The organism is Bacillota bacterium (genome assembly GCA_018333655.1).
GTDB lineage: Bacteria > Bacillota > UBA994 > UBA994 > UBA994 > BS524.
Genome location: JAGXTJ010000002.1, coordinates 1 through 57,461, shown reverse-complemented (window position 1 = coordinate 57,461; position 57,461 = coordinate 1). Strand labels below are relative to the sequence as shown.

Annotated in this window: 60 protein-coding genes; 53 read left to right on the top strand and 7 right to left on the bottom strand. The window is 54.5% G+C overall.

Translation table 11 applies throughout. From position 1 onward, the window contains the following. Positions 1 to 84 precede the first annotated feature (84 nt). The gene (locus KGZ92_00430; GenBank protein ID MBS3887754.1) at positions 85 to 1,095 is read right to left on the bottom strand and encodes a hypothetical protein; all 1,011 of its coding nucleotides are present in this window, start codon (positions 1,093 to 1,095) and stop codon (positions 85 to 87) included. A gap of 182 nt (positions 1,096 to 1,277) precedes the next feature. Between KGZ92_00430 and spoIIE the strand changes: the two genes are divergently transcribed. From spoIIE to KGZ92_00365, 13 genes are all read left to right on the top strand, one after another. Further along, positions 1,278 to 3,686 carry a stage II sporulation protein E gene (spoIIE, locus tag KGZ92_00425; GenBank protein ID MBS3887753.1) on the top strand — a complete coding sequence of 803 codons (2,409 nt, stop codon included), beginning with the start codon at positions 1,278 to 1,280 and terminating at the stop codon, positions 3,684 to 3,686. 203 nt (positions 3,687 to 3,889) lie between these two features. Further along, on the top strand, positions 3,890 to 5,275 hold the full coding sequence (gene tilS, locus KGZ92_00420; GenBank protein MBS3887752.1) for a tRNA lysidine(34) synthetase TilS: 1,386 nt from the start codon (positions 3,890 to 3,892) through the stop codon (positions 5,273 to 5,275). A 1-nt stretch (position 5,276) separates the two neighbouring features. Further along, positions 5,277 to 5,804: a hypoxanthine phosphoribosyltransferase gene (hpt, locus tag KGZ92_00415; GenBank protein ID MBS3887751.1), complete on the top strand. Its 528-nt coding sequence runs from the start codon at positions 5,277 to 5,279 to the stop codon at positions 5,802 to 5,804. A gap of 113 nt (positions 5,805 to 5,917) precedes the next feature. Further along, positions 5,918 to 7,729: an ATP-dependent zinc metalloprotease FtsH gene (ftsH, locus tag KGZ92_00410; GenBank protein ID MBS3887750.1), complete on the top strand. Its 1,812-nt coding sequence runs from the start codon at positions 5,918 to 5,920 to the stop codon at positions 7,727 to 7,729. Positions 7,730 to 7,926: 197 nt separating this feature from the next. Next, positions 7,927 to 8,277: a hypothetical protein gene (locus KGZ92_00405; protein MBS3887749.1), complete on the top strand. Its 351-nt coding sequence runs from the start codon at positions 7,927 to 7,929 to the stop codon at positions 8,275 to 8,277. A 16-nt stretch (positions 8,278 to 8,293) separates the two neighbouring features. Further along, positions 8,294 to 9,826 carry a histidine ammonia-lyase gene (gene hutH / locus KGZ92_00400; GenBank protein MBS3887748.1) on the top strand — a complete coding sequence of 511 codons (1,533 nt, stop codon included), beginning with the start codon at positions 8,294 to 8,296 and terminating at the stop codon, positions 9,824 to 9,826. Positions 9,827 to 9,860: 34 nt separating this feature from the next. Continuing rightward, positions 9,861 to 11,510 carry a urocanate hydratase gene (gene hutU, locus KGZ92_00395; protein ID MBS3887747.1) on the top strand — a complete coding sequence of 550 codons (1,650 nt, stop codon included), beginning with the start codon at positions 9,861 to 9,863 and terminating at the stop codon, positions 11,508 to 11,510. Positions 11,511 to 11,519: 9 nt separating this feature from the next. Then, positions 11,520 to 12,428 (top strand): glutamate formimidoyltransferase, encoded by a 909-nt coding sequence (ftcD, locus tag KGZ92_00390; GenBank protein ID MBS3887746.1) that lies wholly within the window; start codon positions 11,520 to 11,522, stop codon positions 12,426 to 12,428. Beyond that, a complete protein-coding gene (hutI, locus tag KGZ92_00385; protein MBS3887745.1) occupies positions 12,418 to 13,692 on the top strand; it encodes an imidazolonepropionase in 1,275 nt (424 codons plus the stop codon). Before ftcD ends, hutI begins: the two co-directional genes overlap by 11 nt. Further along, positions 13,685 to 13,828 (top strand): hypothetical protein, encoded by a 144-nt coding sequence (locus KGZ92_00380; GenBank protein MBS3887744.1) that lies wholly within the window; start codon positions 13,685 to 13,687, stop codon positions 13,826 to 13,828. Before hutI ends, KGZ92_00380 begins: the two co-directional genes overlap by 8 nt. 12 nt (positions 13,829 to 13,840) lie before the next feature. Continuing rightward, on the top strand, positions 13,841 to 14,470 hold the full coding sequence (locus tag KGZ92_00375; protein MBS3887743.1) for a cyclodeaminase/cyclohydrolase family protein: 630 nt from the start codon (positions 13,841 to 13,843) through the stop codon (positions 14,468 to 14,470). A 27-nt stretch (positions 14,471 to 14,497) separates the two neighbouring features. Continuing rightward, positions 14,498 to 16,168 carry a formate--tetrahydrofolate ligase gene (locus tag KGZ92_00370; protein MBS3887742.1) on the top strand — a complete coding sequence of 557 codons (1,671 nt, stop codon included), beginning with the start codon at positions 14,498 to 14,500 and terminating at the stop codon, positions 16,166 to 16,168. Positions 16,169 to 16,195: 27 nt separating this feature from the next. Further along, on the top strand, positions 16,196 to 16,810 hold the full coding sequence (locus KGZ92_00365) for a glycerol-3-phosphate acyltransferase (protein ID MBS3887741.1): 615 nt from the start codon (positions 16,196 to 16,198) through the stop codon (positions 16,808 to 16,810). Between the two features lie 71 nt (positions 16,811 to 16,881). Here KGZ92_00365 and KGZ92_00360 read toward each other — a convergent pair whose 3' ends face one another. Beyond that, positions 16,882 to 18,246 carry a CPBP family intramembrane metalloprotease gene (locus KGZ92_00360; GenBank protein MBS3887740.1) on the bottom strand — a complete coding sequence of 455 codons (1,365 nt, stop codon included), beginning with the start codon at positions 18,244 to 18,246 and terminating at the stop codon, positions 16,882 to 16,884. A 148-nt stretch (positions 18,247 to 18,394) separates the two neighbouring features. On the opposite strand from KGZ92_00360, the gene KGZ92_00355 reads away from it, so the two are divergent. Then, a complete protein-coding gene (locus tag KGZ92_00355; protein ID MBS3887739.1) occupies positions 18,395 to 19,153 on the top strand; it encodes a type III pantothenate kinase in 759 nt (252 codons plus the stop codon). An 87-nt stretch (positions 19,154 to 19,240) separates the two neighbouring features. After that, positions 19,241 to 19,798, top strand: a complete 558-nt coding sequence (locus KGZ92_00350; protein ID MBS3887738.1) for an ECF transporter S component — start codon at positions 19,241 to 19,243, stop codon at positions 19,796 to 19,798. A gap of 38 nt (positions 19,799 to 19,836) precedes the next feature. On the opposite strand, the gene dinB is transcribed toward KGZ92_00350, so the two are convergent. After that, on the bottom strand, positions 19,837 to 21,021 hold the full coding sequence (dinB, locus tag KGZ92_00345; GenBank protein MBS3887737.1) for a DNA polymerase IV: 1,185 nt from the start codon (positions 21,019 to 21,021) through the stop codon (positions 19,837 to 19,839). A gap of 139 nt (positions 21,022 to 21,160) precedes the next feature. On the opposite strand from dinB, the gene KGZ92_00340 reads away from it, so the two are divergent. The 22 genes from KGZ92_00340 (at position 21,161) to KGZ92_00235 (ending at position 38,344) form a co-directional block, all read left to right on the top strand. Beyond that, the gene (locus KGZ92_00340; GenBank protein ID MBS3887736.1) at positions 21,161 to 22,177 is read left to right on the top strand and encodes a threonylcarbamoyl-AMP synthase; all 1,017 of its coding nucleotides are present in this window, start codon (positions 21,161 to 21,163) and stop codon (positions 22,175 to 22,177) included. Continuing rightward, the gene (locus KGZ92_00335) at positions 22,174 to 22,848 is read left to right on the top strand and encodes a low molecular weight protein arginine phosphatase (protein ID MBS3887735.1); all 675 of its coding nucleotides are present in this window, start codon (positions 22,174 to 22,176) and stop codon (positions 22,846 to 22,848) included. Before KGZ92_00340 ends, KGZ92_00335 begins: the two co-directional genes overlap by 4 nt. A gap of 63 nt (positions 22,849 to 22,911) precedes the next feature. Then, the gene (rpiB, locus tag KGZ92_00330; GenBank protein MBS3887734.1) at positions 22,912 to 23,400 is read left to right on the top strand and encodes a ribose 5-phosphate isomerase B; all 489 of its coding nucleotides are present in this window, start codon (positions 22,912 to 22,914) and stop codon (positions 23,398 to 23,400) included. Further along, positions 23,375 to 24,610: a serine hydroxymethyltransferase gene (locus KGZ92_00325; protein ID MBS3887733.1), complete on the top strand. Its 1,236-nt coding sequence runs from the start codon at positions 23,375 to 23,377 to the stop codon at positions 24,608 to 24,610. Before rpiB ends, KGZ92_00325 begins: the two co-directional genes overlap by 26 nt. Beyond that, positions 24,603 to 25,241 (top strand): uracil phosphoribosyltransferase, encoded by a 639-nt coding sequence (upp, locus tag KGZ92_00320; protein ID MBS3887732.1) that lies wholly within the window; start codon positions 24,603 to 24,605, stop codon positions 25,239 to 25,241. Before KGZ92_00325 ends, upp begins: the two co-directional genes overlap by 8 nt. Then, a complete protein-coding gene (locus KGZ92_00315; GenBank protein MBS3887731.1) occupies positions 25,238 to 25,699 on the top strand; it encodes a cytidine/deoxycytidylate deaminase family protein in 462 nt (153 codons plus the stop codon). Before upp ends, KGZ92_00315 begins: the two co-directional genes overlap by 4 nt. Positions 25,700 to 25,785: 86 nt before the next feature. Further along, positions 25,786 to 26,880 (top strand): UDP-N-acetylglucosamine 2-epimerase (non-hydrolyzing), encoded by a 1,095-nt coding sequence (gene wecB / locus KGZ92_00310; protein ID MBS3887730.1) that lies wholly within the window; start codon positions 25,786 to 25,788, stop codon positions 26,878 to 26,880. Between the two features lie 55 nt (positions 26,881 to 26,935). Continuing rightward, the gene (locus tag KGZ92_00305; protein MBS3887729.1) at positions 26,936 to 27,094 is read left to right on the top strand and encodes an AtpZ/AtpI family protein; all 159 of its coding nucleotides are present in this window, start codon (positions 26,936 to 26,938) and stop codon (positions 27,092 to 27,094) included. 115 nt (positions 27,095 to 27,209) lie between these two features. Further along, entirely contained in the window at positions 27,210 to 27,587 is a 378-nt protein-coding gene (locus tag KGZ92_00300; GenBank protein MBS3887728.1) for an ATP synthase subunit I, read from the top strand. A gap of 18 nt (positions 27,588 to 27,605) precedes the next feature. Continuing rightward, a complete protein-coding gene (gene atpB, locus KGZ92_00295) occupies positions 27,606 to 28,259 on the top strand; it encodes a F0F1 ATP synthase subunit A (GenBank protein MBS3887727.1) in 654 nt (217 codons plus the stop codon). 60 nt (positions 28,260 to 28,319) lie between these two features. Then, complete coding sequence (atpE, locus tag KGZ92_00290; protein ID MBS3887726.1) at positions 28,320 to 28,577, top strand: ATP synthase F0 subunit C; 258 nt, start codon at positions 28,320 to 28,322, stop codon at positions 28,575 to 28,577. Positions 28,578 to 28,661: 84 nt separating this feature from the next. Beyond that, positions 28,662 to 29,141, top strand: a complete 480-nt coding sequence (atpF, locus tag KGZ92_00285) for a F0F1 ATP synthase subunit B (protein MBS3887725.1) — start codon at positions 28,662 to 28,664, stop codon at positions 29,139 to 29,141. Then, the gene (gene atpH / locus KGZ92_00280; GenBank protein MBS3887724.1) at positions 29,141 to 29,704 is read left to right on the top strand and encodes an ATP synthase F1 subunit delta; all 564 of its coding nucleotides are present in this window, start codon (positions 29,141 to 29,143) and stop codon (positions 29,702 to 29,704) included. Before atpF ends, atpH begins: the two co-directional genes overlap by 1 nt. Then, on the top strand, positions 29,694 to 31,199 hold the full coding sequence (gene atpA, locus KGZ92_00275) for a F0F1 ATP synthase subunit alpha (protein MBS3887723.1): 1,506 nt from the start codon (positions 29,694 to 29,696) through the stop codon (positions 31,197 to 31,199). The genes atpH and atpA overlap by 11 nt, the downstream gene beginning before the upstream one ends. A gap of 17 nt (positions 31,200 to 31,216) precedes the next feature. After that, positions 31,217 to 32,074 (top strand): F0F1 ATP synthase subunit gamma, encoded by an 858-nt coding sequence (locus tag KGZ92_00270; protein MBS3887722.1) that lies wholly within the window; start codon positions 31,217 to 31,219, stop codon positions 32,072 to 32,074. A 12-nt stretch (positions 32,075 to 32,086) separates the two neighbouring features. Continuing rightward, positions 32,087 to 33,508: a F0F1 ATP synthase subunit beta gene (gene atpD / locus KGZ92_00265; GenBank protein MBS3887721.1), complete on the top strand. Its 1,422-nt coding sequence runs from the start codon at positions 32,087 to 32,089 to the stop codon at positions 33,506 to 33,508. Beyond that, positions 33,508 to 33,918, top strand: a complete 411-nt coding sequence (locus tag KGZ92_00260) for a F0F1 ATP synthase subunit epsilon (protein MBS3887720.1) — start codon at positions 33,508 to 33,510, stop codon at positions 33,916 to 33,918. The genes atpD and KGZ92_00260 overlap by 1 nt, the downstream gene beginning before the upstream one ends. Next, on the top strand, positions 33,915 to 34,289 hold the full coding sequence (locus KGZ92_00255) for a DUF1694 domain-containing protein (protein MBS3887719.1): 375 nt from the start codon (positions 33,915 to 33,917) through the stop codon (positions 34,287 to 34,289). Before KGZ92_00260 ends, KGZ92_00255 begins: the two co-directional genes overlap by 4 nt. A gap of 75 nt (positions 34,290 to 34,364) precedes the next feature. Continuing rightward, positions 34,365 to 35,108: a YwmB family TATA-box binding protein gene (locus KGZ92_00250; protein MBS3887718.1), complete on the top strand. Its 744-nt coding sequence runs from the start codon at positions 34,365 to 34,367 to the stop codon at positions 35,106 to 35,108. A 70-nt stretch (positions 35,109 to 35,178) separates the two neighbouring features. After that, positions 35,179 to 36,423 carry a UDP-N-acetylglucosamine 1-carboxyvinyltransferase gene (gene murA / locus KGZ92_00245; protein ID MBS3887717.1) on the top strand — a complete coding sequence of 415 codons (1,245 nt, stop codon included), beginning with the start codon at positions 35,179 to 35,181 and terminating at the stop codon, positions 36,421 to 36,423. A 65-nt stretch (positions 36,424 to 36,488) separates the two neighbouring features. After that, the gene (gene spoIID, locus KGZ92_00240) at positions 36,489 to 37,478 is read left to right on the top strand and encodes a stage II sporulation protein D (GenBank protein ID MBS3887716.1); all 990 of its coding nucleotides are present in this window, start codon (positions 36,489 to 36,491) and stop codon (positions 37,476 to 37,478) included. 74 nt (positions 37,479 to 37,552) lie between these two features. Continuing rightward, positions 37,553 to 38,344, top strand: a complete 792-nt coding sequence (locus KGZ92_00235; protein MBS3887715.1) for a M23 family metallopeptidase — start codon at positions 37,553 to 37,555, stop codon at positions 38,342 to 38,344. A gap of 30 nt (positions 38,345 to 38,374) precedes the next feature. Here the strand turns inward: KGZ92_00235 and pstB are convergent, their stop codons facing one another. From pstB to pstS, 4 genes are all read right to left on the bottom strand, one after another. Then, positions 38,375 to 39,133: a phosphate ABC transporter ATP-binding protein gene (gene pstB / locus KGZ92_00230; GenBank protein ID MBS3887714.1), complete on the bottom strand. Its 759-nt coding sequence runs from the start codon at positions 39,131 to 39,133 to the stop codon at positions 38,375 to 38,377. Position 39,134: 1 nt separating this feature from the next. Further along, entirely contained in the window at positions 39,135 to 39,983 is an 849-nt protein-coding gene (gene pstA, locus KGZ92_00225) for a phosphate ABC transporter permease PstA (GenBank protein ID MBS3887713.1), read from the bottom strand. After that, positions 39,973 to 40,929, bottom strand: a complete 957-nt coding sequence (gene pstC, locus KGZ92_00220) for a phosphate ABC transporter permease subunit PstC (protein MBS3887712.1) — start codon at positions 40,927 to 40,929, stop codon at positions 39,973 to 39,975. Before pstC ends, pstA begins: the two co-directional genes overlap by 11 nt. A 123-nt stretch (positions 40,930 to 41,052) precedes the next feature. Beyond that, positions 41,053 to 42,519: a phosphate ABC transporter substrate-binding protein PstS gene (gene pstS, locus KGZ92_00215; protein MBS3887711.1), complete on the bottom strand. Its 1,467-nt coding sequence runs from the start codon at positions 42,517 to 42,519 to the stop codon at positions 41,053 to 41,055. A 329-nt stretch (positions 42,520 to 42,848) separates the two neighbouring features. Here pstS and KGZ92_00210 point away from each other — a divergent pair, with 329 nt between their 5' ends. The 16 genes from KGZ92_00210 to KGZ92_00135 all read left to right on the top strand — a co-directional run. Beyond that, entirely contained in the window at positions 42,849 to 43,574 is a 726-nt protein-coding gene (locus KGZ92_00210; GenBank protein MBS3887710.1) for an aquaporin family protein, read from the top strand. 54 nt (positions 43,575 to 43,628) lie between these two features. After that, positions 43,629 to 45,125 carry a glycerol kinase GlpK gene (gene glpK, locus KGZ92_00205; protein ID MBS3887709.1) on the top strand — a complete coding sequence of 499 codons (1,497 nt, stop codon included), beginning with the start codon at positions 43,629 to 43,631 and terminating at the stop codon, positions 45,123 to 45,125. 140 nt (positions 45,126 to 45,265) lie between these two features. Continuing rightward, positions 45,266 to 46,735: an NAD(P)/FAD-dependent oxidoreductase gene (locus KGZ92_00200; protein MBS3887708.1), complete on the top strand. Its 1,470-nt coding sequence runs from the start codon at positions 45,266 to 45,268 to the stop codon at positions 46,733 to 46,735. Next, a complete protein-coding gene (locus KGZ92_00195) occupies positions 46,728 to 47,993 on the top strand; it encodes an FAD-dependent oxidoreductase (GenBank protein ID MBS3887707.1) in 1,266 nt (421 codons plus the stop codon). The genes KGZ92_00200 and KGZ92_00195 overlap by 8 nt, the downstream gene beginning before the upstream one ends. Before the next feature lie 4 nt (positions 47,994 to 47,997). After that, entirely contained in the window at positions 47,998 to 48,387 is a 390-nt protein-coding gene (locus KGZ92_00190) for a DUF1667 domain-containing protein (GenBank protein ID MBS3887706.1), read from the top strand. A 266-nt stretch (positions 48,388 to 48,653) separates the two neighbouring features. Beyond that, on the top strand, positions 48,654 to 49,649 hold the full coding sequence (gene dhaK, locus KGZ92_00185; GenBank protein MBS3887705.1) for a dihydroxyacetone kinase subunit DhaK: 996 nt from the start codon (positions 48,654 to 48,656) through the stop codon (positions 49,647 to 49,649). A 41-nt stretch (positions 49,650 to 49,690) separates the two neighbouring features. Then, entirely contained in the window at positions 49,691 to 50,332 is a 642-nt protein-coding gene (gene dhaL, locus KGZ92_00180) for a dihydroxyacetone kinase subunit L (GenBank protein MBS3887704.1), read from the top strand. Beyond that, the gene (gene dhaM / locus KGZ92_00175) at positions 50,332 to 50,724 is read left to right on the top strand and encodes a PTS-dependent dihydroxyacetone kinase phosphotransferase subunit DhaM (GenBank protein MBS3887703.1); all 393 of its coding nucleotides are present in this window, start codon (positions 50,332 to 50,334) and stop codon (positions 50,722 to 50,724) included. Before dhaL ends, dhaM begins: the two co-directional genes overlap by 1 nt. Positions 50,725 to 50,750: 26 nt before the next feature. Further along, a complete protein-coding gene (locus KGZ92_00170; protein MBS3887702.1) occupies positions 50,751 to 51,017 on the top strand; it encodes an HPr family phosphocarrier protein in 267 nt (88 codons plus the stop codon). 78 nt (positions 51,018 to 51,095) lie between these two features. Then, positions 51,096 to 52,781 carry a phosphoenolpyruvate--protein phosphotransferase gene (gene ptsP, locus KGZ92_00165; protein MBS3887701.1) on the top strand — a complete coding sequence of 562 codons (1,686 nt, stop codon included), beginning with the start codon at positions 51,096 to 51,098 and terminating at the stop codon, positions 52,779 to 52,781. Positions 52,782 to 52,796: 15 nt separating this feature from the next. Continuing rightward, positions 52,797 to 53,366 (top strand): glycerol-3-phosphate responsive antiterminator, encoded by a 570-nt coding sequence (locus KGZ92_00160; GenBank protein ID MBS3887700.1) that lies wholly within the window; start codon positions 52,797 to 52,799, stop codon positions 53,364 to 53,366. Between the two features lie 127 nt (positions 53,367 to 53,493). Beyond that, on the top strand, positions 53,494 to 53,742 hold the full coding sequence (spoIIID, locus tag KGZ92_00155; GenBank protein ID MBS3887699.1) for a sporulation transcriptional regulator SpoIIID: 249 nt from the start codon (positions 53,494 to 53,496) through the stop codon (positions 53,740 to 53,742). Positions 53,743 to 53,952: 210 nt separating this feature from the next. Next, positions 53,953 to 54,978 carry a rod shape-determining protein gene (locus KGZ92_00150; GenBank protein ID MBS3887698.1) on the top strand — a complete coding sequence of 342 codons (1,026 nt, stop codon included), beginning with the start codon at positions 53,953 to 53,955 and terminating at the stop codon, positions 54,976 to 54,978. 35 nt (positions 54,979 to 55,013) lie between these two features. After that, entirely contained in the window at positions 55,014 to 55,439 is a 426-nt protein-coding gene (fabZ, locus tag KGZ92_00145) for a 3-hydroxyacyl-ACP dehydratase FabZ (GenBank protein ID MBS3887697.1), read from the top strand. A 27-nt stretch (positions 55,440 to 55,466) separates the two neighbouring features. After that, entirely contained in the window at positions 55,467 to 56,171 is a 705-nt protein-coding gene (locus KGZ92_00140; GenBank protein ID MBS3887696.1) for a response regulator transcription factor, read from the top strand. Further along, positions 56,164 to 57,461 (top strand): HAMP domain-containing protein (locus KGZ92_00135; GenBank protein ID MBS3887695.1); only part of this gene is annotated, 1,298 nt, incomplete at its 3' end. The genes KGZ92_00140 and KGZ92_00135, both read left to right, overlap by 8 nt.

The following is a 57,461-nucleotide window of genomic DNA, read 5'->3' as shown; positions in this document are numbered from 1 at the left end:
TCACTCCTCATTACCCCCAATGCTTGATGTCTTGCAACCTCTAGCATACAGGGTTTGTGGTCGGAGTGGTTCATTTTCTAAATGTCACTTTCCATCATAATGGTTCACTTTCAGTCTGCCAGATACAAAAGGTAACACCTGCCTTAGCGTGCGCCACATCTCGTCGATTAAGAGGCCGAGCCGCCAAAAAGATACGCCCTGCAGGCGGTATTGCTCGGCGACGACGAGTTTGTCGACGATGCTCACGGCTGTTTCAGTGTAAACAGAGATACCCAAAATGAGCTTTTCTCGCGGCACGTGGACGAGGGCCATTTCTACTGCCTGTACGACGCGATGTAGCGGTTCGGGGCTTTCGCCATAATCATGGGCCATAATGATAATGCGGTCAGCAAGAGCGCCTAGTGCCGCATAATCATAGCCGCGGTAGACGCTGTTCGGTGGGTGCAGGGTTAGGGTCAGGGTCCGATTGGCCGCGCGGAGAGCGGGAGCCAAGCGGGCGACAAAGTGTGTGAAGCTGTCGCGTATGGCTTTCTCTTCTTCACCGCGGGCGAGAAAACCAAGCCCTTCGAAGTTAAGGTTGACACCGCCGTAACGACCGGACGCGGCGGCTATGGCCGCCACTGCCTGCTCCATAGCTTTGTCATCTGCCAAAAAAGTCGTCAAGAGGTCGCCACGGTTTGTCTCGTGGACGACCATTTCCGCGCGCAAGTCATAGCGCCCTGCAGCGCTAAGGACGTACTCCCAGGCTAGGGGGCGTTGCCAGGCGTGGCGCGGGCTACGGGTCAGGAGCGCCCCAGCCGCATCTATGGTGTACCATCCTAAAGCCAACTCATGGACGATATCGGTGTTTCCTAGGGCAGTAAGGGGGAAGGGTGAGCCAAAAAGATCCATCCAGCTGCTTGTTCTGGCATCGCCTAGGGCGTAGAAACCGATGATATTAAGCTTATGAGGGGGTGCTATCTCCCAAGCTGTCGATCTACCTGGTAGTCCGTCTGAGATGTGGGGCAGGCCTTCGGCATGGGCTAGGCTGCCCCACACGGTCACTAGAATTAGCTGTATGAATAGCATAAGCAAAATTAGCGCTCTTCTAGGCACAACAGGTCACCCTCCTTTGTCAGGCTAAGTATACCATGGAGGTGTAATAGAGCTACTCAGAGTGTGGTAGCCGGCACGAAAGATGTCGATTTTTTCTTAGGAATGAGGCCTTAGAGCGACAAATTGTACAACTACCTGCCCCTATACTACTAATCACCAGCAAGCTACTAGGGGGTGTGGATGTGCAGTCAAAGGTCCTCAAAGCTGTTCTTGCGGCGAACAAGCCCTATGGGCATCGGCGGGTGGACGAGCTGTCTCATTTCTCGCGCCTGGCGCCACTCGTCGTGGCCGGGATTTTACTAGGTCGTGCGTCACTCTTCTACGAGTTGTCGCCGTTCGCAGTCGCCCTTTTTGCCGCCGTGCGGATGGTTGTTCCCGGCGCAGAGTGGGTGACCGCTCTCGCTTTAAGTGTAGGAGTGTTCTGGCGTGGCGGCCCCATGATGATGGTCAGTTTTTTCGGGATGGTTCTGGCCTACTTAGCGCTCGAGAAAATACTGGTGCCAAGCTCATGGGAGCGCATAGTTCGCGCGGTTCTCGCGGGCATATCCGTGGTTGTGGTCAGGATACCGCTCTTATGGTGGCAAGCACCGACGCTCTACGACGTTGTTACTACCTTGCTCGAAGTTGCCTTGACCATGGCCATGAGCATTATTTTAGTCAACTCCGTGTCCCTGCTCGGTTCGTTTACCACTGAGCGACGGTTCAAATCCGAAGAAATTTTGTCGATTGCCATAGCCGGCGCGCTAGCCATCGTAGGCCTATCTGGCATTAGCTTGTTCGGGGTCGCCCTACAGGGTATAGCGCTCAAGTACTTGGTCATGTTGTCTGGCCTCTTAGGTGGCGCTGCCTGGGGAGCAGCTACAGGGGTGGCGGCGCCCTTCTTGATATATATCGGCAACCCTTTGGCGCTCAACTATGTAGGAACGTATGCCTTCACTGGCCTAGTGGCTGGCGCGCTCAAAGACTGGAAAAAGCCAGGCGTCATTATGGGCTTTATGGCCGCTACAGCGCTCTCCGCCGTGAATTTCGGAGGTCGCGACTACCTAGGGGATAAACTGGTAGAGGGCATAGTAGCCAGCCTGCTGCTGATGGCCACGTCTTCACAGGTGCGTTCGCGCCTTTACCGCCTCCTGCCGATGGCCCTACGCGAAGAAGAGGCGCCCGTTGCCAGTGGGTACGCTTCTCGATTGCAGGTGTTAGCCGGAAAAAGACTAGGGGAGCTCGGCGATGTGTTCATGGAACTAGCGGAGACCTTTCGGCAGCCTGCGCAAAGTGGAGATGCCTTTGACCAAAGCGCGCATAAACTCATGGATCGGCTCGCCCAGGATGTGTGTGAAGATTGCCCGGGCCACAAGAACTGCTGGGGCAAGGACTTTTACAAGACATACCAAGGATTGCTTGATATGCTCGCCCTTACGGATATGCACGGACCGCTAACGATAGACATGATCCCCGAGGCGGTGAGGCGACGATGTGACCGCCAGAAGGAGTTGCTTAAGAGTCTAAATTCGCTCTGTGAAGTGCATCGGCAAACCTTGTACTGGCAGAAACGGGCCGTTGAGTCGCGGCAGCTCGTGGCCAGCCAGCTCAAGGGGGTTGCGGAAGTGATAGATTCTTTAGTGGCTGACTTTAACTTAGAAGTCGAGTACTTGTGTGAAAGCGAGGAGAAGATCAAGAGAGAGCTCGCCGAACAGGGGCTCTTTTCTCCCCAGGTTGAGGTCACAAAGGGCAAGAATGGCCGCATTGAAGCAAGAATTACTAAGCATGCCTGTAGCAAAGAACAGAATCACTGTGCCACCGTTCTCATTCCCCTAGTCACGGAGTTGCTCGGCCGCCAGGTAGTACGCGAGAATCGCCGCTGTGCGAGCTTAGCCGGTAAATCCAAGTGCACCGTCTGTCTTTCCACAGCACAGGTACTAGCAACGGACGCTGGGATAGCGCAACTTCCGCGCTCGCAGGGCATCTCAGGCGACAGTTTCCGCATTGCTGAGCTTGTGGGTGGCAAGCTAGCGCTGATGATAAGCGACGGCATGGGCGATGGGCCTTTGGCCCGCCAAGAGAGCCGCACAGCCATTAGTCTAATGGAGCAGATGCTGCGCGCGGGGTTTGACAAAGAAGTAACGGTACAAACAATAAATGCCGTACTGGCCTTGCGCTCACAAGGCGAGAGCTTTGCTACCGTCGACATGGCTCTCTTAGACCTGTACACAGGGAATGCGGAAGTAATGAAAATTGGGGCCAGTTCCTCATATCACCGGCGGGGGGATAAAGTCGATGTCATTAGGGCGACGACGCTTCCAGCAGGTATTCTTAGTAACATAGAAATAGAAACCAGCAAACTGCAGCTTCTCCCCGGAGATATTCTCGTCATGCTGTCAGACGGTGTGCTAGAGGGGCAAGGCGGCATGGTAGACAAGGAAGAGTGGCTTAGCCGCATATTACGGCAAGCCACTGCCGAAAAGGCCAAAGACCTAGCAGAGTATATTTTAAATCGTGCGAGGAACAATTGCGGCGGGACGGTTACCGACGACATGACCGTGCTGGTCCTTAAGATTTTGGACAAAGCTATTAGCATCCCCCTCGTTGGTTGAGGCCGCTTCGGCGGCCTCCTTTTTTGCCTCGACCGAAGCGCTAGGCGACGAAGCGCTAGGGACGGTTCTCCTTGCTTCAAAGAGCGAAGCAGGGAGAACCGTCCCTAGCGCTTCACTAGCGCTTCACCCTTTTGCTCCCGTGCTGTAAATGTTATAGTAAAGAATAATCGCTAAAGTCTTAGATAAGAGGTGTCTCCTGCACGATGTTAGAGCGGGTCATGAAGTTTGTCGTGAAAAATGGCTTGGCAGAGCCAGGAGACCGTATCCTCGTGGGTGTTTCGGGGGGTGCGGATTCTGTGGCGCTACTCTTAGTCCTCCATGAGCTATCGCTACGCCTTTCTTTCACCGTCCGCGTGGCGCACTTAAACCATGGCTTGCGGGGTGAGGAGGCTGACCTAGATAGTCGCTTCGTCAAGGATCTGTGCCATAAGCTTGGCGTAGACTGCGAGTGTGGCTATGTGTCCATACCTAAGTTGCTAGAGGGCAAGAGTGTCTCTATGCAGGATGTGGCTCGGCAGGAGAGGTTTCGTTTTTTTAGCGCGGCGATGCAACGCTTTGGTCTAAATAAACTAGCGCTGGCTCACCACCAGGACGATCAAGCTGAAACCGTCCTGCTAAGGCTGCTGCGTGGTACTGGTTTGAGCGGCCTGCGGGCGATGAGCCCGCTGGAGCGGGGTCTCGTCGGCATTCTCATCGTGCGACCCTTTTTAATGGTGTCTCGCCAGGAAATTGAAGCTTTCTTGGCTCTGCGTAGTCAGGATTACCGCGTGGATAGTAGCAACTTGGGCACAGAGTACAGTCGTAATTATGTGCGACTTAGTGTTATGCCTCTACTGCGCCAAATTAACCCGCAAGTAGCCGTAGCTCTCTACCGCCTATCCTCTCAAGTGGCTCAAGATGTGGACTACATGAGCATACAGGCCCTGCCTATTTGTGCGGCCGCTATTTCAGCGCTCGACTTTGGTGTTGGTGTCCGGCTAGAGGCGCTCATGGGTGTGCATGCGGCCTTGGTGATGCGGGTGCTTACGGAGGCTTATTTTCGTGTTGCGACGGTGCGAAAAGACCTAGAGACAATTCACCTTGCCGAAACATTTGCGCTGCTAGATAAGCAGGTTGGGCGGAGAATTACCCTGCCCGCAGGTGTGCGTGTCTTGCGCACACGTGAGCACCTAGTTTTTTATTCTGCCACAGAAGAAAACCAAGAAAATTATCATCTGACCATTAGCGTCCCTGGTGAATATAATTTGCCCTGTGGCGGCAAGCTCGTAGCGCGACGCGTAACAGAGTGCTCGGCTAACCAGCCAGGCGATTTTGGCTATGCCGCCTGTCTTTCTTACAGTGGAGATTTAGTCGTGGTGCGAAACCGTAGACCGCATGATGCGTATATACTTTTAGGGGGCGTAGGCCGCAAAAAAGTAAAGCAAGCTATGAGTGAGGCGCGAATTCCATTGCCTTGGCGAGATACTTGGCCCATAATTGAGATCGAGGGTCAGATTGCTTGGGTGCCTGGCCTGCGCGTAGCCAATGCTTTTTGCCCCAAGGAACAAAATACTATACTAGAGCTATTCTACCAACGTGGAGGTAAATGAGATGCAAGAACCATTAGACTTGCGAGTGCTGCTTTCAGAGGAGGAGATTGCGACTAGGGTGGAGGCCATGGGTCGGCAGATTAGCGCGGATTACGAAGGCGAGGAGCTACTTCTCGTCGTGGTGTTGCGAGGCGCAGCCATTTTCGCAGCTGATTTATGCCGTCATATCTCTACCAAGTCGGTCCTAGACTTTATTTCTGTTTCTAGCTATGGGTCGGCCACCTCTACATCCGGCGTGGTGCGCTTTCTTAAGGACTTAGAAGAGTCAGTAGAGGGGAGCCATGTGCTCATTGTAGAGGATATTGTGGACACCGGCCTCACCCTGACTTACTTGCTTGAGAATCTGCGCTCGCGCAAGCCGAAAAGCCTCCGTTCCTGTACCCTACTGGACAAGCCAAGTCGTCGTCGGGTCAGCATTGTGCCAGATTATCTTGGTTTCACCATCGACGATCTCTTTGTGGTGGGGTATGGGCTAGACTTTGAGCAATATTATCGCAATTTGCCCAATATATGCGTGCATGTCGATTGATGTTAGAACAGCGCACAGCCATACTATATTGCCGCCCCCTATGCAAAATTTTACGCCATACATTTGGTTGTGGTAAGATAGCTATTGTGCTGTGAGAGGAGGACTAAGTAATTTTGAACAGGAATTTACGCACTGCGAGTTTCTACTTGCTGATCATTATGGTCGGATTGTCCCTGATCCAGTTTTTTGTGGCGCGCACGGCTGCGCCGCGTGAGATCAGCTACAACGAATTCTTTAACCTCGTGGTCAACGAACAGGTTGCTACTGCCAATCAGGTGGGTAATGTCATCACCGGTGAGTTAAGGGACGGCACCGCCTACCGCGTCACTGTGCCGCCAGGGGACGAAGCACTCATCCCCTTGCTCCGCACGAAAACACAGTATGTATATCGGGATCCTCCCGCCCCACCATGGTGGACGACTCTGCTTTCGTACGGCCTGATGTTCGCTTTGTTCGCCGGCATCTGGTATTTCTTTATGCAGCAGTCTCAGGCTGGCGGCAACAAGGTCATGAGTTTTGGCAAGTCGCGCGCTAAAATGCAGTCTGACGTGCGCAGACGCATCACCTTTAAAGATGTTGCCGGCTATGACGAGGTCAAAGAAGAACTTGACGAAGTAGTTCAGTTCTTAAAGAACCCCGGTAAGTTTAGCGCCATCGGCGCACGTATCCCCAAGGGCGTCATGCTGTATGGCCCGCCCGGAACGGGTAAGACTTGGCTGGCCAGGGCGGTTGCCGGCGAAGCTGGGGTGCCCTTCTTTAGTATTTCCGGTTCTGACTTTGTGGAGATGTTTGTCGGCGTGGGTGCTTCGCGGGTGAGGGATATGTTCGACCAAGCCAAAAAGAGTGCGCCGGCCATAGTCTTTATTGACGAAATAGACGCAGTCGGAAGACAACGCGGCGCTGGCCTTGGCGGTGGCCATGACGAAAGAGAACAGACGCTCAATCAGTTGCTAGTGGAAATGGACGGTTTCGAGGGCAATGAGGGCGTTATTATTATGGCGGCCACAAACCGCCCCGATATCCTCGACCCTGCCTTGCTCCGCCCCGGTCGTTTTGACCGCCAAATAACCGTAGGCCGGCCAGATGTCAAAGAAAGAGAAGCTATCTTGGGCGTGCATGTGCGTAACAAGCCCTTAGCGCCTGAAGTTAAGCTGACCGTTGTAGCAGGGCTAACCCCTGGCTTTACCGCGGCAGACCTTGAGAACTTAGTCAACGAAAGTGCGCTTCTGGCCGCACGTCAAGATCGGCAGACCATAGGCATGTTAGACCTAGAGGAAGCTGTAAACAGAGTGATTGCCGGGCCGAAAAAGAAGTCGCGTGTCATTTCGGCACACGAGAAAAAGGTCTTCGCCTACCACGAAGCCGGGCATGCTTTGAGCAGGTACCTGACGCAGGATGCTGACCCCGTGCATCTCGTCAGCATCATTCCGCGCGGTATGGCAGGTGGGTACGTCATTGCTCTGCCTACCGAAGACCGCTTTGTCATGACGCGCACCGAAATCCTTAACAACGTAACCTATGCCTTGTCTGGTCGCGTCGCCGAGCAACTAGTCTTCAATGAAATCTCTACCGGCGCCCAAGATGACCTCGACAAGTCGACCCGCCTCGTACGGCGCATGATTATGGAGTATGGCATGAGCGAGGAGCTTGGCCCCGTCACCTATGGTGAGAAAGAGGAGCAAGTCTTCCTGGGACGCGATATATCTCGCCATCGCAATTTTAGCGAGACGGTAGCCCACACCATTGACCGCGAGGTGCGGCGTATCGTAGATCGCTCCTACCACCAAGCGGAAGAATTGCTAAAGAACAATCGCGAGAAGCTAGACCTTATTGCCAACACTCTGCTGGAGCGCGAAACTCTGCGGGGCGAAGAGTTAAACGAATTGCTAGCCACCGGGTCTCTGCCACCGCTAGCTCCTGCCTAACAGTCTGTCCGGCATTCAGCAATGAGTGCCGGATTATTTTTTTGTGCTTGGTGCTCGAGGTAGCCATTTTTAATTGGCAGCAGGATTTTGCGGGCGGGGAAAAGAACACAATAGTGTTTGAGGTGATAGCATTGTATTCTCACCGCCCCAAACAAAAAAGTCCCACGCGTACCATAGACGGCCAGGTCTACTTGCGAGTGATGATTAAGACTCATCGTATTATGCCGGGAGAGGATTTCGCGGCCTTGCTCAAGCGATACTGTGCCGGCTCCCTGCAGCCTGGAGACACTGTGTTTGTTTCCCAGCGAGCCATAAGCACGGCAGAGGGGGGTAGGAGCGTGGATCTAGCGGCTTGGTGCCTCGCCATCTCCAGAGGGCTGGGGGTGCAGGTCTGTGTTGTCAGCGCTAATGCCTCGGGGCACGGCGCTGTTGTCGCGCATTCAGCAGGGGTAGACACTAAGCTTATGAGAAAGATACTGCTCGACAATCCACTAGGTGAGGAGGGAACCCTCACCCCTATTGGAATTGTGCGCAAAGGCGATGATTAGGAGAGTGGGAGAGGGAATGACCGTATCCATCAGTGGTGCCAATCTTACATATGAAGATATACTTGCCGTAAGTAGAAATGGGGCCCCCGTCTTGCTCGCTGAGCAGGCGAGGGGGAAGATTGCCGCTGCCCGCGCCCTTGTGGACCGCCTCGTGGCCGAAGAGAAGGCAGTCTACGGCATTACTACCGGTTTCGGCAAGTTCTCTGACATAACTATCAGCAAAGAACAAGTAGCCAAGCTGCAAAGAAACCTAATTGTCAGCCATGCTTGCGGAGTCGGGGCTCCCTTGCCGCAAGATACCGTCAGGACACTGATGCTACTGCGCGCCAATGCCCTCGCCAAAGGTTATTCCGGCGTGAAAGAGGCTACGGTGCAGGCCTTGCTTAATCTATTAAATGCAAAGATTCACCCCGTAGTGCCATCGCAGGGCTCGCTCGGAGCTAGCGGAGATTTAGCACCATTGTCGCATGTTGTCTTGGTCTTGATTGGTGAAGGTGAAGCCGAGATTGACGGCGAGGTGGTTCCTGGTAGCGTAGCACTCGCCCGCCGTAACTTAAAGCCGCTAGAGCTAGAGGCTAAAGAAGGGCTGGCCCTCATTAACGGTACCCAGGCCATGGGGGCAAGCCTTAGTCTGGCTGTGATTGATGCGCTAGGGGTTCTTAAGGCCAGTTTTATCACCGCGGCTTTAACTCACCAAGCCTTGCGCGGCATAGTGGCCGCCTATGATGAAAAGCTCTCTGCCGTACGTCCACATCGCGGGCAAGCGCTGGCTGCTCTGGCCATGCGTCGCTTGCTCTCTGGCAGCGAGTGGGTCTCTGTCCCTGGCGAAATACGCGTGCAGGACGCCTACTCCCTGCGCTGTATCCCCCAAGTACACGGAGCCTGCCTGCATGCCCTCACCCATGTGGCTGAAACCATGCTTATCGAGTGTAATTCGGCTACCGATAACCCGCTCGTTTTCCCCGAACAGGCCGAGGTTATTTCAGGGGGGAATTTCCACGGCGAGTTTCTAGCGCTAGGTGGAGACTACCTCGCTATGGCTGTGGCTGAAATAGGGAATATAGCGGAACGGCGCATTGAGAGGCTAGTAAACCCGCAGCTTTCTGGGTTGCCCGCTTTTCTTACTCGTTTTGGCGGGCTTAACTCCGGCTACATGATTCCCCAGTACACCGCTGCCGCTTTAGTTTCCGAAAACAAGGTGCTTTGCCACCCAGCCTCCGTGGATTCCATCCCCTCTAGTGCCAACCAAGAAGACCACGTCAGCATGGGCGGTTTTTCTTGCCGCAAAGTGCGTCAAGTGGTGGAGAACACCACACGTATCCTAGGCATCGAGCTTATCGCCGCCTGCCAGGCTATAGATTTGCAGGTGGCTGGCAAGCTATCTCCGGCCACACAAGCGGTGCACGACTTGGTGCGGGTCGTGGTACCCACACTAGGTGAGGATCGTGTTTTATATGGGGAGCTTAATCATGCCTACAGCCTGATCAACGGGGGGCAGGTACAGCGAGCCGCCGAGTCTGTTATCGGCGAGTTCTGCCATCTCGCATAGTGACATTTTGCATAAACAAAGGGAGGAACAAGCAATGAACAAAGAGATTAGGGCGCCACGGGGTACTGAACTTAGTTGCCGAGGGTGGCAGCAAGAGGCCGCCTTGCGCATGTTAATGAACAATCTTGACCCCGAAGTAGCCGAACGTCCCGAAGACCTTATCGTCTACGGCGGCACCGGCAAGGCAGCCCGTAACGCCGCCTGCTACGAGGCCATAGTTAAAGCGCTGCGCGACCTTAAGGACGATGAAACTCTGCTCGTGCAATCGGGCAAGCCAGTGGGTGTCTTCACCACGCATGCGCACGCGCCTAGGGTGCTCATCAGTAACTCCATGTTGGTGCCCCACTGGGCGACATGGGAGAAATTTCGTGAGTTAGAGCGTCTTGGGCTCACCATGTATGGCCAGATGACTGCCGGCTCATGGATATATATTGCCACACAGGGCATCCTCCAAGGCACTTACGAGACTTTTGCTGAGGCAGCACGACGGCATTTTGGGGGCACTCTCAAGGGCAGACTCACTCTCACCGCCGGCCTAGGCGGCATGGGGGGAGCACAGCCGCTGGCAGTGACCATGAATGAAGGGGTAGCCTTGTGCATCGAAGTTGATCAGACCCGTATCGAGCGACGCCTACAGTCGCGTTACCTTGACACCTGGGTAGATAATCTTGACGCGGCGCTAGAACTCGCGCGGGCCGCACAGCACGAGGGTCGCGCGCTATCTATTGGGCTGCTTGGCAATGCCGCCGTGATACTGCCAGAGATGGTGCGACGCGGTATTGTGCCCGACCTCGTGACTGATCAGACCTCGGCACATGATCCCTTAGTTGGATACATACCCGCGGGTCTTAGCCTTGAGGAGGCAGCCAAGCTGCGCTCGGAGAAGCCGGAGGAATACGTCGCAAGGTCGATGCAGAGCATGGCGCGCCATGTAGAAGCGATGCTTGACATGCAAAAAGCAGGCGCGAACGTTTTTGACTACGGCAACAACATTCGCCAACAGGCCAAAGAGGCCGGTGTGGAGAATGCTTTTGACTTTCCTGGCTTTGTTCCGGCCTATATTCGTCCCCTTTTCTGCGAGGGCAAAGGGCCTTTCCGTTGGGTGGCTCTTTCAGGCGATGTAGAAGACATCTACAAAACTGACGCTAAGGTCTTGGAGCTTTTCCCCGAAGACAAGGCCCTGCGACGCTGGATTACCATGGCGCAAGAAAGAGTGGCGTTTCAGGGTTTACCCGCGCGCATCTGCTGGCTGGGGTATGGCGAGAGGGCTAAGTTCGGCTTGGCTATTAACGAGATGGTTAAGAGCGGCGAGCTAAAGGCGCCTATCGTCATTGGGCGAGACCACCTCGATGCCGGTTCTGTAGCCTCACCTAATCGCGAAACAGAAGCCATGCTAGATGGCTCAGACGCCATTGCTGACTGGCCGATACTAAATGCCTTGCTTAACTCTGTTGCCGGAGCGACTTGGGTTTCGGTGCACCATGGTGGGGGTGTAGGCATAGGGTATTCTATTCATGCCGGCATGGTGGTGGTCGCTGATGGCACCGAGGAGGCAGGGAAGCGCCTCGAGAGAGTGCTGACTACGGACCCGGGCACCGGCGTTATGCGCCATGCCGATGCGGGGTACGAGCTCGCCTGCCAAGTCGCTAAAGAGCGCGGCGTTAAGATACCGATGATGAAGTAGAGGTGTTAGATAATGAAGCTAGTACAATGTGTGCCTAATTTTAGCGAAGGGCGGCGCCCCGAGGTAATTGCCGCCATTCTTGACGCCATCAAGGGCGTAGAAGGAGTGACCCTGCTCGACCACAAACCTGATGTCGACCACAACCGGGTGGTAATAACTTTTGTGGGCGACGCCTCTGTAGTAGCCGAGGCCGCTTTTCGTGCTACCGCCAAAGCGGCGGAGCTCATTAACATGGAAACGCACCGGGGGGAGCACCCCCGCATGGGAGCGACAGATGTCATTCCTTTTGTGCCGCTGACGGGTGCGACGATGGAGGACTGTGTACAAATTGCCGAAGCCCTTGGTGAACGCATTGCGCGCGAGCTCGCTATCCCCGTGTACTTGTATGAAAAAGCGGCCAAAAAACCAGAGCGTCGGAACTTAGCCGATGTGCGGCGAGGCGAGTATGAAGGGCTGAAGCTTGACATTAACAAGGAAGAGCGCCACCCAGACTTTGGCCCGGCGCGCCTACACAGGTCTGCCGGCGCGACAGTAGTTGGCGCGCGCCCTCCCTTGGTGGCTTTTAATGTCAATCTAGCCTCGGGGGACGTCAAAATTGCCAAGGCCATTGCCAAGGCCGTGCGGGAGTCAAGTGGTGGCTTGCCGGCAGTCAAAGGGCTTGGCCTCATGCTCGAGGCCACGGGACAGGCGCAAATCTCCATGAACATGGTAGATTTCACGGTGACCGGGCTGCATACCGTATTCGAAGCCATTAAGCTAGAAGCGGCCAAGCATGGAGTAACAGTTGCCAGTAGCGAGGTTATCGGCCTCCTGCCGGCAAAAGCCATGCTCGACGTCGCGGCGCACTACTTGCAGCTCACCGACTTTAATCAGGAGCAGGTGCTAGAGCTAAAACTAGCGGCTAGACATGAAGGCTAGTCTCATCATCGCCGAGGGCAGGGTCGTCACTACGGTAGGGTACAGCCAGAGCCCCCAAGTTGGTAAGGCGCTAGGAGAAGTTATCACCCTTACCCGGGGGTATGTGCTCGTGCAAGGTGAAAGAATCTTAGCGGTTACCGACAACTATGATGAAGCCATGGCCTATTGTGACGCCGAAACAAGCACAATTGACGCCACGGGGAAACTAGTTATGCCAGGTTATGTAGACTGCCACACCCATCTTAGTTTCGCGGGTTGGCGAGACCATGAGTTGCCGCTGCGGCTAGCGGGGAACTCCTACCTCGATATTCTGGCGAGCGGCGGCGGTATTATTAGTACCGTCACGAAGACCCGCGCGGCGACCCCGGCGGAGTTACTGGCTAAAGTCCGTAGCTCTCTAGACACTATGCTGCTGCATGGCACCACCACCGTAGAGGCCAAGAGCGGCTATGGGCTGACCCTCGAGGATGAGCTTAAGCAGCTTCGGGTTTTGCGTGAGGCCGATGGCCAACACCCCGTAGACATAGTGCGTACATTTATGGGAGCACACGCCCTGCCGCCAGAGTATGCTGCCAACAGAAAGGGCTACATAGGCAGCCTTGTGCACGATATGTTGCCACAAGTTGCCGCAGAGCGACTAGCCGAGTTTTGCGACTGTTTTTGTGAAAACAAGGCCTTTACCATTGAAGAATGCCGTAAGGTCTTGCTCGCCGCGCAAAAGCTGGGTCTTGGAGCTAAAGTACATGCTGACGAAATTACCCCTCTCGGGGGGGCGCTTCTCGCGGCTGAGCTAGGCGCAGTTTCGGCAGAGCACCTTATTCACGCCGACTCCGCACACCTCGTAGCCATGGCGGCCGCAAAGGTTATTGCGGTGCTCTTGCCGGCGACCTCCTTCATTTTGCAGACACCGAAGCGTGCGCCCTTTAAGGAGATGCTCGCCTTAGGGGTGCCTGTAGCCATATCTACTGACTACAACCCGGGCACATCACCACTGCCCAGTATGCAGCTCTTGCAGTCTATGGCCTGTTTTCATTACGGCTTCACGCCGGCCCAAGCTTTTGCCGCTTCTACCATCAATGCTGCTCATGCCATTCGGCGCGGAGAAGAGTGCGGCAGCCTAGAAGCGTGTAAGTTAGCGGATATAACCATATTGAATGCTCCCAGTCTTGATTTCGTGCCTTACCACCTCGGGGTGAACTTGGTCGATAAAGTGATTAAGCGCGGCAAACTAGTTGTAAGTGAAGGGAAGTGTATTTATGGCTAAGGGAAAAAAGAAGAAGTCCCCACCTAAAGTAGAGAAGAAGCAAGCGCCAAAAATTGAGATGTGGGTGTACATGGTGGGCGGCGGGGCGCTTGGTCTTTTGGCTTGGATGATTTACCGTGCCGTAACAGGACAGTAGGAGGTTGACGAATTGCATTTTGCAGCAGAAAAATACAATGGTATTCTCGACGCCCTAGCTAGTGGTGACCCCACGCCCGGGGGCGGCACGGCAGCCGCGCTCGCCGGGGCCATGGCAGCTTCGCTGGTGGAGATGGTGGCCAGCCTCACCGTGAACCGCAAGAAGTACGTCGCCGTACAGGCCGAGATGGAGGCAGCTAAAGAGGCGGCACACGACCAGCGTTCTTCTCTTTTAGCCTTAGCTGATGAGGACGCACTCGCCTACCAGGCAGTTATGGCCGCACACAAATTGCCCAAGTTGGCCGCAGACGAAGTGGCCGCAAGACAGCTTGCCATCGAAAAGGCGGTGCGTCTAGCAGCAGAGGTGCCACTCAGGACGGCAAGTGCAGCGTTCAGAGTGTTAGAACAGGCTAACATAGTAGCCGAAAAGGGTAATCATAACGCCCTAACAGATGCTGGTGTGGCGGGGCTCATGGCGTTCGCCGCATTACGCGGTGCCCTCTACAATGTGCGTATTAACTTGACGTCTTTAGACCCGCAGCCTGCGTGGGCAGAAGAAATGGCGGCGGAGGCCGCTGCCCTACTGGCACGGGCGACTGTTCTCGAAGCGCAAGTAAGCGCCAAACTGGCTGCACTACGTTAACTACATTTAGGGAAGGAATGTGACTGCGTGAAATCTGACATCGAAATTGCCCAAAGCGCTAGTATGCTCCCCATCATTGACGTGGCCAAGAGTATGGGTCTTACCGAAGACGACCTCGAGTTGTATGGCAAGTACAAGGCCAAAATATCACCTGCGGTCGCCAAACGCCTAGCCAGTAAGCCTGACGGGAATCTTATTCTCGTCACCGCCATTAACCCTACCGCCGCAGGCGAGGGCAAGACGACGACGACAGTAGGCTTGGGTCAGGCTCTTGCTAAGCTAGGCAAGAAGACAGCTATCGCCCTGCGCGAGCCCTCGCTTGGTCCTAGTATGGGCGTCAAGGGCGGAGCTGCGGGCGGCGGCTTCTCGCAAGTCGTACCCATGGAGGACATTAATCTGCACTTCACCGGCGACCTGCACGCCATTACCACAGCGCACAATATGCTGGCAGCCATCCTAGATAACCATATTCACCAAGGTAATGCCTTGAACATTGACACGCGCCGCATCACCTTCCGCCGCGCTATGGACATGAATGACCGTTCCATCAGGCAGACCATTGTCGGCCTGGGTGGCAAGAATAATGGCGTTCCCCGCGAGGATGGCTTTGATATCACCGTAGCCTCAGAGGTGATGGCCATTCTTTGTCTGGCACTAGACATTGCCGACCTCAAAGAGCGCCTCAGCCGCATAGTTGTGGGCTACAATACAGAGCGCGAAGTAGTCACCGTGGCCGACCTTAAAGTAGCAGGGGCTATGGCGGCGCTCTTAAAAGACGCCATTAAGCCGAACTTGGTGCAGACGCTAGAGAATGTACCCGCCTTTATTCATGGCGGTCCTTTTGCCAATATCGCACATGGCTGTAACTCCGTGCAGGCCACTAAACTAGCTCTCAAGGTAGCCGACTATGTGGTGACCGAGGCCGGCTTTGGGGCGGACCTTGGTGCAGAGAAGTTCTTTAATATTAAGTGCCGGTTTGCCGGACTTAAACCGAAGGTTGCCGTCATTGTGGCGACGGCCCGTGCACTTAAACTGCACGGCAATGCCGACATCAAGAAGCTCAACACAGAGAACCTAGCGGCCTTAAGTCTCGGTGTGGCCAATCTTGAGCGCCATATTGAGTCCATGCAGAAGTTTGGGGTGCCGGTAGTGGTGGCTATTAACCGCTTCCCCGCGGATACGGAAGCCGAACTAGCATTGATTGCGGAAAGTTGCCATAAGATAGGTGCAAAGGTGGCTTTGTCAGAAGTATGGGCCAAGGGCGGGGAGGGCGGCAAGGCTCTCGCCGAAGCGGTACTCACTACTATCGAAAACGAGCCGGCCGATTTCAAGCCGCTCTACTCTGTTGACCTGCCCATAAAGGATAAAATAGCAACCATTGCCCGGGAAATATACGGTGCCGATGGCGTTGATTTCACCAAGGAAGCCGAAAACACCATGCGCCAGTTTGTGAAACTTGGCTTTGACAAGATGCCGATCTGCATGGCCAAGACCCAGTATTCCGTCAGTGACGACCCCAGCCTCCTCGGTCGCCCGCGTGGTTTTCGCATTACCGTGCGCGAGCTTAGAGTTTCGCGCGGTGCGGGGTTTATAGTAGCTCTTACCGGCGATATTATGACCATGCCCGGCTTACCAAAAGAGCCTGCGGCTGAGAAAATCGACGTGGATGCAGACGGCAAAATTTCCGGGTTATTCTAGTCAAAAGCAGGAGCGGAGGGAGTAAATGTGTTTTGGGGTTTGACAGTAGTAGCACTGGCTTACTTAGTCGGTTCCTTGTTGTTTGGCGTTGTCTATAGCCGACTGCTTAAAGGGAAAGACATCCGCAACACAGACAATCCTGGTGGCTCGGGCTCCGTTCGTCAGTTTGGCTGGGGTTTCGGACTACTCGTGGGCATCTCTGATGCGCTAAAGGGTGTTTTAGTCGCCTACTTTGTCTACACGCTAAGCAGAGACCCTGTGGTGATGCTCCTAAGTGCTATGGCCGTAGTGGCCGGGCACAACTGGCCGCTCTACTTTGGTTTTCGCGGTGGCGGCGGTCTAGCTCCGGCTTTTGGGGTTACTATCTACCATTTTCCCCTCGAATTTGCGCTGGGGTTAGTTCCCGCCTTGCTGGCCTACCTGCTTTACAAGCACACCTCCCTCCCACTGTACCTGCCCCATGTCGGTCCGGTGCCCGTGCTCAGCGTGACGGGGCTCTTGGCGGTATTTTTTCTCGTGTGGCAGAGGCATGGTTTATACCCCCACGCAGCCCTGCTGGTGGCCATGCTCCTACCCATCGCGGGCGGCGGTTACTCCATGTATTTAAGGGATCAGCGTAAACGCAAAGTACAGGCGAGTTAGCCACAAGCGGCAAAGTTAAAGGCCCCACCTCAAGGTGGGGCTTTTTTGATTCCTTCAGTGGTCGGCGCTGCTCAAAAATGCAACAGAAACGAGAGAATGTGCATGGTTGTCACCGTGGCTAGAGGGGCGAAGATGTTGTGGGTGCGCTCATAAACCAAGCCAAGCATAATTGTGCTCATGGGCACAATGAAAAAGCTTTGAATTAGTACGGCCGCAGCAAAGTTGCCTGCGAGCAAGGCAGGGATTAAGGAGAAAAGGGCGGCGAGAACGGTGGTCACACCGATGCTAAAGCTGGCGCTGTGGTGTTGTCGCAAAGCGCCTTGCACCAAGCCTCGCCACAATATTTCGTGGAAAAGGGCAGAGCTGACAGTGACATAGACTAGATTAGTCAAGAGGTCGGCGGTGACAATGTTGAGGCCACTCGGCAGGGCTAAGGTGCCACAGAGATACAGAAGTAGACCTGTCCAGATGCCTGTCCCAATGGCAGGCAGCACGCGTTTCATGGTGCAGCCGAGGAAAGTCAAGGCATTGCCATAGGTATCGGCGATCCACAAAATACCCGACATAATCATTACTCTCCAGCCCAAGATGACTAGGGGGTGGAGGGCCTGAAGCACTAGGTAGGACTCGACCACCACATGAAGTAAGGCCAGCCCTAAGGGCCACATTATTTTGGCCCCCTCATGGCCATAGGTGGCCTGAGGGTCGTAATCTTGCGTAACAAAGACCACCCCGGCAGCTACAGCGGCAAGCATGACCGCTAGTATCGCCAAGCTCATAATGAACTGGTCGTGCGGGGGGTATTGCTTGGCGCCGGGGTTGTGCAGTGCAATGGGCAACGCCCCTGGTCCTTGCCACAAGGTGCGCCGTGCCTGTATGTAGGTCGCACGCTCGCCCTCCGGACTAAACAGGGCGACGCGCGCCACTCCACGCCGGGGCAGAAAGACTTTGCGCACGCCGAAAACCTCAAGCACAGGTTCTTCATGGGCAATCGTGGCCAAGAGGGCCATGGCCTCGTCCATGGCCTCAGGCAGCACCTCCTGGGCAATGAAGGTCTGCCCACGCAGGACAGCGATTTCGGCCGGATGCGCATGTAGCACCAGCTGCGTAATGGGGAAAGACGCGCCCTCTTCATTTCCAGAGAAATGGGCCGTTCCTTCAGCCAGGAGGACAAAGGCCGTAAGCTCGCCGTGTCGGCTCGCCTCCACCATAACACCCCCCGCGGGATAAGAGAGATGTAAATGCCCAAGGGTGATTTCCCAAGGGTCAAAAACAAAGCTCTGGCCTATTTCTAACGGTTCATAGGGAGTTCCCAGATCGGCAGGAATAATTAGCACTATGGTCATAGCCAGTATCGCAAAGGAGGCCACAACAGCAAGAATGTAGATGCTGTGCGCCACTCTATTCCGTTTATGGGGGCTACGTTTGTCGGTCAAGGCAGACACTCCTTTCAAAGACGTACTAGCGTTTATTCGCTTTCAGGGGGGGCAATCCCTTTTGGTGTACTCAATTTCTCGCCACACACCTTCCTTATTGACACTGCCTAGCGCGAGGCCATAAAATTAGCTTAAGGGGGAGTGGCATATGTTGATTGCGGTAAGCATTGGCAATACCCGTACGAACATAGGCTACCTCGATGAGCAGGGGAGAGTCTTGTCGGTGATGGCGCAAGCAACTACTCGCCATGCCGATGAGTATTCTGGGCTAGCCAAGCAGTTAGCCCCTCTGGCCAGGGTTGTCTGTGCCTCGGTCGTGCCGCAAGCAACAGAGGCTCTTAAGCAGGCCCTTTTCCCGCGGGACATGGAAGTCCTCACTGTTCGGGATGACCTCGGTCTAACTTTTGCCACTGTGAACTATGCCGAGCTAGGCCCCGACCTCTATGTCAATGCACTAGCCTCGCAGTGGTTGTGGGGGCAGGATAGCCTTAATGTGGATCTTGGCACCGGCTCTACTTTCTGTGTTATTAAGAGCGGTGTCTACTGTGGAACGGCTATTGTCCCCGGCATGGAGTTGTCTTTTGCAGCGCTGACGCGGCGTGCCGCCTTATTATCTGAGGTGCCCTTGAAAAAACCGCCCCGTGTTATCAATGTGACGACTGTAGAATGCCTGCAAGCAGGAATTTACTACGGCTATCTGGAACTAGTGCGCGGTATGATTCGCCGCGTGCAAGAAGAACAAGGCAGGTTGCGCGTCGTGCTGACGGGGGGCATTGGTGCCTTTCTGCAAGATGGTTTGCGAGATGTGGTGGACGTCTATGAACCCCATCTTTCGCTTACGGGCATATGGGTGGCTGCCACACGCGCCCTAGGGCGAGTACCCTGGGGTATTCACAGCCAATGGTGAATACCCTGCGGGACTCGACCCGAGTTTCGATAATCGCTATGCATGCGTCTGGTATCCGAGAGGAACGAGAACGGAGGAAAGAAGAAGATGAAAGTTTCGACGAGGCAAATCGTTATTTCCGGCTTGCTCACGGCCGTGACCGTGGTCCTAGGTGTAACCAATTGGGGTTTTATCGCCTTACCAACCCCTGCGGGGGCAGCTACTTTTATGCATGTGCCGGTAATTATAGCCGGGGTGTTGGAAGGGCCGCTGGTAGGTGCCTTTGTGGGGCTCTTGTTTGGGCTCTTTAGTTTGCGCTTTATGGCTGACCCCTTGGTGGTGATACCCGCACGTTTAGTCATCGGGCTTTTTGCCTGGCTGGCCTTTCGCGGTGTGCGTAAGCTCACAGCACAGTACCTACCCGCCGGGAAGGGTCTACTGGGTGGTTTAGGTGTGGCCGGAATTGTGGCTGGCGTTGTGGGTACTTTTACTAACACCGCGGGCACTTTGCTTTTGGCGGTATGGCGAGGGTACCTCACCCCGACAGCAGCATGGACCATTGCCCTTACCCATGGCGTGCCCGAGTTGGTCCTGGCAGGGTTTGTAGTTGGGTCGCTCTTGGTGGCGCTCCTTCCTTTGATTAGGCAAGGCAAGATAAATGTCTAAAAGATAAACCGCCCGAGTTCCGCAGGACTCTGGCGGTTTTATTCTTCATGCTCGGTGATTAGGCCGTAAGTAATGCTTTTCTCACCGTGACGGTCCTTAATTTTGTCCATTACGGCTGCCACTTGGCGGCTCTTTTCGCTACGCGGTACGAAGAGGTCAAGCTGTTCTTCGCGCTCTCCCTCTCCCACCAGTTGATGAGCCGAAACCCCGACGAGGCGCACCGGTCGCCCATCAAAGTTGGTGTCGAATAGTTTGCGGGCTACAGCAAAAATCTCGCTATCGATGTCGGTAGCTAGGGGTAAGGTTGTTTGGCGCGAGTAGGTAGTAAAGTCTAGGTAGCGAAGTTTTAAATGGACTACGCGTGCTCGTAACCCCAGCTTGCGCAAGCGGCGGCCCACTTTTGCCGCCAGAGACAAGAGAGAGGCCCTGATGACATCCACCTCCGCTACATCGACAGCAAAAGTGTGCTCGTGACCAATTGATTTGACCGCATCATAGCTTTCTACGGCGCGGTCATCCTCACCTCGAGCGAGATGCCAAATGTGTCGTCCATGGCCCCCTAGGCGTCTCTCTAAAGAAGAAGCGTCGCATTTTTGCAGGTCTCCTATGGTTTTTAGGCCGAGTTTGTGGAGCTCGGCCGCTGTTTTCGCGCCCACGCCCCAAATTTTGCCCACCGGCAGGGGGGCGAGAATGTCTTTAGCGTGTTGCTCCGTAATAACCACCAGCCCGCCGGGCTTTTTGAGGTCGCTCGCTAGTTTGGCGAGAAACTTATTGGGGGCTACCCCTAAGGAGCAGGAGAGGTGTAGTTCGGCCTGCACGCGCTCTTGAATGGTTCGCGCCATATGGGGAGCGGTGCCAAAGAGGTTTTGCGAGTGAGTGACATCGAGAAAGGCCTCATCGATAGAAACAGGCTCAAAGAGAGGGGAGAATGCGGCCATAATGGCAAAGACTTGTTGCGATATCTCGCGGTAGCGTCTACCTCTGCCGTGCACAAAGATGCCGTGCGGGCAACGCCGATAAGCTTCGCTGAGAGGCATGGCGGAGTGCACGCCAAATTTGCGGGCCTCGTAAGAACAAGTGGAGACGACTCCCCGCTCATTGGGGGCACCACCGACAATCACAGGCTTGCCGCGCAAATGGGGAAAATCTAGCTGCTCCACGGACGCAAAAAAAGCATCCATATCGAGATGGATAATCTGACGCATGAGCTTCTCTCCAAACATATGTTTGTATTAGTATACACCTTAGTGATGAAAATGAGAAGCGAGAGAAACGAGAGAGGCTCGCGTAGCGTGGATAGAGAACATATTGGAAACAAGTCGTGGTAAAATAGAAAGAGCAAAACTTAAGCAGGTGACAATGATGTTCATTTTTTCAGCCCAGTGGGGCAGCGTCCCAGAAAAAGATGTGCAGGCTGCCGCGGAGATCCTTAAGGAGGGCGGCGTGGTGGCTTTTCCGACTGAAACGGTTTACGGTCTAGGGGCACGCTATGACAGCGAGGTGGCCATAAAGAAAATCTTTGCCGCTAAGGGTAGGCCTAGTGACAACCCTCTCATCGTGCACATCTCGCATCCTCGTGAACTTGCCCTCGTGGCGCGGGAGTTTAGCCCTACCGAAGAGAAGTTGATGATGGCCTTTTGGCCGGGACCTTTGACCCTAGTTCTAAACAAGCAGGAGGCGGTGTCTCCTCTCGTCACAGCGGGGCGCAACACAGTTGGCGTGCGCATGCCGAGCAATCCCCTCGCGCTAAAGCTCATTGCCGCGACAGGTGTTCCTCTCGTGGCGCCAAGCGCCAATATTTCTGGTCGCCCGAGCCCCACCACAGCCCAGCACGTGGCCCAAGATTTAGTGGGCCGGATTGACGCCTTGCTAGACGGCGGTGAGACAACGGTGGGGCTTGAGTCAACAGTAATCAGGGTCTTTTCTGACCGCATTGTCGTGTTACGGCCGGGCTCTGTAACCCGCTCCATGTTAGAAGAGGTGGCCAAGCTTCCGGTCATGCTTTCGACAGAGACCGAGGGCGTTCCAGAGGCGCCTGGTATGAAGTATGTACATTACGCTCCGGAGGCTCAGCTAATTCTATATGTAAAAGCGAACCGAGATGAAATTGCGGCCTCCTTAGCTCGCGATTTGAGCACGGCAGTTATCGCCTATGCCGATACCTTAGATGGTTTGCCCGCCAATGTACACAAGTTTACGTTGGGAGAAAGGGGAAGTGTGGATTTAGCCGCGCAGAGACTCTATGCCTACTTAAGAGAAGCTGATAGTCTAGGGGTGGAGAGAATTTTGGTCGAAGGAATCGAAAGTAAGGGGCTCGGTGAGGCGGTCATGAATCGCCTCTACAAGGCCGCATCACAAGTCATAGGAGGACAAGCATGAAGATTCTTTTCGTCTGCACAGGGAACACCTGCCGTAGCACCATGGCGGAGGCTATGTTTAAACGTAGCGGTAACGACACCGTGCGTTCAGCTGGTGTGGCGGCAGAAACAGGGGCGCAGGCCTCGCGCGGGGCGACTCTGGTGATGGGCAAGAGAGGGATAGATTTAGCCGAGCACCGGGCACAAATGATCACGGAAGAAATGGTGGAGTGGGCAGACATGGTACTGACCATGACTAAGCGGCACAAAGAGGTGGTCTGCGAGCGTTTTCCTGCTGCTAAGGGCAAGATACATACCATTAAAGACTTTGCTTTAAGCGAGGCGGACAAGCAAGAAATTACGGCCAGACTTCATGCGCTCTATGCGTCTGTGGACGAGAAGCGACGTCAGTTTGCTCTTAAAAACTCCCCCAACATTGCCGATCTGCAAATTAGACGCAGCGAGCTTTTAGCCGAGTTGCAGGCTGTGGAGGAACAGCTGGTGGAAATGCAAGGGCAACTTAGGGAACTTCTCTACCGTGAACGGCAAGAAATTGAGAAAGTAGAGGCTTTTCTCGCCTCATCCGACGTAGCCGACCCTTTTGGGCAGGGCGAAGACATCTACCTGCAAAGTGCGGAAGAGATAGAATTGCTCTTAGCCAAGGTACAAGAAAAACTAAAAGAGACTTCCTGAGGGCGCGTCTAGGACTTAGTTATGATAGAATATAGTTTGGATTATTGGTGAGGCAGGTGTTAAGTGGTGAGGATCTCGCTCGGATGTGACCACGCTGGGTACCCGCTCAAGCAAGAAATTTTAGGCCTACTCTCTCGCCTAGGGCACGAAACACAGGACCGCGGGTGCTTCAGTGAGCTTTCTGTCGACTACCCAGATTTTGCAGCATTAGTTTGCGACGATGTAGTTGGTGTAGAAGCTGATCTTGGTATCTTAATTTGTGGTTCGGGCATTGGCATGTCGATTGCTGCCAATAAGCGCTGTGGTGTGCGCGCCGCCCTCTGTCACGACACCTATTCGGCCAAGATGTCGCGTCAGCATAATGACGCTAATGTTTTATGTCTGGGGCAAAGGATTGTGGGCGTTGGTTTGGCCCTTGAGATTGTCACAGCTTGGCTAGAGAATGAGTTTGCGGGCGGAAAACACGCCTTGCGACTGCAAAAAATAGCTGAACAAGAGACGATTAACAAGACATGTAGAGGAGCGGATGACAGTGAGTTTAAAGTTAATTGACCCCGAGATCGCAGCGGTGCTTGATGAGGAGCTTGTGCGTCAGCAGCATCACTTAGAGTTGATTGCCTCTGAGAATTTTGTCTCGCGGGCCGTGCTAGAGGCCATGGGTTCAGTGCTGACCAACAAGTATGCTGAAGGATACCCAGGCAAGCGCTACTATGGTGGGTGCCAGGTGGTAGATAAGGCTGAAGACTACGCGCGTCAACGTGCGCTGCGTATTTTTGGTGGTGACCATGCCAATGTGCAGCCGCATTCCGGCGCACAGGCCAATATGGCTGTGTACTTTGCTTGCTTAAAGCCTGGCGACACGGTGCTCGGCATGAATCTCTCACATGGGGGGCATTTAACCCATGGCAGTCCCGTCAATTTCTCGGGGCAGCTTTACAACTTTGTCTCGTACGGGGTCGGTACGGACGGCTTTATCGACTACAGCGAAGTGGAGCGGCTAGCTCTAGAGCACAAGCCCAAGCTCCTCGTGGCGGGGGCTAGTGCCTACCCACGCAAAATAGATTTTAAGCGTCTTAAAGAGATCGCCACCCTCTCTGGATCTTTGTTTATGGTAGATATGGCCCACATTGCGGGCCTCGTGGCCGCCGGCCTCCATGCCAGTCCTATTCCTTTTGCTGACTTTGTCACTACCACCACCCATAAGACGCTACGTGGACCACGTGGTGGCATGATCATCTGTACGGCAGACTGGGCCAAGGCCATCGACAAAGCAGTTTTTCCCGGCATGCAGGGCGGGCCGCTCATGCACACCATCGCCGCCAAGGCCGTGTCTTTCCAAGAAGCCCTCTTGCCAGAATTTGCCGCATACCAAGAGCAGGTTGTAGTCAATGCCAAAGCACTGGCTGAGGGCCTCTTGCGGCGTGGCTTTGACCTGGTGTCGGGCGGTACTGACAACCATCTGCTGCTCGTTGACTTGCGTAGCAAGGGGCTCACGGGCAAGAAGGCCGAAAAAGTCCTCGATAGCGTCGGCATAACGGTAAATAAGAACACCATCCCCTTCGACCCCGAAGGTCCGTTTACCACGAGCGGTATTCGCATTGGTACCCCTGCCATGACCTCGCGCGGCATGACAGAAAGCGCTATGGCGAGGATTGCCGACCTAGTGGCCGATGCTCTGGAAAACAGCGACAATGAAGTGGTGCTCGCGAGTGTGATAAAGGGCGTTGGCACCTTGTGTGCTGAGTTTCCGCTTTATGCGTAGCGATAATAATGTCTACCTGCTAGACCACCCCCTTATCCAGCACAAGCTGACTTTTATCCGGGACAAGCATACCGGCTCCAAAGAGTTTAGGGAGTTAGTTGACGAAGTGGCCATGCTCCTAGCCTACGAAGTGACGCGTAACCTGCCTTTAGAAGAGGTGCTTATAGAGACACCGGTAGCAAAGACGCATAGCAAAGTGCTCTCGGGCAAGAAGCTAGGCATCGTGCCCATTCTCAGGGCCGGTCTAGGCATGGTCAATGGGCTCCTCCGCCTTGTTCCTACGGCGAAAGTCGGCCATATTGGCCTGTACCGCGACCCAGAGACGCTTAGCCCAGTTGAGTACTATGCCAAGCTGCCGACAGATGTGGCCGAAAGAGAGCTTATTGTCCTTGACCCCATGCTGGCCACGGGCGGCTCTGCTGTCGCCGCTATAAACTACCTGAAGGGCAAGGGCGCCACAAATATCAAGCTGATGTGCTTGATTGCCGCCCCAGAGGGCATTGCCACCGTACACGGCGCACACCCCGAGGTAGAGATATATACGGCGGCCATAGATTCGCATCTTAATGAACACGCCTACATAGTACCCGGCCTCGGTGATGCCGGCGACAGGCTCTTTGGCACAAAATGACGAGGCTCGGCTGGGATGAATACTTTATGGCTATTACCAAGGTGGTGGCAGAGCGCAGCACCTGTTGCCGGCGGCGTATTGGGGCGCTTATCATTTATGACCGCCGTATTCTGACTACCGGGTACAACGGCGCACCCTCTGGGCTGCGGCACTGCACAGATATCGGCTGCCTGCGGGAAGAGCGGGGCATCGCCTCTGGCGAGCGCCACGAGCTGTGCCGCGGCATGCATGCCGAGCAAAACGCTATCATCCAGGCGGCCTCTTCTGGGGTGTCCATTCGGGGCGGCACGCTGTACACCACCCACTTCCCCTGTGTTATGTGTGCCAAAATGATTATTAACGCCAAGATTGCGCGCGTCGTATTTAATTCGGACTACCCAGATCGCTTGGGCCAAGAACTACTGGCAGAAGCAGGACTGCAAGTTAAACGTCTCGGTGAAGCCGGGGCAGAAGAATAGTATCGGCCTAGCTGTGGCGGAAGGTGGAGCATTGATTGACGATTAAAGTGTTTACTGTCTTTGGCGTGAGGCCAGAGGCCATTAAAATGGCCCCCGTCATAACGGAATTAGCCAGGCGCCCGGAGTTTAGTGTCGCCGCTTGCGTCACAGGGCAGCATCGCGCCATGCTTGATCAAGTGCTGCGCCTTTTCCATATTGAACCGCGGTACGACTTAAATATTATGCGCGACAGGCAGACCTTGCCAGAGACTTTTTCTCGCGCGGTTTTGGGGCTAGACAATATCTTCCGTGAGGATCGGCCGGATATTATACTCGTGCATGGCGACACCCTCACCACTTTTGCCGCCAGCTTGGCTGCTTTTTTTAACCAAGTACCCGTGGGCCATGTCGAGGCGGGGCTACGCACCCACCATAAGTACTTGCCTTTCCCCGAGGAGATGAACCGCAAGCTTACTGGCGCCCTAGCAGACATACACTTTGCCCCCACTTTAACTTCGCGCGACAACTTGCTCTGCGAAGGTATTAAAGCCGCGAGCATTTACGTTACGGGCAATACCGTTATCGACGCTTTAGCGACTACTGTGCGAGCGCAGTATGAGTTTCACGCCCCTGCGCTTAAAGAGTTGCCGTTAGGCGGTCGGGTGCTTCTCGTTGAGGTGCACCGGCGAGAAAACTGGGGCGCGCCCATGGGCGAGATGTGCCAGGCGCTGCTTGACATTGTGGACGATTTTCCTGATATACAGGTGGTCTTCCCCGTACATCTTAACCCCGTTGTGCGCGAGGTGGTGATGCCACTTCTTTCCGGCCAGGAGAGAATACATCTCCTCGACCCCCTCGATACCGATGACTTTCATAATTTGATGGCCAAGAGCTACCTCATCCTTACCGACTCCGGTGGGCTGCAGGAGGAGGCGCCAGCGCTCGGAGTACCCGTACTGGTTATGCGCAACAACACCGAGCGCCCAGAAGCCGTACTGGCTGGAACCGTGGTCGTAGTGGGCACGTCGCGACAGGGGATAGTGGAGCAGACTAAGCGTTTGCTGAAATCTACCGAGGCCTACCTAGCGATGAAGAACGCCGTTAATCCCTACGGCGATGGGCAGGCCTCACGTCGGGTGGCCGAGGGGCTCTTGCACTACTTTGGACGACGCGATGAAAGACCAGCAGAGTGGGTGGTCTAAAAGATGAAAGAATATCAAGTTAACTTTTTCACTTTGCAGGAGACGCAAAATTCTCGTGGAAATCATAACACGAGTGCATATTGTATACACGTTTCGGTGTAGTATGCGCCTGCGCTCCGGGTATGAGCTGTTGTCGCTCCTCACGCAGATTGGGTTAAATGTAGTTGTGGCGGTGGCCGTAGGGGCCTATATTGGCCTGTGGCTTGACAAGTAGCTAACTACGGGAGTAGTATTCACTTTGCTAGGGACCGTAGCTGGTATAGGAGGCGCCTTGTGGAGTGTCTATAACACCATCGAGGGGTTCTTTCGCGAGAGGAATGGTGAGCACAATGAATGACCCCTTACAGCTCGAACGCGAATTGCGGGGGCGCATTATTTTCATTGTTCTCGCACTTAGTGCGGCCTCGCTCCTTTTCGCCTGGCAGGCCTCGCTAGGTTTGCTCCTTGGCGGTGTGGGCGCGATTGTTTACCTGCGCCTCTTGGTGCTTGATGTCCACTCCCTTACACGACACAAGAACCCTCTCGTCGCCACCCGTATCGCTCGGCGCGCTTTTGCTAAACGCATGTTCTTTATTGCCGCCGTAATGGTTGTACCATTCTTTAATCCTTGGTTCAATTTTGCGGCCACCGTTATCGGGGTCCTTACCATTAAGATGGCCATTTATCTTGGGGAACTTGTGCACGTCCTTAATCGCAGACACAAATGATGGGGTGTGGTGGAGAAGATGTTAGAAGTCGAATCAGCAATAATTTTTCGTATCTTTGGCGTTCCCGTGCCAGATTTTGTGGTCGTCTCTTGGGTGGTCATGGCCTTTATAGTGCTCTTTGCCTACATGGCCACGCGTAGGCTACAGGCTGTGCCGCGCGGGGCGCAAAATGTGGCCGAAATGATGATGTCCTTTTTTGAGTCTATGGTCATAGACATGATGGGTAAGTCAGGTGTATCCTATATTCCGCTCATTGCGACCATCGGCATCTTCACCCTGACACTCAATTTGTCTGGACTCATACCCTTTGTGACTAGCCCCACTACGCGCTTAGACACAACCTTAGGCCTAGCGACGTTCGTGTTTCTGGTGGCCCATGGTACGGCCATCCATCGCAAAGGCTTGGGGGCCTACTTAAAGGCCTACATTGAGCCTTACCCAATTATGTTGCCGATGAATATCATTGGCGAGCTCGGCAAGGTCTTGTCGCATGGTTTTCGCCTCTATGGCAATATGTTTGGTGGCTTAGTAATGACTTTTGTGTTTTATCAGTTGGTGCCCTGGGTCATGCCCGGAATTCTTAATTTGTGGTTCGGAGTCTTTGTGGGTGTGGTGCAATCGCTAGTCTTTACCTTGCTAGCAGTTGCCTATATACAAGTCCAAGCGGAGTAATTTCGCTCACTTTGAAAGGAGGGGAAAAGATTGACTGATGTAACTTTTTGGGGGTATGTTATTGTCATCGCGGCCGTTTTCGTTGGTTCAGGCCTAGCCTTGATTGCCGGTATCGGTCCTGGTATTGGGCAAGGTTATGCCGCCGGTAAGGCCGTAGAAGCCATTGCGCGTCAACCTGAAGCCGAAGGCAAGATTCGTACTTACCTTATTCTTGGCGATGCCATCGCCGAATCCACGGGTATTTACTCCTTGGCCATTGCGCTATTCATGATTCTTATGTTTGCTCGCCCGTTGTTTAACCTTATTATTGAGAGATAGTATATGTACCTGGGTCAGGAAGTGGAATGGGCCAAGGCCCATTCCCTTCTTGGCGCTTGTTCTACCTAAAAAGGAGTGGTCGGGATGCTGAACCCGTTGTACATGGTCCAGATGCTCCTGAACTTTTTCGTGCTCATGGGTTTGCTCACCTATTTCTTGTACAAGCCGGTGCGCAAGGTCATGGCGGAAAGGTCAGCGGGCATTGAAAGGGCATTGAATGAGGCCGCTCTCGCTCGGGAAGAAGCCGAGAGTATGCGTCAAACCTTTGAAAGCGAGATTGCGCAGGCGAGGGAGACCAGCCAGCGCATTATAGAAGAGGCCACCAAACATGGCCAAAAAATTAAGGATGAACTAGTTGCCGAGGCGCGGAAGGAAAGCGCACGCATTGTAGAGCGCGCGCAATCTGAGGTGCAACATGAAGTGGGCAAGGCCATGGCCATGCTCAAGGAGCATGTCTTAGAGTTGACCATCAGTTCGGCGGCCATGGTCATCGGGCGGGAGATCAACCCTGCCACACATCGCCAACTCATCTCCGACACCCTTGAAGGGATGGGCAGGCAGTAATGGCCGGCGAAATTCTGGCCATGCGCTATGCTCTGGCCCTCTTTGCTGTGGCCAAAGAGCAAAGCATTGTCGATGAAGTGCACGAGGATCTTTTCGCCTTCTCAACTCTCGTCAAAGACAAAGCCGCGAGTCTTCTTTTTTCGCACCCCCGCGTGGAGAAAAAGAGACGTAAAGCCATCGTGGACAAGCTCTCTGTCGGCTACCAAGTCGCCGCGGTCGACTTTCTCAAATTACTTATCGACAAGGGGCGCGAGTCAGAGCTTGATAGCATCGTCGTAGCCTTCACGAAACTGTCGCAAAGAGATAGGGGCGAGCTCCACGCTGTGGTGCATAGTGCCACCCCCCTGACGAATGATGAAATCCAAAGTCTTAAGCATAAACTCGGGGAGCCAGAGAGAGTAGTGCTTGACCTTCGTATAGAGCCTAGGCTCTTAGGCGGGGTCACTGTACGGGTGGGCAATGTAGTCTACGATGGCAGCGTTATGGCACGACTCAAGGCCCTAAAAAATCAGCTTTCACAAGTAGAAGTCAGGATTGCAGAGGTGAAAGATATTGCGCCTTAAGCCAGAAGAAATTAGCTCTATTCTGCGGCGGGAAATAGAAAATTACCGGTCGCAAATCGAAGTGGCCGAGGTCGGCACCGTCCTAACCGTTAGTGACGGTATTGCTCGTGTTTACGGGCTAGACAATGTCATGGCGAGTGAACTCGTGGAGTTTCCGGGTGCCGTTTTTGGTGCGGTACTCAATCTTGAGGAAGACAATGTGGCGGTGGCCATTTTTGGCTCTGACGTGGGCATCAAAGAAGGCGACACGGTAAAGCGCACGGGGCGCATTGCCTCGGTACCTGTCGGGGAAGCACTGCTTGGACGAGTCGTCAGCCCCCTAGGCCAGCCCCTCGATGGCAACGGCCCCATCGTAACAGACAAGTATCGCCCGGTGGAAATTATCGCGCCTGGTGTTATCGAGCGCAGACCAGTAGATACACCGCTGCAGACTGGGCTTAAGTCCATTGACTCGATGATCCCTATTGGACGTGGCCAGCGCGAACTAATTATTGGCGACCGCGGCACAGGTAAGACCGCCATCGCCGTAGACACCATCATCAACCAAAAAGGGCAGGGAGTTATCTGCATCTATGTGGCCATTGGCCAAAAAGCGTCGACAGTGTCGCGAATTGTGCGCACGCTAGAAAGCCATGGTGCACTCTCCTACACCATCGTAGTATCTTCTACCGCTGCAGACAGCGCTACCCTGCAGTTCTTGGCGCCTTACGCTGGTTGCGCCATGGGTGAATACTTTATGCATGAGGGTCGCGATGTCTGCGTGATATACGATGATCTTTCCAAGCATGCCGTTGCCTATCGCGCCATGTCGCTCCTGATTAGGCGCCCGCCCGGCCGCGAAGCCTACCCTGGGGATGTCTTCTACTTGCACTCTCGTCTTCTGGAGCGCGCTGCGTGTCTATCGAAAGAGTATGGCGGCGGAAGCCTTACCGCTCTCCCCATTATCGAGACACAGGCAGGCGACGTTTCAGCCTACATTCCCACGAACGTCATTTCTATCACTGATGGGCAGATTTTCTTGGAAAGCGACCTGTTTTACTCTGGTATTCGTCCTGCGGTCAACGTAGGCCTATCTGTCTCCCGCGTGGGTAGCAAGGCTCAGATTAAGGCCATGCGCCAAGTAGCGGGGCGACTCCGCCTTGAACTGGCGCAGTATCGTGAGCTGGCGGCCTTTGCGCAGTTCGGTTCAGAGCTAGACAGGGCCACCCAGGCGCGTTTGGCACGCGGGGAGCGCTTTACGGAGCTCCTCAAGCAGGGAGAAAATGTCCCCATGCCTATCGAAGAGCAGGTGGTTAGCATCTACCTCGGCGTGCACGGACATTTAGACAGTGTTGAAGTTAAGCGAGTAGTTGGTTTTGCAGGGGAATTTTTGCGTGTCATGCGAGACAAGCATAGCCGCATTCTCTCTACTATTAGAGAAGAAAAAGCCCTCAGCCCAGAGACCAGCAAAGCTCTCGATGAGGCCATAGCCGAGTTTAAGCGCTTGTTTTCTTAAAGAGGGGGTGAGGTATAGTGGCCACCTTGCGCGATATTCGCCGCAGAATTCGTAGCGTAAAAAACACGCAACAGATAACACGTGCCATGAAGATGGTCTCGGCTGCTAAGCTCCGCCGGGCCCAATCTGCTCTTATCTCAGCTCGCCCCTACGCGCTCGCCATGCAGGAGGTGCTGCGCCGTGTCGCAGCGCGAACAGATGAAAACCTGCATCCATTCTTAGTTAAACGAGAAGGAAAGCGTCGCGCCTACTTGGTGGTGACGGCAGACCGGGGCTTGTGCAGTGGCTTTAACGCCAACCTTATTCGCAAAGCCGTGAAGGTAATGCAGGAGAATGGCGACGAGCTACCGATGATCTTTGCCGTGGGACGCAAGGGACGCGATTACTTTAAGAGGCGCAAGTATCCTCTAGTGGGCGACTTTACGGGGCTTGGCGATAACATTTCCTTTAAGCAAGCCCAGGGCATAGGCGAGACGGTGCGCGACCTCTACCTTGCCAACCTCGTCGACGAAGTCTGGTTAGTATACCCCCACTTTATCAATCCCTTAGTACAGCGGCAGGAGGCCCTGCAGATTCTACCGGTAGTGGGTTCTCGTTCGCCAAGGGAAAAGGTTGAGGCAGAGTACCTTTTTGAGCCGAGTTCAGATGAGGTGCTCGAGCATCTGCTCCCGCGCCATATCAATACCCTGATCTATCGCACACTGCTCGAGGCGAAAGCCGGTGAGCATGGCGCTCGCATGACAGCCATGGATGCGGCTACTAATAATGCGGACGACATGATAAAGAGATTAACCCTTAAATACAACCGTGCACGGCAAGCCAGTATTACCCGGGAAATCTCGGAGCTGGTAGCCGGTGCAGAAGCGCTCAAGTAAGGAGGCCTCGCTGTGAACAAGGGAAATATCACACAAGTAATGGGCCCGGTCATCGACGTCAAGTTTTCTCCGGGCAATTTGCCAAACATTCTTAATGCCCTCACGGTGAGTAGCGTCAACCCCGCCGGGCAAGAGAGCATCCTAGTTGTAGAAGTAATGCACCATGTCGGTGACAACGTGGCCCGCTGCGTGGCCATGGCTTCTACCGATGGTTTAGTGAGAGGCATGGAGGTCGTTGACACAGGCAAGTCCATCGCCGTCCCGGTGGGACCGCAGACCTTAGGCCGTCTCTTTAACGTTCTTGGCGAACCCATCGATGGCAAGGGAGCACTAGTTGCGCCCCCTAAGCACCCCATCCACAGGTCGGCACCTCTCCTCGAGGAGCTCAGCCCTGCGGAAGAAATACTGGAGACAGGCATCAAGGTTATCGACCTCTTGTGCCCCTACTCTAAGGGCGGTAAGATCGGCCTCTTCGGTGGGGCAGGCGTCGGTAAGACTGTTGCCATTCAAGAGCTTATCCACAATATCGCTATTGAGCATGGCGGTTACTCTGTGTTCGCCGGGGTCGGAGAGCGCACGCGCGAAGGCAATGACCTTTATCTTGAAATGACAGAGTCAGGCGTTCTCAATAAGACGGCGCTCGTCTTCGGGCAGATGAACGAGCCGCCCGGCGCGAGAATGCGCGTTGGCTTGACCGGACTCACCATGGCAGAGTACTTCCGTGACGAAGAGGGGCGCGATGTGCTACTCTTCATCGATAATATCTTCCGCTTTGTCCAAGCAGGTGCAGAAGTTTCGACGCTTCTTGGCAGAATGCCATCGGCAGTAGGGTATCAGCCGACGCTAGCTACCGATGTGGGTCAATTGCAGGAGCGCATTACGTCAACGAAGAAGGGAAGTATCACCTCCGTGCAGGCCATCTATGTGCCCGCGGATGACCTTACAGACCCTGCTCCGGCGACAACTTTCGCCCATCTTGACGCCACAACCGTTTTGTCGCGCTCCATCTCCGAGCTAGGCATCTACCCGGCCGTAGATCCCCTCGAGTCCACCTCGCGCATTCTCGATCCTCGCGTTCTAGGTCAGGAGCACTATGACGTAGCACGCGGCGTTCAGGCCGTGTTGCAGCGCTACAAAGAACTGCAGGATGTCATCGCCATTCTTGGCATGGATGAACTCAGCGAAGAGGACAAACTTGTAGTCGCCCGCGCGCGCAAAATCCAGCGCTTCCTCAGTCAGCCAATGTTTGTGGCCGAAGTCTTTACCGGTCTCTCTGGCGAGTATGTGCCAGTGCGCGAAACAGTGCGTGGTTTTGCCGAAATTCTCGCTGGCAAGCATGACGCCTTGCCCGAAGACGCTTTCCTGATGGTGGGCGCTATTGAGCAAGCCATGGCGAAAGGGCAACGCATTATCGCGGAAAGCGGCGAGCGCTAATGGGTACGATGTGGGTGGAGGTAGTGACCCCGGAGCGCAAAGTGGTGAGCCGGGAGTGCACCATGGTCAGTGTACGCGCCCTCGACGGCGAAATTGGTATCTTACCTGGGCACATCCCCCTTGTCACCGTAATCGTACCAGGCGTATTGCGCATCAAAGACGAGCAGGGTGAGCAAAGAATAGCCCTGAGCGCAGGTTTTCTGGAAGTCGGCGCCGATCACAAGGTTATTATTCTCGCTGAAACGGCAGAGCTCTCTAGCGAAATTGATGTGGAGCGCGCTCGCCGCGCCAAGACACGCGCCGAGGAGCGCTTGGCACAGAAGGGCAACCCCGAGATCGACTTTGTGCGCAATGAAATGGCCTTGCGTAAAGCCATAGCCCGTATAAGAGCGGTTGACAGAGACGAGTGAGCGATAAAATTGAGCGCGAGGCTCTCTCGAAGTATGGACGGCGTTGTGAACTGAAGCGCACCCTGCTACGAGAGGGCCACGGCGCTACTCCGGTTTTCAGACGTAAAGAGCGCAATGCCCATTTAGGCCAGCTCTTAGAGCGGGTGGCTTGGGTCTTAACGCTGCCACAGCTAGAGACCAATGTGGTAAGTGCTGACTTCAGCGCCTTACTTGACCCTCGGCAAATTGAGAAACTACTAGTTCGCTCCGACTACCTAAGTCGTGCCATGGCCTATGTGCAAGCTGCTGTAAAACGCGGCGTACAGTTCTCCGTGGTTAGCTCGCCAGATTTTACGGGTGATGTGGTGCTAGTTCTCCTACGCCACGCTTAGGGGCCTGTAAGTGAGAGTTATGGTATAAAGCCCTCCCAGAAGGCCAATAATCATGGTCAAAGGGAGGGAGTATTCATGCGAAAATTTGTAACTGGTATTATGGTTGTAGGTCTCATGTTTTTTGGGGGCAACATGGCGCTGCGTTTGGGTGGCGAGGGCCCACAATGGAGTCCATTGGAACGGGCTTTCGCCGCATCTCAGGCGACCTTGCTCGAGGTGAGCATGAACGGCTGGGCGAGCATCCCGGTTAGTAAGCAGAGTGTGGGACAACTGCAAGAACTGCTTCGCCACGCCTCGCAAGCGGCCTTCGGGCTAGTGCCGACAGATATAAAGTATTGGGAAGACATGGGCGCCAGACAGGCGCACGCCACCTTCATCACGGACATCTACTCTATAGAAACAAATTCTCAATCGCTCATGAACAACGGGCGGCAGGAGACCTACCTCGTACTAACTATGACGACTACAGTGCCGAGCCACTCCATCGCGAAAATGGAGGCAACTCTGCGCACTTTTTTTCTGGCGGCAGGTGTTCGTCCTACGGTCACAACTTGCTTCGTAGGCGTGCTGAAAGGCAAGCTCACGCCGAGTGAGGTCGCCCTCATTGTGGGGCAAGTGCTCACTGCGCTGCATGCAGAAACGCAAGAATTTTATACAGATGGAACAAGCGTCAATGTTGTCGGCTTCAGCCGCTACTTGCCCCCGGGCGTGAACATCGCCGGCAGGCACACGAATTTATCGTTGATGATGCGTTTTGACCCAGGAAATAACAAAACGCGAATCTGGTTGGCCTCACCAAACTTAAGTCTTTCCATCTAGACAGCGCCGGCAATTTGGGCATAATATAGCTGTCGCAATAAGTCAGCGAGGAGGTAATATTGTGGCAACTATGTTAGTGCGCGGAGGGGTGCCCTTAAATGGAAAAATAGCTGTCAGCGGGGCAAAAAATGCGGTGTTGCCTCTCTTGGCGGCCGCGTTAATGGCGAATGACGGTAAAACCAAGCTTGAGTCGGTGCCAAGGCTCAACGATGTTTCCACCATGTTGGAGGTAATCTCCCACTTGGGTGGAACCATCAATTCGTTTGGCGAAGAGATTGAGATTGATTGCCAAAACCTAAATGGCAATGACGCCCCCTACAACCTCATCAGTCAAATGAGGGCGTCTGTGCTCATTATGGGTCCCCTTTTGGGGCGCCTAGGCAAGGCTAAGGTATCACTGCCAGGCGGCTGCGCTATTGGTACGCGCCCCATCGACCTACACCTCAAAGGCTTCTCATTGCTCGGGGCTGATATCGTAGTTGGGCATGGCTTTGTCGAGGCTACCGCCAAGACTCTTATCGGCAACACTATTTACTTGGACTACCCTAGTGTGGGCGCCACAGAGAATATTATGATGGCCGCTTGCTTTGCGGACGGAGTATCATTTATTCAAAATGCGGCCGAGGAGCCAGAGATTGTTGATTTGGCTTGCTTCATTAATTGCCTGGGGGGCCGTGTTGATGGGGCAGGTACGGACACCATTGTGATACACGGCCGTAAAACCTTCCGTGGCCCGCATTACCGGGTCATACCTGATCGCATCGAGGCTGGCACCTACATGATGGCGGCGGCCATCACCGGCGGGGAGCTGTTGGTAGAAAATGTTATTCCAGAGCATGTGGTCAGCGTGACGGCCAAGCTGCGTGAAGCGGGGGTGCAGATCGATATTCTCGGTGATAGTGTGCGTGTTTCTGGCACTTCGCATATTGCGCCGGTGGACGTAAAAACTTTACCCTATCCCGGTTTCCCTACCGATATGCAGCCCCAGATGATGGCGCTCTTGTGCCGGGGACAGGGGACTAGCATGATTACCGAGACAGTATTCGAAAACAGGTTCATGCATGTACCTGAGCTGCGCCGCATGGGGGCGCAGATTCGCACTGAGGGACGCAATGCCATTATCAAGGGTGTCCCGAATCTCTCTGGTGCACCTGTAGCTGCCTCAGACTTGCGCGCGGGCGCGGCCTTAATTCTGGCCGGGTTATCCGCACAGGGTGTCACGGAAATTAGCGGCGTGTCCCATATCGAGCGAGGGTATGGCGACATTGTCGGCAAGTTGCAACAAGTTGGCGCCGACATCTGCAAAAAGGACTGATCTACGTATACTTCTTCTAATTACCTGGGCTCGGCATATAGTTACTATGTCGAGGAGGGTAACGGATGCGCGTCTTGCTACGGTATGGTGTGTTTTTGGCAATTATACTCGTTGTCATGCCAAGCATAATAGTCGCAGTGTGGGGGTGGTGGCAGCCACCCCCACCTCCTTTGGACAGCCCCTTCATGGTAAATGTTTACTCAACAAGAACAGGGCAGGTCGTCTCGCTACCGCTAGAAGAATATGTAGCTGGAGTAGTCGCCGCAGAAATGCCGGCACTCTTTGCTCCTGCCGCCTTAGAGGCACAAGCCATTGCCGCGAGAACTTATGTGGTTCGTCGCGCCAGGCAGCTAGGTGGTGGCGGCTGTTCTCGCCACCAAGAGGCCGATGTCTGTGATGACCCGGCTCACTGCCAGGCCTACTTATCCGAGCAGGCCCTGCAACTAAAGTGGGGAATGATGGATTTTGGCAGCAACCTAGCTAAGATTCAAGCTGCCGTTAGAAACACGGCGGGCAAGATAATCACCTACCGGGGCCGCCCTATCGACCCCATCTATCACTCGACTTGTGGAGGCAGAACAGAGTATGCCGAAAACGTGTGGAGCAACAGCTATCCTTACCTGAGTGGGCGCGAATGCGCTTTCTGTACCCACTCCAACCGTTTCACAGAAGAACGCCGCTTTGCAAGTCTTGACTTTATTGCCCTACTTAGGCAGGAAGACGCTGCCCTAGTCCTCGCAACACGCGATCTAGCCCGCCGACCACCGCCCATCCAAATCCTGCGGCGTAGTGCTAGCGGGCGTGTCCAGGAGTTAAGGGTCGGCAATCGACAGTTCTCTGGTACTACGCTGCGCAGGCTTTTGGGTTTGCGCTCCACCAACTTTACCGTCAGCGCCAGTCAAAATGAGGTCATTATTGTGACACGCGGACATGGGCATGGTGTGGGTATGTGTCAGTGGGGAGCCGACGGCTTAGCACGTGCAGGAAAGGATCATACTTACATACTTAAGTTCTACTATGGTGAAGTCAGTATAGTTTCCCTTGCGGGCAGGTAGTACCACTAAAGCCCTATCTGCTGGTATAAAATAGATATAACTTGTCAACACTTCACTCAAGAGGTGAAGACTAAATGATCTTACGTATTAAAGCTCTCGTAAATCGCTTGCGCCTAAAGGGCGTTCTCCTGTGGCACCGACTGAAGTTCAGCCTGCCCCCCGGTCGAGTGGTACGATTATTTCGCAGCAGGCGTTTTCTTATGGCCAGCTACTTGTTGGTCGTGGTTCTCCTGGCTGGCGTGTGGTGGTGGAATAGCCCCTACCGCCTATGGGGAACGCGGGTATCGGAGCCGCCTGGCACTTTGGAACCCATTACTACCCCCCCTGAAGATCCTCCAGAAGAGCCGCCTGTCATCACAGTGCCACCCCTAGTAGTCACAGCCGACCCGGTCGTTACCTCTCCGCCGGGAGCCAGCACCCCCCCGCCAGAGGTAGCTGCCGAGCCGGTCGCGGCGGTAGTCACCCGCATCGAGCAGCTGACTAAGCCCATCGCCGGGCCCATCATCGCTCCCTATGGCTTTCAGTGGTCCGCTACGTTTCAAGCCTTTCAGTACCACCATGGAGTTGGCATCGAGGCCACGATCGGTACGCCAGTAGTGGCCGCGCATGGCGGACGTGTGGTAAGTATCGGGCAACAAGACCCCGCCTGGGGTACCAAAGTCACCATTGATCATGGTAGTGGCTGGCAGACAGTCTATGCCAACCTCAGGCGCGTTACGGTACGGGTTGACCAAGTCGTTACTACAGGGCAAGAGCTTGGGCAGCTAGACACGAATCCAGCCGCTAAAGGTGCCGAGGCGACTCAGCTTTACTTCGCTCTCTATAAAGAGGGTGAGTCAGTGGACCCAACCTACATGTTCCGGTAACCAGTGGTTTGAGACGGAGCGTGCGACACCCTAACCCATCCGCCCCGTGATGTAGGCTTCGCTGCGCGGGTCCTGTGGGTGAACAAAGAGCTCTTTTGTCGCCCCGAATTCAATAAGTTCGCCATTTAAGACAAAGGCCGCCTGCTGGGACACCCGGGCGGCCTGCTGCATGTTGTGGGTGACAATGATAATAGTGTACTCGCGGCCTAGCTCCGCAATCAATTCTTCCACATGCATAGTGCTGATCGGGTCGAGCGAAGCACATGGCTCGTCCATTAGGAACACCTCCGGATTCACCGCTAAGGCGCGCGCAATACATAGGCGTTGTTGCTGGCCACCCGAAAGCGAGGTACCGAGCATGTGCAATCTATCCTTGACTTCATTCCACAGAGAGGCCTTCTGTAGGCAGGCCTGCACCTGTAGAGCGAGAGACGCCGGGGAGGCCAGGCCGTGCAGGCGTATGCCCACAGCCACGTTTTCAAAAATGGACAAATGAGGAAAGGGATTCGGCTTCTGAAATATCATGCCGATGCGGCGGCGTAGCTCCACCGGGTCAGTCTGCTTAGCGTAAACATTCTCTGTGCCGAGTAAAATTTGACCCGAGACGCTCGCTCCCGAGTAAAGATCATGTAAGCGATTGATGCTACGCAAAAGAGTTGTCTTGCCGCAGCCAGACGGGCCGATGAGAGCGGTAACTTCTGCGGCACGTGCCGTCAAGGACACGCGACGAAGTACCTGTTGTCGGCCAAAGCTGACGGACAAATCTGCTATACTGACAGCTTGTGCCATGCTACACGCCCCTCCTTCTGTTTACGACACTAACAACAGCCTGGGATACGATATTCAAGACCAGCACGATAGTCACCAAGGCCAGGGCGGCACCCCAGGCCTGCGACTGCCAATCCGGAAAGGGCGAAATCCCATAGGTATAGATGAGTACAGGCAGAGAGGCCGCGGGCTGTGTCAAGTTCTCAAGCCAAAAGCGACTGGTTAGAGCGGTTAGTAGTACAGGTGCGGTTTGGCCAGCCGCCAAGGCCACGGCGAGCATAATGCCCACGGTCAGGCCGCCCGCGGCGGTGGGCAAAATGAGCATGCGCACAGTCTGTTGCTTAGTTGCCCCCAGCGCATAAGAAGCTTCTCGCCAGCTAGACGAAACAGTGGCCAGTATCGTCTCTGAGGACAGCGTAATGAGGGGGGTCATCATTACCCCCAGCGCAATACCGCCAGCTAGGGCGGAGTAAGTTCTCGTCGGTAAAACCAACAGGGTGAAAACGAAGAGCCCAATAATGAGTGAGGGCACCCCCGTGAGTACACGACAGGCAAAACGTGTAGCGGAGGCGAGCTTGCTGTGAGGGTGTTGATCAAGAAAAATAGCCGCCGTAACACCCCACGGCACAGCCAGCAAGGTGCCAATGCCAATCATGATGGCGCTGCCGATTAAGGCATTGCCGATGCCACCTCCTGGCTGACCGACGGGAGTAGGCAAGCTCGTCAAAAAGGTCCAGTTTATGGCGCCTAATCCCCGTCGGGCGATGAAGTACAAAATGAGTCCAAGTATTAACGTGGCGGCAAGAGCAAAGAGGCTACTGATAACTTCTGCTGCCCGTCCATCAACTCTGCGTCTGTGATTACTTGGCATGAAGGGCGCCTCCTTGTGCACTTTTGACGGACGTCGGGCGATACACTAGCCAGACCGCAGCCAAATTTACGAGGGAGGTGGTAATAAAAAGCCAGAGACCTAGCAAGAGGAGCGAAGATAGTTGTAGGTCGAAGGCCTCGGGAAACTCGTTGACGATGAGCGAGGCCGCCGTTTGGGCGGGCGCTAGTAGGGATACCGGCAGGCGATTAGCGTTGCCTATGACCATGGTCACAGCCATGGCCTCGCCGATGGCCCGTCCCAAGCCAAGGAGCAGAGCGCCGATAATTCCAGCTTTGCTGTTTGGCAGCACGACCCGCGTTATCATCTCCCAGCGCGTAGCGCCGAGCGCAAAAAGAGCCTCGCGCAGATCGAGCGGCACTCCACGCATCACCTCCCGCGTTAAGGCGGTGATGGTGGGCAGAATCATTATCGCTAGCAGGAGGCCCGTTGTTAAAACCCCGACTCCCAGCGAAGGGCCACGAAAGACGGGCAAGAATCCGAAGTGCTGCTCGAGGAAGGCTCCAGGGCCCGTCCTTATCCACGGGGCCAGGACAAAAAGTCCCCATAGTCCATATACCACGCTCGGTACCGCGGCGAGAAGCTCCACCGCAAAAGAGACAGGTTTGCGCAGGTAACCTGGTGCCAGCTCATTAATGTAGACGGCCGTCGCGACGCCTAGAGGCCCGGCAATAAGCAGCGCCAGTATAGAAGTCGCTAAGGTGCCCAACATGACAGGTGCGGCACCATAGATATTTTGCACGGGGTCCCAGGCGGTAGACACTAAGAAGCCCAGACCAAAGGCACTCATAGCTGGCCATGCGCCGCGGAGCACCACCCAAAAGATGCCGCCGACGAGGGACAGCAGTAGCGCTGCCGCGAGTGCGGTGACCATAGGGAAGAGCCCTTCGCCGCTATGGGTGCGAGACACTAGTCTTTTTATAAACATACTATTTCCTCCCAACTGAAGCCCCAAGTATGACCAACTCGTCTAGCGAGAAGTTTAGGATGCCCTTGCCAATTGGCACAGGCATCCTAATTCTCATGCAGTCATTAGAGGATGTAGGCTCGCCTAGGGCCAGATAACAACACCATTGTGGTTAATTGTGCGCAGCATCTGCCGTACTCTCTGCAGCATCACTTCTGGCAAGGGGGCGTAGTGCAGCTCTAGGGCGAAGGGCTCGAGGTTGCGCTCAGCGATGGCCCACCGCAAGAAGTCGACTGTGGCACGCGCCTTGGCCTCATCGGCTTGGTCCCGGTAGACCAATATCCATGTCAAGCCCACTATGGGGTAGGCATCGGGACCTGGTGAATCCACAAGGGACACCCTCATGTCGGCCGGCATGTTAGCAGCCAAGCCCGCGGCCGCGGCTGTAGCTCCTTCAGGGGAGGGGAGGACGAAATTGCCAGCGCGGTTACGCAATTGGGCCACATGTAGATTGTTCAGAATGGCATTAGAGAGCTCGACATAACCGATTGCACCGGGAACTTGCATGACCTTAGCCGAAACACCTTCGTTGCCGCGTGCACCTACGGTAGTTCCGGGCCAAGCTACCGAAGTACCGACACCTACTCCGGATCTCCAGGCCTCGCTTACCCTAGCCAAGTAGTCCGTGAAAATGAAAGTTGTGCCGCTAGCGTCTGATCTGCGTACTACGGTCATTGGTGTATCGGGGAAGGCAATGCCTGGGTTGAGTGCGGCGATGCGAGGGTGGGCCCACTGGGTAATGCGGCCGAGGAAGATGTCGGCCAAGATGTCGGGCGAGAGTCTAAGGCCGCTGCCGATACCGGGCAGGTTGTAGGTGACAGCTACTGCACCCATGACAGTGGGGATGTGGAGAATTTCGTTCGGGAGAACTTCTCTCTGCTGGGCGTCTGTGAGGGGGGCATCGGTGCCGGCAAAATCAAAGGTACGGGCTAAGATGCCGCGAATACCAGCGCCCGAGCCTACCGAGGCATAGTCTATACTGACAGCAGGGCTAGTAATATTGCGGTATTCAGCGACCAAACGCGTGTAAAGGGGGAAGGGAAAGGACGCTCCACCGGTGGTGAGACGAAGCTCTTGCGCGACGGGCGCACGGCGGCGTGATACCGCGGTATTGGTTACGATGACACGGTTTCGACTGCCATCCCAGTCCACCTCTGCGCCGAGGGCTTCTGCTACAAAGCGCAGAGGCACCAAGGTGCGCCCGCTCCGGATCTGTGCAGGTTGATCTAGTGGAACGGACTGAGTATTGACAGTGGCGGTAGCACGATTAATGACTAAGGTGACTGTCGTGGCTGCTTTACGTGCCGTCACAGTCTGGGTAGCCTCGGTCCAGGTGAGCGAGGCGCCCAGAGACTCGAAGATAGCGCGCATGGGCACTAAGGTGCGTCCATTGACAATGATCGGTGCGACGTCGGTGACCAGTTGGCGACCGTCAAGCTGAATGGTGATGGGCGCGGTTTGGGCTAGGGCTACGCCCTGAAGTGTGGAGGCCAAAATGCCAAGACATAACACCAAGGCTACTGACCTTAGAATGGGGATGCTCTTTTTCACAAACTTTCCTCCTTAGAATGTCATCCGCTCTTATGCTAGCAGTTGTAGAACAAGGCAACTTTATGGTTTAACTAAGGCCATGTTAAATCTTGCCTTCGTGTTAAACGGGGGCACCAGGCAATTAGCAGCGCGATACCTAGGCATTGGCCTAAACCCTAAGCGTATTTCGAGGCATAATCTCGCGGCGAGGCGAGTAAATCTTACAAGAAGACATGCACAGCTGGGTCAGTAACTGCGGAAGGAGTGATAGGATAGAGTAAAGGATACGTGGGGTCGAAGTGGGAAGCAGTGCAGGAAGGGAGAAATTTTAAGAGGAGGGCTACTTACTAATGACAAATCTCTTCGGCGAATTCTTCGGTACTCTAGTCTTGATCTTGTTTGGCTGCGGTGTGGTTGCCAATGTCTTGCTAAAGAAATCCAAAGGCGAGAATTCCGGCTGGATCGTAATCGTTACAGGATGGGCTATGGCCGTTATGCTGGGTGTATTTGCGGCACAGGCCACTGGTGCTCCTCAGGCTGACATCAACCCCGCGGTAACTCTAGCTAAGACCTTCATGGGTGTGTACTCTTTCTCGCATGCGCTAACCACTATGCTCGTGCAAGTGCTCGGTGCTATGGCTGGTGCGACCTTGGTATGGCTTGCCTACCTACCACACTGGGCCATTACTCCCGATAAGGGCGCGAAGTTAGGTGTCTTCGCCACAGGACCGGCCATTCGCGATACTTTTTCAAACTTGCTTTGCGAAATAATCGCGACTACCGCGCTCATTGTGGCTATTTTCAACATCTTCTCCGAGCCCGTGGCCATGACAACTCCAGGCTTCGGTCCCTACTTAGTGGGTATGCTCGTTTGGGCCCTTGGCTTAAGCCTAGGCGGACCAACTGGCTATGCCCTAAACCCCGCCCGCGACCTTGGGCCTCGCATTGCCCACTTCCTCCTGCCTATCGCTGGCAAGGGTGATTCAGACTGGGCCTATTCTTGGATTCCCGTGGTCGGGCCAATGATCGCAGGTGGCCTAGCCTTCGTTATCGGCCGAGCGATTGGCGTCATTTAGTTGTCTTAGAACCCCTCTATCTGCCACACTAAGAAAGAGAAGGAGATGCGACTATTGACTAAACAATATGTACTAGCACTCGATCAGGGAACGACCAGTTCGCGGGCCATCATTTTTGACAAGTCCTCACAGATTGTAGCTGTCGCGCAAAAAGACTTTACGCAGATCTATCCTAAGCCAGGCTGGGTTGAACATAATGCCGACGAAATTTGGGCCACACAGATTGGCGTCGCCGCAGAAGTGGTGGCCAAGGCGGGTATCGATGCGTCAGAGATAGCTGCCATTGGCATCACCAACCAACGCGAAACCACCGTAGTATGGGACAAAAACACCGGCAAGCCAGTCCATAATGCCATTGTATGGCAATCGCGTCAAACCATGGCGATTTGCGACGACCTTAAGGCTAAGGGGCTAGAAGAGACATTCAAGCACAAAACAGGCCTCGTGGTTGATGCCTACTTCTCGGGAACCAAGGTGAAATGGATTCTAGATAATGTTCCTGGCGCGCGTGAGCAAGCCGAAAAAGGCGACCTGTTGTTTGGCACCATAGATACATGGCTTATATGGAAACTAACCGCCGGTAAAGTACATGTCACCGATTACTCAAACGCCTCGCGCACCTTAATGTTCAATATCCGGGAACTTAACTGGGACAGCGAGCTCTTAGAGGCGCTGACAGTTCCCGCCTCTATGCTGCCTACAGTGCGCCCATCTAGTGAAGTGTACGGCCACACTGACCCTAATGTCTTCTTAGGCAAGGCAGTGCCCATTGCTGGAGCGGCTGGGGACCAGCAAGCTGCTCTCTTCGGACAAACTTGTTTCAAGCCAGGTATGGCGAAGAACACCTACGGCACCGGTTGCTTCATGCTCATGAATACGGGCGACAAACTAGTTTCCTCGAAAAACGGGCTCTTGACAACCATTGCCTGGGGTCTAGACGGCAAAGTTGAGTACGCGCTCGAAGGCAGTATCTTTATTGCTGGAGCTGCGGTACAATGGTTGAGAGACGGCTTGAAAATCATCGAGGCCGCTCCAGATTCCGAGTACTTTGCCCTTAAAGTTCAAGATACGGGCGGAGTCTATGTCGTGCCTGCCTTCGTTGGTCTAGGCGCTCCTTACTGGGACATGAAGGCTCGTGGAGCCATCCTTGGCTTAACTCGTGGCTCAGGCAAGCCAGAGATCATCCGTGCCACTCTTGAGTCACTAGCTTACCAGACTAGGGATGTCCTGAGCGCCATGGAGGCTGACTCTGGCATCACCCTCAAAGCTCTCAAAGTCGACGGCGGCGCGGTCAATAATGGCCTCTTGATGCAGTTCCAGAGCGACATTCTAGGCGTACCGGTCGATCGCCCACAAGTGACGGAGACAACCGCCCTAGGCGCAGCCTACTTGGCAGGTTTGGCCGTCGGTGTATGGGAAAACAAAGACGATTTAGTTGACAACTGGAAGCTTGACATGCGCTTCCCGCCCTCTATGGACGCAGCGAGACGTGAGAAGCTCTATGTAGGTTGGCAAAAGGCCGTTAAACGCGCCCTAGACTGGGAAGATTAAACCAGATTAGCCTGAGAGAAATAAAATAAACTAGGACCTAGAGTAAAAGAGAGGGTCCTCATTGCTGGCAGTACCTGCCATGCAATGGGGTCCCTTTATCTTTTTTTGGCACCAAGAAAGTGGGGAGTGAAAACATGCCGATGAGGAAGAAAGCTGATGTCGTCATAATTGGCGGTGGCATCGTAGGTACCGCTGTCGCCCGCGAGTTAGCTCGTTTTAAGCTCGACATAACTCTGGTGGAACAGCACCCAGATTTATCGATGGGCACGACCAAGGCCAATAGCGCTATCTTGCACGCGGGCTTTGATGCCGCGGTAGGGACGCTAAAGGCCAAGCTTAATGTGCGTGGTAATGAATTGTACAGGGCGTGGCAAGAAGAACTGGGGTTAGATATCAAACTTATCGGGTCTCTAGTCGTGGCGACCGATGAGGAGGGGCTGCTCGTCCTCGAGCAACTACATGAGCGTGGGCGACAAAATGGAGTGCCCGGGCTAGTCCTCTTAAGTAGAGAGGCCGTGTTAGAGCGTGAGCCACATCTTACACCGGCCACGCTCGGGGCCTTGTTTGCGCCCACAGGCGGTATCATGGACCCCTTCGGTGTGACACTTGCTTTCGCCGAAAACGCCGTGCGAAACGGGGTGGAAGTGCTCACCGAGTGCAAGGTGGAGCAGGTAGAGGTCAGTGATGATGAGGTGGTGGGCGTGCATACTTCGCAGGGCTTTATAGAAGCGCGGTACATCATTAATGCGGCTGGCGTACACGCCGATGACATTAGTCGTAGTGCCAACGACCATAGTTTCGCCATTCACCCTCGTAAAGGTGAGTACATGTTGCTCGATAAAAGCGTAGGTAATTTTGTGCGGTCGGTTATCTTCCCCACGCCGAGCAAAGTGTCCAAGGGTATAGTCATTGCCCCTACAGTGCATCACAACACTTTTGTCGGGCCGAATGCACTGGCTATTGACGATAAAGAAGATTTAAGTACGACAGCCGAAGGCCTAGCGGCTATTGTCGCTGGCGCCAAGTCACTGGTGCCTGGTGTGCCCCTTAATGCCGCCATAACTCAGTTTGCCGGGCTACGCGCCGTAGCCGATGGCGATGACTTTGTTATTCGCCCCGCGACAGGAGTCCGGGGGCTCATTCACGCCGCGGGCATACAGTCCCCTGGCTTGACTGCCGCACCGGCCATTGCCGAGATGGTTGTGGACATTTTGCGCAGCGAGGGGCTTAGTCTGCATGCGAAGATAGACTTTTGTCCCGAAAATCCAGCTCGGGCCCTCTTCAGAGATCAGGAAGCGCCAGAAAAACAGAAACTCATCGCCGAAAACCCTCTCTATGGTCGGGTTATTTGCCGCTGCGAGATGGTTACCGAAGGAGACATCCTAGACGCCATCCATCGCCCCTGTGGGGCGAGAACCCTTGATGGAGTAAAGCGCAGAACGCGTGCCGGCATGGGCCGTTGCCAGGGTGGTTTCTGTGGCCCGCGCGTCACTAGTATTTTGTCTCGCGAACTAAAGATCCCTATCCCAGCAGTGCGCAAGGACACGGCAGGGTCATTCCTCTTTTTTGACAAAATTCGCGGCACGCACGAGGTGAAAGACCATGAATGAAAAGCATTACGACGTCGTCGTTATCGGTGGAGGCCCAGCAGGCTTGGCGGCAGCCCTAAGTGCGAGTGAGCAGGGGGCGGCGCGGGTCTTAGTTATCGAGCGCGACCGCGAGCTAGGTGGCATTTTGCAACAATGTATTCACAATGGCTTTGGGCTGCATCGCTTCGATACAGAGCTGACTGGGCCTGGCTATGCCGAGAGATATATCAAGATGGTTAAGGCAACCCCAAGTATCGATGTTTTGCTCGATACCATGGTAGTCGACTTAATGCCAGACAAAACTGTACTAGCTATCAATTCCGTAGAGGGCCTGCAAAAAATTACTTGCCCAGCTATTGTCCTAGCCATGGGATGCCGCGAAAGAACGCGCGGGGCGATTCGCATTCCCGGCACGCGTCCGGCAGGAGTACTTACGGCTGGCGCGGCTCAACGCATGGTGAACATGGAGGGCTACATCCCCGGTAAGAAAGTGGTCATTCTAGGTTCGGGCGACATTGGCCTTATTATGGCCCGCCGCATGACGCTTGAAGGGGCCAAAGTTCTGGCGGTGTTTGAGATTATGCCCCACAGCAGTGGTTTGACGCGTAATGTCGTGCAGTGCCTCGAAGACTTTAACATTCCCCTCCATCTTTCGCACACGGTAACGGCCATTCATGGCCGCGAACGCATCACGGGCCTTACTTATGCTGCCGTAGATGAGAATTTGCGCCCGCTACCGGGGACTGAGAAGTACTTGGCTTGCGATTGTCTGCTGCTGTCGGTCGGCCTCATTCCTGAGAACGAGCTGTCGCGTGAGATTGGGCTCAACATGGACGCCCTCACTGGCGGCCCCGTGGTCAATCAAGAGCGCGAAACAAGTTTGCCCGGCTTTTTCGCGGCAGGCAATGTGGTGCATGTGCATGACTTAGTGGACTTTGTCTCCGAAGAAGGTGATATAGCCGGGCGCTTTGCCGCTCGCCTCGCTCAGGGCCAGACTAATGTTGGCGCACAAGAATTTAGTGTCACCCCAGGTCATGGGGTTCGCACCGTGGTGCCGCAAAAAATCAAAATCGACGTTAAGGATCCAGGAACGGCAAAGTTGTATCTACGGGTCGCCGAGCCACAGCGCAAAATAACGCTCAGTGTCAGTAGCGGGGGCATGACTTTGCTCGAAAAGAGGTTCCCCGTGGCCAAGCCAGGCGAGATGATTGTCCTTGAGCTAGATGCTTCGCAACTAGAGAAGGCTGTCGGCGACGTCATCGTCGAGATTAAGCGGTGAGGGGATGAGTGTAGTGGAGCAAGAAAAGAGGGCAGTAAGGTGTATCGTCTGTCCCCTGAGCTGCCTAGGCGAGGTCACTATAGAGAAGGGCGAAATCACCATCATCAAAAATATGACTTGTCGCCGCGGCGAACTTTATGCACGCGAGGAAGTAGTCGCCCCGAGGCGCATGCTAACTACCACCGTGCGCATCATAGGTGGCGAGTTGCCGCTCCTACCTGTAGTGTCAGAGGGAGTACTGCCGAAAGATAAGGTCTTAGCTTGTGCGCGCCACCTGGCAGACATCGTGGTTCACGCCCCCATCAAGGAGGGCGATGTAGTCTGCCGCGATATCTTAGGGCTTGGGGTAAACATTGTGGCCAGCAGAAGCATGGCCGGAGCAGATATAGAGTAACGTTGTGACCTCCCCGACAAAGAAATGCCCGAAAATATTATGTTGTATTAGTAAGTAAACAAGGAATATTCTAACTCATAATCGAATCTACTAGGGGAGATGTTGCCATGCTGCCAGGGTGGCGGGGGGGAGGTATGGAAAGGTCAGCAAAATTGCAGTTCGCTCTTATCACGGCCAGTTAATGCACCACTTGACAACGCAAAGCGCCATTTTTGGGGGATCACGGTGATCGCAATATCTCGTACAAAAAAAGGGAGGTATAAACGATGAAGAAGTTGATCAATAAACCCGACAATGTTGTTGAGGAAATGCTTCTCGGTATGGTGGCGTCGCATCCCCAGTATGTGCGGCTCATTCCAGGTTTTAGTATTTTAGCGCGGGCAGGGGAGCCCGCTAAGAAGGTTGCTCTGGTCAGTGGCGGGGGTAGCGGCCATGAACCCGCGCATGGTGGTTTTGTGGGCAAGGGCATGCTTGACGGTGCGGTGGCTGGAGCGGTGTTCACTTCTCCTACACCTGATCAAGTTTACGAAGCCATAAAAGCCGTCGACGGAGGGGAAGGCGTCCTCTTGATCATTAAGAACTACACAGGCGATGTGCTTAATTTCGAGATGGCCATTGAGATGGCCCAAGAAGAGGGCTTGCTGGTGGACAAAGTAGTAATTGATGATGATGTCGCGGTAGAAAATAGCACCTGGACCGTAGGGCGCAGAGGCATCGCCGGCACCATTTTTGTGCATAAATTGGCGGGGGCCAAAGCTGAGGCAGGAGGCGAACTGCAGGAAGTCAAGCGGGTCGCCGAAAAAGTTATTGCCAATGTGCGTTCTATGGGCATGGCGCTCTCTCCCTGCATCGTACCAGCGGCAGGAAAGCCTAGTTTCACCCTGGCGGAATCCGAAGTGGAGATTGGTATGGGGATTCATGGTGAGCCAGGAACGCATCGCGAAGAGCTGCGCACGGCGGATGAGACTGCCGACCATCTGATGAGTAAGATACTTTCTGAGCTAGCCTTGACTGCGGAAGATGAAGTTGCTGTCTTGGTGAATGGGCTTGGGGGCACACCCATAATGGAGCTCTACGTTATAAGCAACAGGGTAGCGCATATCTTGGCGACGGCAGGGGTTAAGACGGCCAAAACATACGTGGGCAACTACATGACATCCTTGGAGATGGCAGGATTTTCACTCACCGTACTAAAACTAGACGCTGAGCTGAAAGCGCTACTCTTAGCTCCCGCAGACACCCCGGGGCTTGTGCAGTTCTAAGTTATGTAGCAACCAAGCGCGAAGGGAGGGTGCGCAGTAGCATGAACAAACCATTCTTAATGAGCATGGAAGCTATTCTAGGCACCATCAAAGAAAACAAGGAATGGCTGACGGAGCTTGATGGCGCTATAGGCGATGCTGACCATGGCATAAATATGGCGAGGGGGTTCGCTGCAGTCGTAGCTAAAATTGCTGTGGCCACGGAGGACGACCTCGCCTCTTTGCTTAAAAAAGTTGGGATGACTTTGCTTTCGACAGTGGGTGGCGTTTCTGGGCCCTTGTACGGCACCGCCTTTCTCCGTGCGGGAGCTGCAGCACAGGGGCAGGCTGATCTTACCAAGGAAGTAGCTGGTGAAATGCTGGCGACGGCAATTGCCGGTATAAGGGAGAGAGGAAAGGCGGCGCAAGGCGAGAAGACGATGCTCGATGCCCTGCTGCCAGCGCAGGAGGCCTTCGCGCGAGGACTAGAAGAAGGGAAAAACCTCTTAGAATGCCTCGAAGCGGCGTGTGTCGCTGCAGAGGCAGGGGTAGAGTATACTAAGACGATCATGGCCACGAAGGGCCGGGCTAGTTACTTAGGTGTAAGAAGTATCGGCCACCAAGACCCTGGCGCGACGTCGGCATATCTAATCCTAAGGGCGCTGACTGAGTTCTGCCGAGCGCACAGTCAGGGGGCGGCGTGATGGTGGGGCTGGTCATAGTATCGCACAGTGCTCAGATCGCCCTGGGCGTCAAAGAATTAGCGGGGCAGATGGCAGACCGCGGTCTGAAGATTGTCGAGGCAGGAGGCATGCCAGATGGCAGCCTAGGGACCGATACCCTTCGGATCCATGAAGCTATTGTCGAAGCTGATTCAGGGCAGGGCGTGGTAGTGCTCGTTGATCTCGGGAGTGCCGTGCTCAGTGCAAAGACTGCCCTCGAGCTACTAGAACCGTCGACTGCTTGTCGGGCGCAGATTGCCGATGCCCCCCTAGTGGAGGGCAGTATTAGCGCCGCTGTGGAGGCCTCCATCGGCGGTTCTCTCGCCGAAGTAGTGGCGGCCGCCGAGGCCGCGAGAGGGATACTTAAACTCTAGTCAACTGAAAGAACAGGAGGAGGGCCATGGTTGAGGCGAGAGTAGTCTTGACCAACAAACTGGGGCTACATGCTCGTTCTGCGGCCATGCTGACTAAGGTGGCGGCCAAGTTTGAGTCTGTAGTCCATTTGTATGGGGCAAGTAAGTCAGCGAATGTCAAGAGTGTCCTCATGGTTATGGCGCTTGGTGTGACAAAAGGAGCGGAGTTAACCATTACCGCCCACGGTCCGGACGAAGCCGCCTGCTTGGCCGCGTTGACGGACCTCATTGCCAATAACTTCTATGAAGAATAAGCTCGCTGGTCATGTAGAGCGATACTGCTCGGGAGGTGCGCAGTGCTTGTCATCAGGGGTCTAGCCGCCGTGCCAGGCATGGCCATCGGCACAGTCAAAATGTTGTCGGCCAAGAACGAGAGCGAATTGCTTAACTATGTGCAGGGGGCGGCAGAAGAAGAGGCCACGAAGTATCATCTAGCGCATGCCGCCGCTCTGCAAGAAGTCGCTGAAGTTGTGGCAGAAGCGACGAGGAAGGCGTGGCGCGAGCAAGCAGAAATAATGGAAGCGCACCAAAGCATCCTTTCGGACCCTATCCTCGCGGAGAACATCCTGGCCAAGATTGAGCAAGGCGCCGCGGCTCCTGCGGCGGTCAGAGCAGCGACGGAAGAAATTGCAGATCTTTTCGCAGGACTTGAAAACGCCTACTTGCGCGAGAGAGCAGGCGATGTGCGCGATGTGGGTAGTAGAATTGTGCGAGTACTCCTCGGCGGCCAGTCGCAGCGATTTGACGATAGCGGCACTATTCTCTGCGCGGGGGAGCTTCCGCCTTCCGTGGTGGCCACTCTGCCGAGTGACAAGGTTGCCGGCTTAATCCTCGGACAGGGTAGTCTTACGTCCCACGCCGTTATTATGGCCAAGGCACGTGGCCTACCCACCCTCGTGGGGCTAGGAGAACAGATCCAACAGCTTGAGGACGGTGCGCCAGTTATTCTCGATGCCACACATGGGCTACTAATTATCAACCCTACTGCCGAACAACTGGCCGCATACGGCCATAAGATTGCAGAGGAGCGGGACAAGCAGGCGCAGTACAGGAGTCTGGCCCAGTTGCCGGCAACAACGCGGGACGGCAAGAAGGTTGTAGTGGCCGCTAACATTGGTCAGCCTGAGGAAATTGATGCGGCCGTCGAGCACGGCTGTGAGGGCGTCGGTCTCTTGCGCACAGAGTTTATCTTCATGGGGAGAGACAGCATGCCTAGTGAAGAAGAACAGTTTCGAGCCTACAAGTATGTCATTGAACGGTGCCAAGGGCAACTTTGTGTGATAAGAACCCTGGACATCGGGGGCGATAAACCGCTGCCCTACTTGAATATAGCCAAGGAAGACAATCCATTTCTCGGCTGGCGAGCAATCAGGATATCTCTTAAACGTACGGATATCTTTCGCACACAGCTTCGTGCTATCTTGCGGGCAGCAGCCTTTGGCAAGACCGCCATCATGCTCCCTATGATTGTTAGTGTTAGTGAAATCGTGCAGGCTAAGGCGCTGCTAGCGCAGGCTAAGGCTGAGCTGGCAGCGGAAGGGGGGCCTGTGCCGACTGACATACCGCTCGGTATTATGGTCGAGACACCCGCAGCCGCTGTCATGGCGGTAGAGTTCGCCAAGGAGTGCGACTTCTTTAGCATCGGCACGAATGATTTGGTGCAATACACTTTGGCAGCCGACAGGGGCAACCATAGCGTCAGCTACTTGTTTGACCATTTTCACCCCGCCGTACTGCGGCTCATAGCTATGACAGTCCGTGCGGCGCATGCTAGTAAGATCTGGGTAGGAGTATGCGGCGAAATGGCAGGTGACCCTCTGGCTACCGAACTTCTCATAAGCCTAGGTGTCGATGAGCTCAGTATGGGCGCCCCCGCGATACCAATAATAAAAGACCTTATCAGGCATGCGCAGTTAGACGACGCGCTCGCGCGAGACATTTTAAGGCTAGATAGCGTGGAAAGGGTGCGAGAGTACCTGTCTAAAGACAAAGGCGCGAAACAGAAGCTAAAGTCGTAGCGAAGGAGCACGCCAATGAGTCTAATGGAGTCTTTGTATAAAGGGCCAGTAATCCCCTCCGTGCGTAGTATAGAAGACTTTAACTTGGCGCTGTCAGATACCACAGCGCCAAGCCTCTTTCTCTTGTTTGGCGATATTAATAACCTGCCGAAACTACTCCGCCTCGCAGAGCAACACAAAAAACGCCTGCTTGTGCATGGGGATCTGCTTGAAGGCGTAGGCAAGGACAAAGCCGGTATCAAGTACCTTGCTCGGCAGGGGGTCACGGCCTTAGTCACGACTAAGCCGCATTTGGTGAAGATGGCGCGGGAAGAAGGACTAGTAGTCATACAGCGCCTCTTTCTCATTGATTCAGAGGCGCTCAGAACAGGTATAAAGCTTCTTCGCGAACATAAGCCTGACGCCGTCGAAATTCTGCCAGCCTCGGTGCCTAGGGCGGCCGTGCAGGAAATTGTGCGGGGAGCCTCTCTGCCGGTGTTCGCCGGCGGCTTAGTCACCTCTCGCGAAGACGTGCTGCAGGCCCTAAAGGCCGGGGCATGCGCGGTAAGTACTAGTAAGCGAGAGTTGTGGAATATTAGGGTGTAAATACGTGTATAACTTCCCATTTCCCGTTTCGAGATTGGTTTAGCAAGTAAGCTGTTTCTTTAGGCATATCCCACTCCCCTGCTCATATATATTAAGTGAAGTTATGAGCAACAGGGGGGTGGGGCGAGTGAACGATCATATCTATGAGCGGGTCATTGAGATTGCCAAGTATGTTGCTGACACCAAGGCGACAGTGCGAGCCGCAGCTGACCATTTTAATGTCAGCAAGAGCACTGTACATAAAGATGTCACGGAGAGACTGCGTACTATAAACAGTGGGATGTATGAAGAAGTAAGCGAAGTGCTAAGCTTTAACAAGGCTACGCGCCACTTGCGCGGGGGTGACGCCACGCGGCGCAAATATAAGAAGGAGTAAAGGCATCGGGCCTGTGCCCGGTGTCTTCTTCTGTAGAGAAAAAGGGCGACTCAGTAGAAGACTGTGGCTAGCGGGTGAAGTTGCCCGGTGGTGATCCTGCAAAGTGTTGCAGGAATACTATTCTCCGTGTAGAAGATACCACATTAGACATCAGGGCGATAAGCCCTTGTTGTCGTGCCGACAGGCAAGCATATTGAGGGGGTCAGGGATGTGTGGTTTAAGGGAAAAGACATCGGGATAGACTTAGGGACAGCTACGGTGCTTGTCTACGTGCGAGGCAAGGGAGTGGTGCTAAATGAGCCTGCGGTAGTGGCTATTGACCGCAACACGAATCGCATTCTGGCAATTGGTGAAGAGGCGCGGCGCATGATAGGCCGTACGCCTGGCCATATCATTGCGGTGCGTCCACTGCGAGAAGGTGTAATAGCCGACTTTGATATCACTGAGCGCATGTTGAAGCACTTTATACATAAAATTTGCGGTAGCAATCCGCTATTTAAACCGAGGGTTATTATCTGCGTGCCCTCGAATACTACTTCGGTAGAAAAACGTGCCGTGGAAGACGCGGCTCGCAATGCTGGCGCCAAGGAGTGGTACTTGATTGAAGAGCCAGTTGCCGCAGCCTTAGGAGCGGGCATAGACATCACTAAGCCCACGGGTAGCATGGTGCTTGATATCGGTGGAGGCACCACTGATGTGGCGGTAATGTCGCTCGGGGGGATAGTTCTTAGTGATTCGGTGCGCATCGGTGGAGACAAATTCGACGAAGCCATGGTGCGCTATGTTAAGAAGCGCTACAATATGCTGATTGGCGAGCGCACCGCGGAAGAAATTAAAGTGCAAGTGGGGACGGTCTTCCCCAGCGGGCGTAACGCCAGTATGGAAGTGAGAGGTAGAGACCTAGTCTCGGGCTTGCCAGCCGCAATTACCATCACTTCCACCGAGTGCTTGGATGCCTTTGCTGAGCCTACCAATAATATTGTGGCCCTGGTGCGCTCTGTGCTAGAGCGTACACCCCCTGAACTTTCGGCAGATATCGTGGAGAAGGGCATTATTATGACGGGCGGCGGGTCGTTACTCGATGGGTTGGACAAGCTGATTGCCGAAGTAACGCAAGTGCCCTGCAATGTGGCGGAAGACCCCGTTTCATGCGTGGCGCATGGCACAGGCGTGGCGCTAGAAAACCTCGAGCTGTTGCGTAGTACTATGGAATACTCACGCCGCGAACGAAAATAATAAAGAGAATGACCATAGTGGTGGAGGTGTGGTAGGTGTTAAACATCGATGAAATTAAAAAGATCATTCCGCATCGCTACCCTTTCTTACTTATAGATCGTATATCCGAGCTAGAGCCGGGTGTGCGTGCTGTGGGGCACAAAAACGTCACCATAAATGAACCGTTTTTTGCGGGCCATTTTCCGGACTACCCCATTATGCCGGGGGTTCTCGTCATAGAGGCGCTCGCGCAGGTAGGGGCCGTAGCGCTTCTCTCTCTACCGCAGTATCAAGGAAGGCTAGCACTCTTTGCCGGCCTAGATGGCGTGCGGTTTAGGGCACAGGTGCGCCCCGGCGATAGTCTGCGTTTAGTCGTCACCCTGCAAGCAATTAAGCTAGGTGTCGGCAGGGGGAACGCTGAAGCGTATGTGGGTGATGGCAAACTGGCAGTATCTGGGCAGATGCTCTTTGCTCTGCAGTAGAGTTAGATACTTGGAAGGGGGAGCCCTATGTCGCGTAAAATTCTCATTGTGGATGACGAGGAGAATATTCGTTCTGGTTTGAGCTATGCCCTTAAGAGTGAGGGATACTTAGTCTTTGTGTCAGACAATGGTTTTGACGCGGTGAAAAAAGCCAGAGAGGTTAACCCCGACGTCATCTTGCTTGACCGCATGCTGCCAGGGCAAGACGGTATCGAGGTGTGTCGTCAAATCAGGGCTAAGTCTGATGTACCTATTATCATGGTCACAGCCAAGGATGGGGAAATTGATACCGTCGTGGGTCTTGAAGTGGGTGCAGACGATTACATAACCAAGCCCTTCTCTTTAAACGTGCTCTTGGCTAGGATTAAGGCCGTGCTACGCCGTAGAGACAGTACCGCTTCGCCCGATTTAGCGACTTCTGAGAGCATTAGTTATGGCCCTTTTACCCTCTACCCGCAAAAATATGTCGCTTACTTAGGCGAAAAAGATCTACTACTCACCCCCAAGCTATTTGATATTCTTCATCTCTTGGTGCGAAACCCAGGTCGCGTCTTTACGCGCGACGACTTATTAGAGAAGGTCTGGGGTATGGATTACGCAGGGGAGACGCGAACGGTAGATGTGCACATGACCTGGTTGCGCAAGAGAGTAGAAACAGACCCTAGTGACCCTAAACTTCTGCTTACCATCCGAGGTGTGGGTTACAAGTTGGCCGAGACGCCACATGCCTAGGAGTTTTCGCGCCCGACTTTCTATCACGGTATTGCTGCTCTTGGCACTCTCCCTAGGAGTCATGGGAGCGTGGTTGACGGCGGAATTCCGTGTTTTTTACATGGCGCGAGTGGAGGAAAGTCTTGTTCGCCAAGCAAGGCTATTGGAGCTACTGGTGCGAGACAATTTTACACCCGAGCATTTGCGAGCTCTAGCGCCTCGAACAGGCGGGCTAGACAATGTTCGAGTCACTTTTTTGTCGCCCGTGGGCTTGGTATGGGGAGAGTCCACTCGTGACGCGGCTAGCCTAGGTGATCACAGTGACCGCCCCGAGGTTATTATGGCTCTCGCGGGAGAAATCGGCGTGCACACGCGCGTTAGTGCCACCTTAGGCGTGCCCATGCTCTATGTGGCTGTACCCGTGAGAGATGTGGCCGGTGCCATGCAGGGGGTGGTCCGGGTCGCGCTTGATCTCACCGCCATGGACGCAGGCTTTGCCAGAGTGAATTTCTTAGCTGTTTCGGGGGGCATAGTGGCCCTCCTCATCGGCGGTGTTCTTGCGCTCGCTCATGCGCAAGCCGTTAGCGAGCCACTGCACAAAATGTCGGAGGTAGCGCTAGAGATCGCGGGCGGCAACATCGCCTGTCGTGCCGATGTTGCTGGCCCCACGGAGATTAGGCAGTTGGCTCAAGCCCTAAATGCCATGGCGCACAATTTGGAGGGAGAGCTAAGCCGGGTGCAATTTGCGGCTGAGAAGCTACAGGCTGTGCTAGGTTCGCTGCGCGACGGGGTTCTCCTCATTGATAACAAGGAAAACATTGAGTTAGTAAATGCCGCGGCGGCCGAGATGCTCGCCTTTAGTCCCGCTGCCACAATAGGCCAGCGAGATACAATGCTTCTGCGCCACCCCGAGCTAAGTGAGCTCTTGCGCCTAGCGAAAAGTGAGCGCAGTGCCTGCCACAAACGTATTGTGCTGAGCGGGCAGACCGCCCGACATATTAGGGCGGCTGTACTGCCTCTTGAAGGGGGCAGGATCATGATCGTTCTACAAGACCTTACTGAGGTCTATACCGCCGTAGACAGTCGCCGCGACTTCGTCGCCAATGTCTCGCACGAACTGCGCACCCCCCTAACATCGCTTGGGCTGATGGTCGAAAATCTCTTGCGTGGTGCCCTAGAGGAAAGGGATGTGGCGAAAGACTTTCTGCGCCGCATGGCGGGAGAAATAGAGCGTCTTACCGAAATGGTGCTAGATCTGCTGCAGCTTTCGCGACTTGAAAGTGGTACGGAGGAGTTGCATAAGGGGCGGGT

Coding starts and splice junctions, on each gene's coding strand:
- KGZ92_00140 (MBS3887696.1), top strand. CDS start 55,467: ATGTCGCGTAAAATTCTCATTGTGGATGACGAGGAGAATATTCGTTCT.
- spoIID (MBS3887716.1), top strand. CDS start 36,489: ATGCGCGTCTTGCTACGGTATGGTGTGTTTTTGGCAATTATACTCGTT.
- upp (MBS3887732.1), top strand. CDS start 24,603: ATGCGTAGCGATAATAATGTCTACCTGCTAGACCACCCCCTTATCCAG.
- KGZ92_00235 (MBS3887715.1), top strand. CDS start 37,553: ATGATCTTACGTATTAAAGCTCTCGTAAATCGCTTGCGCCTAAAGGGC.
- pstA (MBS3887713.1), bottom strand. CDS start 39,983: ATGCCAAGTAATCACAGACGCAGAGTTGATGGACGGGCAGCAGAAGTT.
- atpB (MBS3887727.1), top strand. CDS start 27,606: ATGTTAGAAGTCGAATCAGCAATAATTTTTCGTATCTTTGGCGTTCCC.
- atpH (MBS3887724.1), top strand. CDS start 29,141: ATGGCCGGCGAAATTCTGGCCATGCGCTATGCTCTGGCCCTCTTTGCT.
- KGZ92_00170 (MBS3887702.1), top strand. CDS start 50,751: ATGGTTGAGGCGAGAGTAGTCTTGACCAACAAACTGGGGCTACATGCT.
- KGZ92_00250 (MBS3887718.1), top strand. CDS start 34,365: ATGCGAAAATTTGTAACTGGTATTATGGTTGTAGGTCTCATGTTTTTT.
- dinB (MBS3887737.1), bottom strand. CDS start 21,021: ATGTTTGGAGAGAAGCTCATGCGTCAGATTATCCATCTCGATATGGAT.
- KGZ92_00355 (MBS3887739.1), top strand. CDS start 18,395: ATGTTGATTGCGGTAAGCATTGGCAATACCCGTACGAACATAGGCTAC.
- KGZ92_00325 (MBS3887733.1), top strand. CDS start 23,375: ATGACAGTGAGTTTAAAGTTAATTGACCCCGAGATCGCAGCGGTGCTT.
- KGZ92_00335 (MBS3887735.1), top strand. CDS start 22,174: ATGAAGATTCTTTTCGTCTGCACAGGGAACACCTGCCGTAGCACCATG.
- pstB (MBS3887714.1), bottom strand. CDS start 39,133: ATGGCACAAGCTGTCAGTATAGCAGATTTGTCCGTCAGCTTTGGCCGA.
- dhaK (MBS3887705.1), top strand. CDS start 48,654: ATGAAGAAGTTGATCAATAAACCCGACAATGTTGTTGAGGAAATGCTT.
- KGZ92_00300 (MBS3887728.1), top strand. CDS start 27,210: ATGAATGACCCCTTACAGCTCGAACGCGAATTGCGGGGGCGCATTATT.
- KGZ92_00315 (MBS3887731.1), top strand. CDS start 25,238: ATGACGAGGCTCGGCTGGGATGAATACTTTATGGCTATTACCAAGGTG.
- ptsP (MBS3887701.1), top strand. CDS start 51,096: ATGGCCATCGGCACAGTCAAAATGTTGTCGGCCAAGAACGAGAGCGAA.
- hutI (MBS3887745.1), top strand. CDS start 12,418: ATGAAGGCTAGTCTCATCATCGCCGAGGGCAGGGTCGTCACTACGGTA.
- KGZ92_00340 (MBS3887736.1), top strand. CDS start 21,161: ATGTTCATTTTTTCAGCCCAGTGGGGCAGCGTCCCAGAAAAAGATGTG.
- KGZ92_00195 (MBS3887707.1), top strand. CDS start 46,728: ATGAATGAAAAGCATTACGACGTCGTCGTTATCGGTGGAGGCCCAGCA.
- dhaM (MBS3887703.1), top strand. CDS start 50,332: ATGGTGGGGCTGGTCATAGTATCGCACAGTGCTCAGATCGCCCTGGGC.
- atpF (MBS3887725.1), top strand. CDS start 28,662: ATGCTGAACCCGTTGTACATGGTCCAGATGCTCCTGAACTTTTTCGTG.
- hpt (MBS3887751.1), top strand. CDS start 5,277: ATGCAAGAACCATTAGACTTGCGAGTGCTGCTTTCAGAGGAGGAGATT.
- hutU (MBS3887747.1), top strand. CDS start 9,861: ATGAACAAAGAGATTAGGGCGCCACGGGGTACTGAACTTAGTTGCCGA.
- tilS (MBS3887752.1), top strand. CDS start 3,890: ATGTTAGAGCGGGTCATGAAGTTTGTCGTGAAAAATGGCTTGGCAGAG.
- wecB (MBS3887730.1), top strand. CDS start 25,786: ATGGCCCCCGTCATAACGGAATTAGCCAGGCGCCCGGAGTTTAGTGTC.
- KGZ92_00350 (MBS3887738.1), top strand. CDS start 19,241: ATGAAAGTTTCGACGAGGCAAATCGTTATTTCCGGCTTGCTCACGGCC.
- KGZ92_00380 (MBS3887744.1), top strand. CDS start 13,685: ATGGCTAAGGGAAAAAAGAAGAAGTCCCCACCTAAAGTAGAGAAGAAG.
- KGZ92_00260 (MBS3887720.1), top strand. CDS start 33,508: ATGGGTACGATGTGGGTGGAGGTAGTGACCCCGGAGCGCAAAGTGGTG.
- KGZ92_00200 (MBS3887708.1), top strand. CDS start 45,266: ATGAGGAAGAAAGCTGATGTCGTCATAATTGGCGGTGGCATCGTAGGT.
- murA (MBS3887717.1), top strand. CDS start 35,179: ATGTTAGTGCGCGGAGGGGTGCCCTTAAATGGAAAAATAGCTGTCAGC.
- hutH (MBS3887748.1), top strand. CDS start 8,294: ATGACCGTATCCATCAGTGGTGCCAATCTTACATATGAAGATATACTT.
- dhaL (MBS3887704.1), top strand. CDS start 49,691: ATGAACAAACCATTCTTAATGAGCATGGAAGCTATTCTAGGCACCATC.
- KGZ92_00160 (MBS3887700.1), top strand. CDS start 52,797: ATGAGTCTAATGGAGTCTTTGTATAAAGGGCCAGTAATCCCCTCCGTG.
- pstC (MBS3887712.1), bottom strand. CDS start 40,929: ATGTTTATAAAAAGACTAGTGTCTCGCACCCATAGCGGCGAAGGGCTC.
- KGZ92_00210 (MBS3887710.1), top strand. CDS start 42,849: ATGACAAATCTCTTCGGCGAATTCTTCGGTACTCTAGTCTTGATCTTG.
- KGZ92_00190 (MBS3887706.1), top strand. CDS start 47,998: ATGAGTGTAGTGGAGCAAGAAAAGAGGGCAGTAAGGTGTATCGTCTGT.